30 protein-coding genes are annotated in these 42,556 nt (G+C 48.1%); 15 read left to right on the plus strand and 15 right to left on the minus strand.

What is annotated here, in order from left to right; all coding sequences use genetic code 11:
• Positions 1-51: 51 nt before the first annotated feature.
• The 4 genes from ACYVGR_RS17525 to ACYVGR_RS17540 all read right to left on the minus strand — a co-directional run bounded on the left by ACYVGR_RS17525 (position 52) and on the right by ACYVGR_RS17540 (position 5,670).
• Positions 52-2,256, minus strand: a complete 2,205-nt coding sequence (locus ACYVGR_RS17525) for an alpha-amylase family protein (protein WP_460958969.1) — start codon at positions 2,254-2,256, stop codon at positions 52-54.
• A gap of 274 nt (positions 2,257-2,530) precedes the next feature.
• A complete protein-coding gene (locus ACYVGR_RS17530) occupies positions 2,531-3,373 on the minus strand; it encodes a sugar phosphate isomerase/epimerase family protein (RefSeq protein WP_460958971.1) in 843 nt (280 codons plus the stop codon).
• Positions 3,370-4,770 carry a sugar porter family MFS transporter gene (locus ACYVGR_RS17535; protein WP_460958973.1) on the minus strand — a complete coding sequence of 467 codons (1,401 nt, stop codon included), beginning with the start codon at positions 4,768-4,770 and terminating at the stop codon, positions 3,370-3,372. Before ACYVGR_RS17535 ends, ACYVGR_RS17530 begins: the two co-directional genes overlap by 4 nt.
• Before the next feature lie 72 nt (positions 4,771-4,842).
• A complete protein-coding gene (locus ACYVGR_RS17540; RefSeq protein ID WP_460958976.1) occupies positions 4,843-5,670 on the minus strand; it encodes a phytanoyl-CoA dioxygenase family protein in 828 nt (275 codons plus the stop codon).
• 123 nt (positions 5,671-5,793) lie between these two features.
• Between ACYVGR_RS17540 and ACYVGR_RS17545 the strand changes: the two genes are divergently transcribed.
• A complete protein-coding gene (locus tag ACYVGR_RS17545) occupies positions 5,794-6,672 on the plus strand; it encodes an AraC family transcriptional regulator (protein WP_460958978.1) in 879 nt (292 codons plus the stop codon).
• A 400-nt stretch (positions 6,673-7,072) separates the two neighbouring features.
• On the opposite strand, the gene ACYVGR_RS17550 is transcribed toward ACYVGR_RS17545, so the two are convergent.
• Together ACYVGR_RS17550 and ACYVGR_RS17555 are read right to left on the minus strand one after the other, a co-directional pair.
• Positions 7,073-8,815, minus strand: coding sequence for a RagB/SusD family nutrient uptake outer membrane protein (locus ACYVGR_RS17550; protein ID WP_460958980.1), 1,743 nt, complete (start codon positions 8,813-8,815; stop codon positions 7,073-7,075).
• 13 nt (positions 8,816-8,828) lie between these two features.
• Positions 8,829-12,143, minus strand: coding sequence for a SusC/RagA family TonB-linked outer membrane protein (locus ACYVGR_RS17555; protein ID WP_460958982.1), 3,315 nt, complete (start codon positions 12,141-12,143; stop codon positions 8,829-8,831).
• Positions 12,144-12,684: 541 nt separating this feature from the next.
• Here ACYVGR_RS17555 and ACYVGR_RS17560 point away from each other — a divergent pair.
• From ACYVGR_RS17560 to ACYVGR_RS17590, 7 genes are all read left to right on the plus strand, one after another.
• Positions 12,685-13,296 carry an RNA polymerase sigma factor gene (locus tag ACYVGR_RS17560; protein WP_460958984.1) on the plus strand — a complete coding sequence of 204 codons (612 nt, stop codon included), beginning with the start codon at positions 12,685-12,687 and terminating at the stop codon, positions 13,294-13,296.
• A gap of 72 nt (positions 13,297-13,368) precedes the next feature.
• Entirely contained in the window at positions 13,369-14,421 is a 1,053-nt protein-coding gene (locus ACYVGR_RS17565) for a FecR family protein (RefSeq protein ID WP_460958986.1), read from the plus strand.
• Between the two features lie 87 nt (positions 14,422-14,508).
• Positions 14,509-18,021 (plus strand): SusC/RagA family TonB-linked outer membrane protein, encoded by a 3,513-nt coding sequence (locus ACYVGR_RS17570; RefSeq protein WP_460958988.1) that lies wholly within the window; start codon positions 14,509-14,511, stop codon positions 18,019-18,021.
• Between the two features lie 12 nt (positions 18,022-18,033).
• Positions 18,034-19,455, plus strand: coding sequence for a RagB/SusD family nutrient uptake outer membrane protein (locus ACYVGR_RS17575; RefSeq protein WP_460958990.1), 1,422 nt, complete (start codon positions 18,034-18,036; stop codon positions 19,453-19,455).
• 120 nt (positions 19,456-19,575) lie between these two features.
• On the plus strand, positions 19,576-20,568 hold the full coding sequence (locus tag ACYVGR_RS17580) for a hypothetical protein (protein ID WP_460958992.1): 993 nt from the start codon (positions 19,576-19,578) through the stop codon (positions 20,566-20,568).
• A 41-nt stretch (positions 20,569-20,609) separates the two neighbouring features.
• The gene (locus ACYVGR_RS17585; RefSeq protein WP_460958994.1) at positions 20,610-21,956 is read left to right on the plus strand and encodes a Gfo/Idh/MocA family oxidoreductase; all 1,347 of its coding nucleotides are present in this window, start codon (positions 20,610-20,612) and stop codon (positions 21,954-21,956) included.
• A gap of 99 nt (positions 21,957-22,055) precedes the next feature.
• Positions 22,056-22,964, plus strand: a complete 909-nt coding sequence (locus ACYVGR_RS17590; RefSeq protein WP_460958996.1) for an alpha/beta hydrolase — start codon at positions 22,056-22,058, stop codon at positions 22,962-22,964.
• A gap of 13 nt (positions 22,965-22,977) precedes the next feature.
• Here ACYVGR_RS17590 and ACYVGR_RS17595 read toward each other — a convergent pair whose 3' ends face one another.
• On the minus strand, positions 22,978-24,936 hold the full coding sequence (locus ACYVGR_RS17595) for a sigma 54-interacting transcriptional regulator (RefSeq protein WP_460958998.1): 1,959 nt from the start codon (positions 24,934-24,936) through the stop codon (positions 22,978-22,980).
• Positions 24,933-27,242, minus strand: coding sequence for a tetratricopeptide repeat-containing sensor histidine kinase (locus ACYVGR_RS17600; RefSeq protein ID WP_460959000.1), 2,310 nt, complete (start codon positions 27,240-27,242; stop codon positions 24,933-24,935). Before ACYVGR_RS17600 ends, ACYVGR_RS17595 begins: the two co-directional genes overlap by 4 nt.
• 315 nt (positions 27,243-27,557) lie before the next feature.
• On the opposite strand from ACYVGR_RS17600, the gene ACYVGR_RS17605 reads away from it, so the two are divergent.
• From ACYVGR_RS17605 to ACYVGR_RS17625, 5 genes are all read left to right on the plus strand, one after another.
• On the plus strand, positions 27,558-28,385 hold the full coding sequence (locus ACYVGR_RS17605) for an alpha/beta hydrolase (RefSeq protein WP_460959002.1): 828 nt from the start codon (positions 27,558-27,560) through the stop codon (positions 28,383-28,385).
• 55 nt (positions 28,386-28,440) lie between these two features.
• A complete protein-coding gene (locus tag ACYVGR_RS17610) occupies positions 28,441-29,265 on the plus strand; it encodes an alpha/beta fold hydrolase (RefSeq protein WP_460959004.1) in 825 nt (274 codons plus the stop codon).
• A gap of 131 nt (positions 29,266-29,396) precedes the next feature.
• Positions 29,397-30,899 (plus strand): aldehyde dehydrogenase family protein, encoded by a 1,503-nt coding sequence (locus ACYVGR_RS17615; protein ID WP_460959006.1) that lies wholly within the window; start codon positions 29,397-29,399, stop codon positions 30,897-30,899.
• A gap of 110 nt (positions 30,900-31,009) precedes the next feature.
• Positions 31,010-31,765 carry an SDR family oxidoreductase gene (locus tag ACYVGR_RS17620; RefSeq protein WP_460959008.1) on the plus strand — a complete coding sequence of 252 codons (756 nt, stop codon included), beginning with the start codon at positions 31,010-31,012 and terminating at the stop codon, positions 31,763-31,765.
• A 25-nt stretch (positions 31,766-31,790) separates the two neighbouring features.
• The gene (locus tag ACYVGR_RS17625; RefSeq protein ID WP_460959010.1) at positions 31,791-32,573 is read left to right on the plus strand and encodes an alpha/beta fold hydrolase; all 783 of its coding nucleotides are present in this window, start codon (positions 31,791-31,793) and stop codon (positions 32,571-32,573) included.
• A 466-nt stretch (positions 32,574-33,039) separates the two neighbouring features.
• Here the strand turns inward: ACYVGR_RS17625 and ACYVGR_RS17630 are convergent, their stop codons facing one another.
• From ACYVGR_RS17630 to ACYVGR_RS17650, 5 genes are all read right to left on the minus strand, one after another.
• Positions 33,040-35,187, minus strand: coding sequence for a sigma-70 family RNA polymerase sigma factor (locus tag ACYVGR_RS17630; protein ID WP_460959012.1), 2,148 nt, complete (start codon positions 35,185-35,187; stop codon positions 33,040-33,042).
• A 190-nt stretch (positions 35,188-35,377) separates the two neighbouring features.
• Positions 35,378-35,869 carry a hypothetical protein gene (locus tag ACYVGR_RS17635; RefSeq protein WP_460959014.1) on the minus strand — a complete coding sequence of 164 codons (492 nt, stop codon included), beginning with the start codon at positions 35,867-35,869 and terminating at the stop codon, positions 35,378-35,380.
• Positions 35,870-36,071: 202 nt separating this feature from the next.
• Positions 36,072-36,410 (minus strand): hypothetical protein, encoded by a 339-nt coding sequence (locus tag ACYVGR_RS17640; RefSeq protein ID WP_460959016.1) that lies wholly within the window; start codon positions 36,408-36,410, stop codon positions 36,072-36,074.
• A 13-nt stretch (positions 36,411-36,423) separates the two neighbouring features.
• Complete coding sequence (locus tag ACYVGR_RS17645) at positions 36,424-36,636, minus strand: hypothetical protein (RefSeq protein ID WP_460959018.1); 213 nt, start codon at positions 36,634-36,636, stop codon at positions 36,424-36,426.
• A 12-nt stretch (positions 36,637-36,648) separates the two neighbouring features.
• Complete coding sequence (locus ACYVGR_RS17650) at positions 36,649-36,852, minus strand: hypothetical protein (RefSeq protein WP_460959020.1); 204 nt, start codon at positions 36,850-36,852, stop codon at positions 36,649-36,651.
• A gap of 929 nt (positions 36,853-37,781) precedes the next feature.
• On the opposite strand from ACYVGR_RS17650, the gene ACYVGR_RS17655 reads away from it, so the two are divergent.
• Both ACYVGR_RS17655 and ACYVGR_RS17660 read left to right on the plus strand, forming a co-directional pair.
• Positions 37,782-38,198 carry an RNA polymerase sigma factor gene (locus tag ACYVGR_RS17655; RefSeq protein ID WP_460959022.1) on the plus strand — a complete coding sequence of 139 codons (417 nt, stop codon included), beginning with the start codon at positions 37,782-37,784 and terminating at the stop codon, positions 38,196-38,198.
• 353 nt (positions 38,199-38,551) lie between these two features.
• Complete coding sequence (locus ACYVGR_RS17660; RefSeq protein WP_460959024.1) at positions 38,552-39,244, plus strand: LytR/AlgR family response regulator transcription factor; 693 nt, start codon at positions 38,552-38,554, stop codon at positions 39,242-39,244.
• Between the two features lie 351 nt (positions 39,245-39,595).
• On the opposite strand, the gene ACYVGR_RS17665 is transcribed toward ACYVGR_RS17660, so the two are convergent.
• Positions 39,596-41,512, minus strand: coding sequence for an ATP-binding protein (locus ACYVGR_RS17665; protein ID WP_460959026.1), 1,917 nt, complete (start codon positions 41,510-41,512; stop codon positions 39,596-39,598).
• Positions 41,513-41,736: 224 nt separating this feature from the next.
• On the minus strand, positions 41,737-42,556 hold an 820-nt coding region (locus ACYVGR_RS17670; RefSeq protein ID WP_460959028.1), incomplete at its 5' end, for a PorP/SprF family type IX secretion system membrane protein.

Genomic DNA, 42,556 nt, shown 5'->3' on the forward strand with positions numbered 1-42,556 from the left:
ATCCATACCACAAAGATCGGTCTTTCTCACAAACGCCTTATTTTAATGCGTTCAACCTGATTGATACACCAGAAAGCCGTTCGTTAATGGATTCTTTTGTAAACTTCCGGCTTTGATTGTCAATCTGCCGTTTTCCCACGTCCACGCGCTAAACGGTTTTTCTATTTTATTGATAACGGCAACGACTTTGGCTGGCTTCCGGGCGAGTGAGAGTTCCACAAAACCGCCATCAAACGGAATCAGCGCGAGTTTTTTGGTCTCGAAAATGCTCTGTTCATCCTGTGAGATCAACGCCCACCGCCCCTGCCATTTCATGTTCCGAATTTGCGATTTATCCACCAAAACTGGGCTTTCCCGCAACGCCAAAGCTGTCAGGCGGTCGTTTTCCAGACGACCCCAGCAATTAGGCAATGGCTCCTGCGATAAGCTGCCTTTTTGACTGTTGAGCCACAAAGGTGTCCAACCGACACTCGTTCGATGCCAGAGCGCCAACGCCATTCGTTTGCTGATTTTCTGGAGTGGCACCGGCGATCCATCCTCCAGTTTACGAGGCAATACGGCACTTTGACCACCTATGATAGCGGTATTTAATAGCACCTCATCATCCGCGTTCCAATCGTAGCCGCTCGATGCTGTAATGGCCGTACGTTGTTGGCCAGCCAGTGATCCCCAGATGCTCCATTGCCCGTGTCCCTCGACCTCATGACCACCCGCGTCGCCCAGATCGTCCAGCGCAAGTAGATTCTGAATGGGTCGGAATAGTGGATGAATCGAGTAATATTGAATCGTAATGTTCGGATTAATTTCACGGGCCGCGTCCGATACTAGCTTGAGCAGTGTATAGGCAAGGTTTTCTCCCCGTAGAGCCGGATTTCGGGCCGTTGCTACATCCGGGCTGGGAATGCCATAGCCGAAATCCAGTTTCAAAAAATCGGGTTTTAGCTCACGAACAATCGTTTGTGTCCGCTTTCGAATCAACGCCACTACGTTGGGAGAACTAGGGTCCATACAGTAAAAGCCTTTCCCATGCGGATTCATATTCCAGGCCGTTTTGACAGGTTTACCATCGACCCCACAGAGCAAATCATCCACCGTCAAACCAAATTTTTCGGGCTCGTCTACCCAGATAATGTTTTGCCAGTATCCGGTTTTCAGTCCTTTGGAACGGATATAGGCAAGGTCTTCTTTATAGGTTGGAAAACGCTGCTCATTCCAGGTGCCACTTCCCTGCGAACTCTCCCAGGAATCGTCAATTGCCAGAATATCAGCTTTGAAATCCAGCGCTTTGTCGGTGATTGCCTTCAGGTTAAAATCTCCATTTTTGAAGTCTCCCCAGGTATTCCAGACATTTAGCTGATGACTGCCAACTGCCGATGTAAACGGGCCAAACGAATCGAAGTAAGCTTTATAGGCATCATAGGCCGTTGCAGCCCAGGTGATTCGCAACGGTTCGTTCCAGATCCGTTGACTGGCCGTCGACATACTCCACAAATCCTCCCGATACAAGTACTGCAAACACCCGTTCGACGATTGGATTTTATAGACCATAGCCGCGTCGGGAATTCTGCCCGCTCCTAATACAATCCAGCCCGGCTGGTTTCCCATCGCGCAACTGTAGAAAGGGCGTGGGAAAGCCGCTGCATAGGGTGTTCCTAAACTCGGCCCGAAACTCCCCAACGGTAAGGTAGCGTGACCCAAATCCCACATTCGAAAGAAGCTCTGAGTAGGGTTGCCTTTAGCGCTGGGAATGCAAATTCCGGCGGCTTCCCAGTCGGGCCAGAACGGGAACTCCTGCGACGGCGCCCGAACTTTCTGTTCTGCATTCAGTAAGGATGTACCGAAATACATCGAAATCAGCTTGGGAGGAGTACCAGTCCAGTCAACGGTTAATTTTGTCATTCGAACGACTCCCTGTGCATAGCTGAGTATCAGGCTTCCCGTTCCCAATGGACCAAAGGTTAGCTTAACCACTCCTCCATTTTCGCCAAGAGCACTCGCATCGGTCAATGTTGCTTTTACATACTGGCGCTCGCCTGCTGCCGTTTGTAGCCAGAAGGCGGGGAGCAGACTTCCTTTCCAGAGCATCTGAGCGGGCTTCTCTTTTCGGAGAACAGCTGAATCCTTGGCCAGATCCCAGTAAAATTCGTACCCATCGGATTTCACGGAGAAGACATTCCCCGCCAGTATATTGATGGATACAAGACAAAACAGGCAGATGTATAAATAGGTATTAAAAGCGAATGAGTATGATTTCATCGTGTGAGGTTTTGTGTGACCCCGATGGGGTCATATGTTTATAGAGAGAATCATATTTGCTATAAACATTTGACCCCATCGGGGTCACACAAAAGGAGGGTTTGGTTTAACAATTCCATTTCAATTGGTCAAATCTCATACGGCACAATTTTCATTTAATTGACTGAAGCAGGAGCCCTTCAAAAAAGAACTCCTGACTTATAACCAACCTATTATTACTAAAACCTAAAGCAGAAATATAAATGGACAATAGAGAATGGGTACGTGCTGATTATTATTCATTGTCAATTATCCATTCACTATCCCTATCATATCGTTTTCGCAGCAACTCCATCATGTATTCGTTCACCTCCCACTGATTAACCACGGGTTGACGGGTGTAGGGTTGCAGAAAAAGATATGGTGGTGCGCCAAATTCGGGAGTGAACGTACAAATTGATCGACCATTCTGCTGGTGTAAGGCTACCACCCGATCCCAAATATCCAGATGGTGCTGAACGACCTCCTGCCATTCTGGGGCGCGTGGGTCCGAAATCTGTGGGCCTTGCGTGTATCCAACCCGGCAGTGAACATGATCTGTTCGGGAAATAGCGAGCGTTACGGTTTCTGGCTGATCGTGGAGAAACGTTTCGGCGGTGTTGAACCAATGCGAAATATCCAGCGCAATCCGCAGATTGGGTAAACTCTCTAAATATGAGCGGGTTATGTGTGCCGCAAAACTGAACTTGCCCCGATGCGTTTCATGAACGATCGGCACATTGGTTTGGGCAGCTATCGAATCGGCCAGCGCAATCAGTTTTTCGTTCTGCTCAACGCTGTAATAATCCTTCCCCGTTTGGGAGTTGATAAACAGCGGTCGAGCCGAAGCCAGCGTCTGAAGTCGGTTTTCAAACTCGGCGTAATGCTGGTCAAAATCAGGACAGACAGTCTCCCAATGCTGGCCAATAAAGAGAAGGCCCTGTTTAGCGAGTTCATTGAGAAACGTATCTCGTTCGTGATCTTCGGTTGGCAAACTCGCTTCAACGCCCTGGTAACCAGCCGATTTTACACGCTGCAAAAACGCTGCCCAGGGTATGTGTTCCTGGCCCCAGCGCGGGCAGAAAAAATGGAAGGTCATAAGTGTTTTGTGAGTAGCTGTTCAATTTCTTCCAGAGATTTCCCTTTGGTTTCCGGTACGTTGGCGCGCACAAAAACAAAGTAGATCAGACAGATACCCGCATGAATGCAGAACGTGGCCGGAAGGCCCAGATACGTTTTCATCACCGGAAACGAAGCCGTCGTAAAGAAATTCGCAATCCACAGGGCCAGAGTGGATAACCCCATCGCATTACCCCGAATCCGATTCGGGAATATTTCGGAGAGCGCCACCCAGGTAACTGGCCCTAACGTTGCGGCATAGATGGCAATGAACCCCAGCACAAACGTCAGAATCCAGTAACTCGGCCACTGGAAATAAAACGCTGCCGCTAAGGCCAGGGCATCGAGGCAAAGCAGTGCCGAACCATACAAAAGCAAATACCGACGGCCAATTTTGTCGATAGCCCCGATAGCAAAAAACGTGAATACGAAGTTGATTAAGCCTAGTATGACCGATTGCAGAAACGCTGAATCTTCGCCCATACCCGCCTGCTGGAAAATAACAGGGGCATACGAAAACAACGAATTCTGCCCGTCGGCCTGCGAAAAAACGGCAATTCCGACGCCCACCAGTACAATGCCAAACAGGTCTTTGCCGAATAGATCGCGAATAGTTTCTTTGATTTCCTGCGCGAAACTGTGCCGAATCGCTTCGCTTTCCTGATTGGCATAGCTAGCGCCCCCAATTCGGGTCAATACCTGATTAGCGAGTTCATCTCGTTGTTTTCGTATGAGCCAACGCGGGCTTTCGGCGACCAGAAACAAGCTAAAAAAGAACAAAATAGCGGGTACTGACTGCGACGAAAACATCCATCGCCAGTTGTTTTCTCCTGTATTCAGGAGTAGGTAATTGGCGAGGTAGGCCAACAAAATACCGGTCGTGATGGCTAATTGATAAATGGCGACCAATCGTCCGCGTAAGGGAGCGGGAGCCGTTTCGGCAATGTACATCGGACATACCAAGGCTGCTGCCCCGACCGCTACGCCACTGAGTAAACGGAAGCAAATAAACATAGTAAAATCCGTGGACCAACCCGTACCAACGCCCGAAACAGCAAATAAAAGAGCGCAGAGAATCAGCGTTTTTTTGCGTCCCAGCGTATCACTTAGCTTCCCGGCCACTAACGCCCCTATGGCCGAGCCAAGGTTAATACAGCCCACCGCCCAGCCCGTTTCGATGTCATTCAAGCGGAAATAATCGCTAAAAAAGCGAACGGTTCCCGAAATAATGGCCATGTCGAAGCCGAACAATAGTCCACCAAGGGCGGCTACGGTGCTAATCAAATAAATGTAGCTGAGGTTGTAGACATGGGTACCACGCCTTGCTGTGTCGAGTTGAGTAGGAATAGCAATTGCCATACGATGCGGGTTAAGCATTTGACACCGGGTTAAAACCCGGCGCAACGAATAAATTTTATCACTTGCACCGGGTTAAAACCCGGTGTCATCCTATGTCAAGGATACGTCATTCTCCTTGTTTAGAAAATCCGTTTGGTCAGTAATTCCAGAAACCTGCCAGGTCAGCAACGCATTGTCGGGCACGGTTTCTAACGGTGTGACGCAGGACGTAGAAGGCTCATTGTAAGGAACATTACTCTGCCGATTGTAGCAGGAAATGAGCGACCATCGGGCTTTTTCAGACAGATTTGCCTCCGACCGATGCAACAGGTTGCTGTGAAAAAACAAGGTATCTCCCGGTTTTAACTCAACATACACAAGCTCCATCGTTTTCAGCGCCAGATCGACATAGTGTTGAGAAGCGCCGACCTGCTCGCCCGCAAAGCCATGTTCAACCCGCCCCATTTTATGCGATCCTTTGATTACCTGCAAACAACCATTTTCTTTCGTGGCTTCAGTAATCGCAACCATGACTGAAAACATCTGGTCGGGTAGTAAGAATTCGTTTTTATACCAATAGCCATAGTCCTGATGCCACTCCCAGGCCCCTCCCACGCGAGGTTCTTTCTGCATCAGTTTCGAGTGAAAATGACACACCGGCGACGAACTATCCAGCAATTTATCCACCGACTGTACAATCCGTTCACTGCGGGTCAGCAGGCCATACATGTCGTTGCCGGGCGTGAACCAAAGGGCCAGTTTGGTTTTTTTCCCTGACTGATCATTCAGGTCGTAGGAGTTACGGGAAATCGCCACATCGTCGATGGCTACCCGGTACAGTCTATTTATTTCTTCCGACGAAAATAGTTCCGAAACAATCAGATAGCCATCCTGATGGTATTGGGCGATCTGCTCGTCAGATAAGGTATATACTGACATAAAGTTGAGGTATTAATTCTTGTGATAATTGATAAAATAGTATTTTAATAATGCAAATTGACGGGTAATTAAGGCCTTATTCTACTAGTTTTGTGTCAGAAGGCGATACAATTTTAACAGGCTATGAAAGCGCTATTAGAGAAACTTCCCGCCACCGAGCGATCTTCGTTTAAGCTGTACAATTTCCACTTCCCGTATTTTCCGACGCCCTGGCATTTCCATCCGGAATACGAGTTGGTCCTGGTGGTCAAAAGCTATGGTCAACGCATCATTGGTAACGGCGTCGGTGATTTTGCCGATGGCGATCTGGTATTCATCGGCGCCAACGTACCGCATATCTACCGCAACGATTCTGTCTTTTATCAAAACTCGCCGGATCACCGGGCCGAATCGGTCATTGTTCATTTTCTGGAGGACTTTCTTGGCGAAGCCTTTATGGAACTTCAGGAAATGGCACCTATCCGGCAGTTGTTTCAGCGGGCCGCTTTAGGTCTTGAAATCCTCGGCCCTACCAAAGAGTATGTCATGGCACGTATGCTGGAAATGTCGCAGCAGGAAGGCATGCGTCGGCTTTTGCTGTTGCTAGACATTCTAACAACCCTGGCCGAATCGCCCCATTTACGCACGCTATCCACCCAAATCATTGAGGGCAGCAATCCGGTTGAAAGTGAGAAGGTCAGTCTCGTGTTCGACTATATTTCCCGAAACTATCAGCGCCGGATTGCTCTGAGCGAAATCGCCGATTTGATGAATATGTCCGTTCCATCTGTCTGCCGATTCATCAAGCGACGAACGCACAAAACGCTTGTCAATCTGATCAACGAACTACGAATCAGCCATGCCTGCAAACTGCTGACAGATACCAATCTATCGATCATTGAAATCTGCTATGAATGTGGTTTTCAGAACCTTTCCAATTTCAATCGGCAATTTCGACTCATCAAAAACAGCAACCCCCAAACGTTCCGTAAGCAACTCTGGAACAGCAATTTGCAGGAATAAACGAGCATTTTTTGCTATGCTAACGTGAATAATGGATTCTAACTACGGGTAAGTAACTAACAGAGCGTTGTAATGCCGTTTTTTGTCATCCCGACGATAGGAGGGATCTTCGGTAGCAGAATAAGAGTCTCCGTTTAGCGAAGATCCCTCCTATCGTCGGATGACAAAAAAGAACCCATTATTCACGTTATGCTGGCCTAATGCCCCGTTAGGGGCTTAACGGCGCAGCGTTGGTAGCCTATAAAGTTCTCTCCGCTCAATGGCGTGCCGTAGGTACGCGACCTATAATCAGTTGCGTACCTACGGCACGCCAATTGGATCTTGGGACTACTATTCTACCAACGCTACGCTGTTTTATCCCTACGGGATGTATTGGTCGGTTATTTAATCAAAAACACAATCAATACCCCGCATTCTGCTTCAACACATTGTTACTCAAATCGATCTGGCGCTGTGGGAGGGGGAAATACTCGTTCCGTCCGGCAGTGAATTTTACGCCCGCCAGATAGGTTCGTAACGTACTTTCATACTGGAGGTATTTGTTTATTGTCGCTTCGGCCTCGCCCCAACGGACCAGGTCGAAAAAGCGGTGCCCCTCCATGCCGAGTTCAAGTTTCCGTTCAAAATGGACCGCTTTTCGGGCAGTCGCCTGATCCCAGGCCTGTTCATATACGCCAACTTTGTAATTGGCAGCGGGCGTCGTGGTGCCATCTTTCATAACCCAGCTGCTTGTTTTGGCCGCTCGGGCGCGCACTTCATTGACATAGGCACGGGCTTTTGCTAAATCGCCTGCTTCGACCTCACATTCGGCCAGCCAGAGAATGACATCCGCAAAACGAATCAGGTTGGTATTAATGGCCGTAACGGTACTCGCCCAGAACGAAGCATCGGTCAATGAGCCTTTTTGAGCTTTGTAATACACACTTTTTTTCGTGTTATAAGGCCCGCCATACGCCTGATCGCGCTGCCAGCTAATGCCCTGATGCAGACCATAATCGAGGTACGGAATACCTCGCCGACCAACCGTCCAGTCTAAGCGAGAATCCACGGTTCCTGCATAGGGTGTAAACGGATCGGTAATGGCAACGCCTTCGTCGCTGGTAACCGGGTTCGTATTGTAGGTATCGAAATCGGGCAACCCGGTCGTAGCACTGACTTTGTAGGAATTGACCAAATCCTGCGACGGTTGGAAGAAGCCACAGCAATCGAACGGACCGCCATAAGGGGCATTCAGCACATCACCATAGTTGGCATTAGCGGCAGTGGCTCCATCGTTAACCGAACTCTGCGAGGCAAATACGGATTCTTTGGAATTCTTGGTCGCTGCATTGAAATTATCCTGGTATTTGTCCAGCAAGCCGTACTTTACGCCTGAAGGCGTCGTGCCCCGCTGGTAAACCTGTTCGAGTACCGCTTTGGCCTCGGTATATTTCTTCTGAAACAATAAACACTTGCCCAGCATAGCCCCCGCCGACCATTTGTTTGCCCGACCAACAGACGTCTGCAATTCGGGTAAATTATCGAAAGCGAATTGAAAATCAGCCTGTATTTTGGGCCAAATGGATTGGTCATTAGCTATGTTTACTTTGACGTTGGGCACCGTAAAGTCGGTCATCGTTTCGTCGATAAACGGCACCATGTTCCACATTTTCTTGGCTTCAAAATGATAATGAGCGCGTAAAAAACGGGCTTCCCCTTCGATCCGCTTCCGGTCGTCGGCCGATATATCCGGTGCGCTTGGCATTATTTTCAGGACAATATTAGCTCTCGTTATTCCTTCGTAAACGACCTTCCATTTATCGTTGAAAAAGCCATTGGTAGGCGTTGGAATATAAGCTTCAATCGCATTGATTTCGGGTTGATCGGTGCCCGTGCTACCTTTATGGGCATCGCCACCTGCAATACTCCCGTAAATCCAGTTGGAGGCCGCACTTGACCAGGACCCAAGCGTTGCGGTGCCGACACTATAGCCATCCAGCATGGAGTAAGCCCCTAGCAAAAGCGATTCAACGCCATTCTTACTGGCCAGGGTAGCGGCATCGAGTGTACCGTAGGTAGGTTTGTCCAGATAGGATTTGTCACAACTTAGTAGTCCGCTGACTCCCAGGCAACTAATGATAAATAGATAGAATATTTTGCGCATATGAGGTAGGGAATTAAAAGTTGAGACTAGCGCCAACGAGGTATTGCTTGACCGAAGGATAGGCCCCCGCGTCGATGCCCGCAGCCCGATCGTCGGTGCTGATAATTTCCGGGTCCAAACCCGTATAACGTGTGATGGTGAACAGGTTGGTTGCCTGTATGTATACCCGTAACCGATCGACCCCAACCTGCTTTAACAAGGGCGTTGGGAGTGTGTAGCCCAGGCTTAGATTCTTGAGCCGTAGGTAGGACGCATCTTCTTTGTAGTAGGAATTGGGAATTGCGTTGGTACTGAAATTCCCGACCGTTTCCTGGATGGGTACTTTAGCTCCCAGGTTATCCGGCCGCCAGGAATTGTACAGCGCATCCTTGCTTTTGTTGGTGATCCCCTGCGAATAAAAGTCCGTTGTAAATCGGGCATAGTTGATGGCATCTCGGCCCTGAACGCCATAGAAGAATCCGGCCAGATCGAACCCTTTGTAAGACAGGTTCAGGTTTAAGCCATAGGTGAATTTGGGGTTCGGATTCCCGAAGAAAACCCGGTCGCTAGCATCGATTTTTCCGTCGCCATTCGCGTCCCGGTATTTGAATCGGCCGGGAGCAGCACTCTGTTGCGTGGGCGATTTCGCTACGTCGTCGGCGCTTTGGAACAACCCAATCACCTCATAACCGAAGTAAGCATTGATCGGGTGACCAACGGCATTCCGGGTGAATACGCCCCCAATTCGGTTCTGTTCATTCAGCGGACTGTTGTAGTCGAAATAGGCAACGCCATCAGCAATTTTCGTGATTTCGTTTTTGTAGGTCGTGAGCGTTAAGGTAGCGTCGAGCTTTACTTTACTGAGGTTTGCCCGTTGCGAAATAGCTAGGTCGATACCTGTATTTTTCATGCTGCCCACGTTGAAAAACGGCGGATTCTGGGAGGCAATCCCACCCGATGTAGCCAGTTGCTCAACCGTATACAACAGGTTATTGGTTTTCTTCTGATACCAGTCGAACGAGATGTCCGTTTTACCACCGAAGAACGTAGCGTCGAAGCCTACATTGGTCGACACGTTGGTTTCCCATTTCCCGGCGCTGTTGCCAATAAAGGAGAGGTAATAACCCGCTTGCGGATTCGTACTCGTTCCGTTTATGTCATACGAAGCACCGCTTCGACTGGTCGAAAACTGGGTGTACTGATTGGCAGGGTCGATGCGCTGATTACCCATCATACCATAACTCCCACGCAGTTTCAGGTCCGTTAGCCAGGTCAGGTTTTTCAGGAAGGCTTCCTCCGAAATTCGCCAGCCTAGCGAGCCTGCTGGAAAAACGGCATACCGACTATCAGGTCCAAAACGGGAAGAGCCATCTCGCCGGACAATCACACTGGCGATGTATTTGTTTTTGAACTCGTAATCGACCTTACCGAACAAGGAGAATAACGACGCGGGCGTATTCGGGAAACCACTCACCAGCTGATTGGCCGTACCCGAGCTGAGCGTAATTGTATTAATATTGGTGTAGGAGAAATAATTACTGCGCGACCCAATAATGCGATTGCCCGTTTCGTCTACGGCTTCAGTACCGGCCAACACCTGAAGGTTATGATCGCCGAACGTGTTTTTATACGTCAGCTGATTGGTCCAGGTCCACGACCGATTTTTGAAAAAACCAACAGCGAGGGTGGTGTTCCGGTTATTTTCAGAACCCTCGTATTCAATAGTCGGGTAGTTGGCGTAATCGTTCGTTCCGTATGTCCCGCCAAAGCTACTTCGGGCCGTAAAGTGCTTCAGAAAGTCAACTTCCAGATACATGTTTCCGAAAATACCGAACGCATTGGCGCGGTTATTTTTGGTACGTTCCCGAACAGCCACCGGGTTATCGGCCGTGCCTAATCCGTTTCCTTTTGTGCCGGCAAAATCACCATCTCGAATAGTATAAATCGGGATTATGGGCAGAATATAGCGAGCCAGGGCCAATTCGCTGGCTTCGGTATTGTTAGCTGCCGAATTGGCCTGCGAAGTCGTAACCTGAAGATTTTCGCCAATGCGGATGTTCTTTTTCAGCGTAAACTCGGTATTAATACGGGCTGCATAACGCTTGTAAAAATTCTCAATGACAATGCCATCCTGGTTAAAATAGTTGAGGCTGAATAAGTACCGACTTTTGTCGGGCGCTCCCCCCGAAACCGTAAGATTGTGGTTGGTTATGGGTGCGTTTCGAGTTAGTGCTTTCCACCAATTCGTTCCCTGCTTATTGGCTTTGACAATTAAATAGGGTGCGTAATTCGCATCGGCCAGATTGGCGTAGCTTAAATTATATAAGGCAGGATTTGCGGCTGGATCGCCTTCTTTTACCCCCGATGCCGTACCAGCCAGCAAATAATCAGGTAGTACCGGCGTAGCGCCTTTGCCATACTGGACCGTTTGTTGGGGCTGCCCGGAGTTCTTCAGCGCTAACCACGTCAGATCGGCATACTCCTGGGGATTCAGCATGTTGATCCAGCCTTTTCCGGGGTCCTGAATACCATACGACATGTCGTAAGCCACTTTGGCACCGCCCGTTTTACCCTTTTTCGTCGTGACCACAATAACCCCGTTCGACGCGCGGGAACCATAAATAGAGGCCGAAGCCGCATCTTTAAGCACCTGCATCGACTCGACATCGCTAGGGTTAATACCTAACAGCGAACTCGTTGGAACGCCATCAACAATGTACAACGGGTCATTGCCGGTGAAGGACGCAAACCCACGAATTCGGACGGTCGATACACTCCCTGGCTGACTATTACTGATGACGGTTACCCCGGCAGCCCGGCCTTGTAGCTGATTTTCAGCGGTCGACGCAGGCAACGATTGCAGATCGCTGACTTTAACAATGGCCACCGAGCCCGTAATGTCTTTCTTTAGTTGCGACGAATAACCCGTTACGACAACCTCATCCAACGCTTTCGCATCCTCGGAAAGCACTACATTCAGAACGGACTGATTAGCCAGGGGAACCTCCCGGGCAGTGAATCCGATGAACGAGAAAACGAGGGTCACATTCCCGTTTGGTACAGTCAGGGAGTAATTGCCATTGGCATCCGTAATCGTGCCCGTCGTTGACCCTTTCACAACGACACTAACCCCAGTGAGCGGCTCCCCTTTGGCATCTGACACGTTTCCTTTAACGCCAACATCCTGATTTGGCCCACTCAAACGCAAATCAGTGGCTGTAGAGATAGGCTTGGGCGGGAAAGAACGAGCTTCGACTGCGTTCGCAAACAGAACAATGACGAGCGCTAGGTATAGGCTTCGGTCAATAAGTCGAAACAGGAACCCGGCGAGGTAAAGGTTTCTATTCATAGTGAAATTGATTTAAGAGAAAATACATAGATATTTTTGAGCGCTATAGGCGCTCTGTTTTGGGGTCAATCTGTTTGGGAACTCAAAAAGAAAGGGTGTTAATTTTATCCTAGCAGTCGGGACTACTATTTTAATAGTGCAAATAGACAGTGATATAAGCCAAGAAGCCACTAGTTTCGTATCAGAAGGCGATACGATTTTAACATGCCTTTAATCTACTATCTGGTAATTTTTAGCGTGCTCTACGATCAATGATTAGACCGCATAAAATAGATGCGATTAAGCGCCAAAAGCGTGCTTCCGATCCAGCAAATCCAATTTGGACTGGTAATAGGCTTACCTTTTGATGCGTTGTGGCCGATCAACAACACCGAACTATAGTACTGATTTTCAGCACACATATAGACTAATTGGTAGCAAAACCGGGTTGATCTGTTCGCTGGCAAAACAAGTTGATCAACTGTTGGCAAGCAGTAGCTCTTTTCGTAAAAGTGCTTCCAGATAAAACTGTATACTGATTTACTTGTAGACTTGTTGATAAATGGGGGGTGTAAATCTGACCAACGAACAAGCACTTTGGCTGAAGTTTCAGGCTGGCGATGAACAGGCCTTTCAGCAACTCTACCAACTCCATATTCGGCATCTGCTTAACTATGGACTGCGCCTTTGTGAGTCGGTAGCAACCGTTGAAGACTGTATTCAGGATGTATTCACCGAACTCTGGCACTACCGACAACGCGTTACCCAACCTGCTTCGGTGCGCTTTTATTTGCTGAAGGCACTTCGCAACCGACTCAAAGCCCAGTACCGGCGCGAGCAGCCGTTTGTATCGGGTTGGGATGATGATCGGGATGAAATCGGTCAATCCACATTCACTATTGAGCCTTCTGCCGAACAGCAACTCATTGCCTTAGATATTGACTCCGAGCGGGCCGAGAAAATCCGGCTGGCCATGAATGCTTTATCGCCCCGGCAACGCGAAATTATCTACCTCCGCTATTTTAATGACCTCTCGTATGAGCAGATTTGCGAGCTGATGAACATTAACTATCAGACCGCCCGCTCACAGATTTATGCAAGTTTAAAACAATTGCGGGCACTACTGAAAGACAAGGAGTTATCTCTACTGCTCTCTTTAATCCTCTTCAATTAAGAAAATTTTTTACCTTTTTTATACTACAAAATATCACTTTGGCTTCACTGTATGATTGACTAACCTGGTGTTATGAAATCATACAGTGACTACATGCCCTACGATGCCGAGGCATTTCTGATGGATGCATCCTTTCGGGCCTGGATTGCGAAGCCAACCCCAGAGATGACGGCCTACTGGCAGGGGTTGGTGGAAACCTACCCGCATCTGCGTGAGCCGTTTGAGCAGGCTCGGCTACTCGCTCAGGGATTGGCCGCGACCTGGATTCCCTTCTCCGAAGAGTATACGGCTGATTTGTTTCAGCGGACGCTGGCCAATCGAACGCCCGATCCGGTGCAGGAGTATACAGCTACGATTCGACAAATGCCACGGAGATCGTATTGGACGTATGCCGCTGCCGCGCTGATTCCGCTACTGATCGGCGTATGGGGCTACCTGTATTTTTTTCAGGAACGGATTATTCAAAATGGGGATGCCCAGTTTCAGACAATTGCCTTGTACGATGGCTCGCAAGTGAAGCTCAATGCCAACAGCCAACTGCGTATTCCCTCGCGTTTTCACTGGCGGTCGAACCGGGAAGTCTGGCTTACGGGCGAAGGTTTCTTTGCGGTTCAAAAGCAGAAAAACGACGCGACAGGAAGCTATCGCAAATTTACGGTTCATGCCGAGCGGGCCGACGTTGCGGTGCTGGGTACCCGCTTCACGGTCTATACCAGGGCTCAACGGACGCAGGTACTGCTGGAAGAAGGACGAATTGCCCTGACCGATCCTGTTAGCCAAAAAACAATCGTAATGAAGCCGGGGCAGCTAGCGACCTATCAGACAGGGGCTTCAGCTTATAAACTCGCCATGACGAATAAGGCCCAACAACGACCACTCACCGCCTGGCGCGATAAGCTTTTGGTGTTTGAGAATGCGTCGATGGCTGTTCTGCAACAGCGGTTTCGGGAGGTGTATGGCGTACAACTGGTATTGGAGGGTGAAGACTTTGCCGATCAGCAATTTACCGGCGAGTTGCCGCTCGATAATCAGGAGAAAGCCTTACGCATCCTTTCCGAAACCTTCGGACTCAAAGCGGTACCGTATCAGGATCGCATCTACTTTATTCCCAGTCCAGTAAACTAACACAGGCAGTAGGCCTGTAAAAATAAAACCACACTCAGCGAGCGTGGCCTATTCAATTCATAAATTCTAAAACAAAGAACGTAAAAAATGCCTAAACCCTTACATCGTGAGTGCCTTCATTTTGCCGCATTGGCACTACTGACGGGCGGAATCGGTTCGGTTTCTGCCCAGACCCTGGCCCTGGCTCGTTATCAAAACCCATCTGGTATAACTCAACCGGCGCTCAATTCACTGGAACTCAAAACCCTGCTTAGCCAACTGGAAGGCAAGTACGGGGTTCGGTTCAACTATCGGGCGGCTCTGGTTCGTTCGGTTACGATTTTAACACCCCCACTGGCCGAGTTTAGTGAGCATATTTCCGAAACACTGAACCGGATACTGGCGCCAAAGGAATTGCAATGTATCCAGATCGATGCTCGCACCTATGTCATCCAGCCCGTAAGCGGTGTCAAAAAAGGGGCAAAGCCCGAATCGCCGAATACGGCTGATACGCGTCCAATCATTACCCCTTCGCTTAATTCTATCGTTTTTGAGCAAGTACAGGAGCGTACCCTGAGCGGGCAGGTCGTGGATGTCGCATCCGGACAGGGGTTGCCGGGGGTTAGTGTCGTGATTAAAAATACCAGCAAAGGAACCGTTACCGATACGGATGGTAATTTTCGACTGGCTATTCCCGACCAGGCCGAAGTCGTGGTCTTTTCGTTCATCGGCTATATCTCTCAGGAAGTTGCCGTTAAGAACCAAACCGTCCTGAACATCAAACTGGTCGCTGATACGAAAGCCCTTAATGAAGTGGTGGTGGTTGGTTACGGCACCCAGAAAAAATCCGACCTGACGGGCGCGGTATCGACCATTACGGCCGAAAAGCTAAAGTCACAGCCCGTTGCCGGTATCGATCAGGCTTTGGCTGGGCAACTGCCGGGTGTTCAGGTTACCCAACCGTCGGGGGCTCCAGGAGGTGGGGTTCGGGTACGGGTACGAGGATCAGGGTCTATCTCTTCGAGTAATGAGCCCCTGTATGTGATAGACGGCTATCCGGTGCAGGGGAACTTCGATCAGAATTACAATCCGCTGACGACCCTCAACCCCGCTGATATTGAATCCATCAACGTACTGAAAGATGCCTCTTCGACGGCTATCTATGGTTCTCGCGGGTCAAATGGGGTTGTGATCATTACCACCAAACGAGGAAAAGCTGGAAAAACACGGATTGATTTCGACGCCTATGTCGGTACGCAGGCGCTGGACCGACCCATCAAAATGCTCAATGCTGCACAACTAGCCGAAATCGGTACCGAAGCCCGAAATGAGTATTACAGCGATGTAATTGGGGGTAATCCGGCCGATAGCAATGAAGAGCGGTTGAAGAAAACATCGGCCGGGCTGGCCCTGATTCCGCCCTTCTTTACCCAACCCAGCCCCTACGATACCGACTGGCAAAAGGCCTTTTACCGCTCAGCGCCCATCAGTAGTTATAACGTATCGGTCAGTGGGGGTAATGAACGAACTACGTTTTCGGTAGGGGCTGGGTATTTCAACCAGCAGGGCATTATTCCCAATACCAACCTGCTTCGCTACTCGATTCGGGCCAACATTGAATCGCAGGCCAGTGACCGACTCAAAATTGGGGTTAGTTTGCTGCCAACCGTCAGAACCCAGTGTGTTGTCGATGTAGAAGGGCACGTGTCGGTTGGGGCAATTACGGGTACGCTTAATTTTCTGCCTCAATTGCCAGTTCAATACCCCGATGGTACCTATAGTACCATGACCAACATGCAGTATGGGTTTCAGACGCCCGAAAATCCGCTGGTGATTGTGAATGAAGAAAATCGGCAGCAGTTGGCCTACCGGATGCTGGGAACGGTGTATGCCGACTATTCCCTCCTGAAAGACCTCAATCTGCGTGTAACCATTGGGGGTGACCTGAATGCCTCGCGGGAAGACCGGTTTCGCTCCTCCAAAATTGGTAACCCTGGCCAGCCAGCGCCAACTGTACCGTCTGGATTCGCCAATGATGGAATGAGCTATAACTGGCTAAATGAAAATACCGCTACCTACACCCGGCAGCTCGGAAAACATGGCTTTACGGCTCTGGCAGGGTATACGATTCAGAAAAACCGGAATTACGGCACCTCCTTAACAGCCATCAATTTCCCAAACGATCTGGTCACAACCCTCAATGCAGGGCAGATTAACGGCGGAAATACAACGCGTGACGAATGGGCACTTTTGTCGTGGCTGGGTCGGATTAACTACAATTATCAGGATCGGTATCTGCTCACCGTTAGCTTCCGGCGGGATGGGAGCAGTCGGTTTGGGTCGAATAACCGCTGGGGGAATTTCCCCTCGGTCGCGGCTGCCTGGCGAATCGTCGACGAACCGTTTATGAAGTCTGTGAAAGCAATTAGTGACCTGAAATTACGGGCCAGTTACGGGCTAAATGGGAATAATTTTATCAGTAATTATGGGTCGATTGGGCTAATCAGTACGTCCAATTACATTACCGGAGCAGGAACCGGAGCATTGGCCAACGGCCTGGTACCGTCGTCCATTGCCAATCCCGATCTGACCTGGGAAAAATCTAAACAAGTCGACGTCGGGCTGGAAGTCGGGCTGTTCAATAACCGCCTGTTACTGACCGCCGATTATTACAACCGATTGACCTCGGGCTTACTGCTGAACGTGCCGGTGCCGTCGATCACGGGGTTTACCAATGCCTTGCAAAACATTGGTCAGGTGAAGAATTACGGGCTGGAGTTTGGCCTGACGAGTCGGAACATAGTGGGGAAAGCCTTTACCTGGACCACGGATGCCAATATCTCCTTCAACCGAAACCGGGTGCTGGCGCTAGGACCCAAAGGCGATCCTATTCGTAGCTCTACCGATGTGGCCGATACGCACATCACTCAGATTGGATCGCCTATTAGCAATTATTATGGCTATCAGGTCGATGGTATTTTTCAGAACCAGGCGCAGGTCGATGCAGGGCCAACTTGGGCAGCACCTGTCATCACCCGGCCCGGCGATTTCCGATTCAAAGACATCAATGGCGATGGGAAAATCGACGCCAATGACCGAACCGTCATCGGTACGCCCTATCCTAAATTCGTTTTTGGGATAACGAATACCGTTAGCTACAAAGGCTTCGATCTCAGTATATTATTACAAGGGTCGCAGGGGAATCAGGTGTTGTATTTGCAGCGTCGTTTCTTCGGTTTCGTCAACTCCAGCAATTCGTATGCGGATGTGGTAAACCGGTGGCAGAGCGAAGCCAATCCGGGCGATGGCAAACATCCCCGGGCGTATCCGGCGGGTAACTCCAACCAAGTGACGTCCTACTATGTGGAAGATGGTTCCTATCTGCGGATTCGCAATGTTTCACTTGGGTATCGATTGCCTGCCCGTTGGGCCGAACGCATTGGGATGCAGGGCTTACGCATCTACACGACGGGCCAGAATCTCTACACGTTTACCAAATACGCGGGTTACAATCCCGAAGTCAACCGAAACTACAACGGCAATCCGCTGGTCGAAGGAGTCGATTATGGCGTTTACCCACTCGCCCGCAGTTTCACTGTTGGTCTGAATGCATCCTTCTAACCTCGCTTTTTCATGAAACGATTTTCATCTAGTTTACTTCTTCTACTCGCACTGGCCTCCTCGGCTTGCCAGGACGACTTTCTGGCGCTATCGCCAATTTCATCGGCCAACGTCGATAAATTCTACCAGACCCCGGCCGATTTTCAGACGGCTATTCTGGGCGCATATTCGACCTTACAAACGGGCGGCATGTACGGAAACTGGTTCTTGTTTTCCGAAGAACGCTCCGACAACACCGAACAGGAAGACTATGCCGGTACAACACAGGTGTATGGCGATTTTGATACGTTTACCCTACTGTCTACAAACAGTTTTATTTCCGATGCTTGGAATGCCCATTATCGGTTGATCAATCAGTGCAATACCGTGCTGAGCCGGATACTGTCGGTGAGTTTTTCGGATGCCACCCAGAAAGATCAGTTGATCGGCGAAGCTAAATTTTTGCGGGCACTGGCCTATTTCAACCTGGTACGGGTTTATGGCGATGTACCACTAATCACAACGGTCATTTCTGGGGCCGATGCCTATCAGGTCAACCGAAGTCCCGTGGCGGATATCTACACCCAAATTGGAGCTGACCTGACCGATGCCAGCGCAAAATTGCCTGCGAGTTATACCGGAGCCAACATTGGTAGAGCCACCAAAGGCGCAGCAGCAACGTTGCTGGGGAAAGTGTATCTGACCCAAAAGCAATATGACAAGGCTGCCCAGACGCTGAAAACGGTGATTGATGCCGGTACCTACAGCTTGCTGCCTGCCTACGCCAGTGTGTTCCTGGATGCTAACGCGCACAATAAAGAGTCGATTTTTGAGATAGCCTACAAAGCCAGCAGCCAGGGTGAAGGGAGTATTTATGCCACTACTTTTTCGCCGAAACGGGGCGCTGTTTATGTCACAGGCCAGGGAAATGGGCAGGGATACAACCGCCCTACGCAGAACATGATTGCCGCCTATGAATTAGGCGATTTGCGCAAAAGTGTGTCGCTAAGCGAAACCTGGACCGATGGCAAGCAGGTGTACAATGACCCCTATGTGAAAAAGCAGTTCATTACCCCCTTGGCGACCGCTTATGATGGCGATGGCAACTGGATTATGCTGCGCTACGCGGATGTGCTGCTCATGTATGCCGAAGCTCTGAATGAACAGGGGCAAACCAATCAGGCACTGCCTTTTCTCAATCAGGTTCGAACTCGGGCTGGCCTTACGGAACGTACCGGCCTGCCGCAGGCTGATGCCCGGCTCGCGCTGGAACAGGAACGTCGCGTTGAGTTAGCCTTCGAAGGGCATCGCTGGTTTGATCTGGTTCGAACCGGCCGCGCCCTAACGGTGATGAAGGCAACGGGCAAAACCGTTTCGGAGCGGGATTTACTGTTCCCAATCCCCCAGCAGCAGATTGACATAAACCCGCTGTTGAAACAAAATGCGGGGTATTAAGAAAATGGACAATGGATAATGTAAAATGAATAATAGATGACGATTGCATTTAAACCATTTGATTATCAGCGGCAATTCATTGTCCATTATTCATTTTACATTGTCCATTATTTCAACCTCATGCAACCTCTACTGATTTTATACCTGATCGCCGGGTTGTTTACCCGATCTGGAGCAGCCTACCCACCCGTTAAAAATCGGTTAGCTGCGTTGATATCGCCTATTCTGTTTCGAGGTGACGAGCACACGGCCTATCGCGACCCGGCATTCCTGTATCACCAGGATAGTTTGTACGTCTTTTTTACCCTGGTGCGCATAGAGGAGGGGAATAAAATTTATTCCTATGTGGCTATGAGTCGGACGAAAGACCTCCAGCATTGGACGCCCATCCGCATTCTGACGCCCCGCGATCAACGGCTTGATTATAGTAGTCCCGGTAACGTAGTTCGACAGGGCAACGAATGGGTGTTGTGCCTGCAAACCTATCCTCGGCCCGACTATACGACCGATCAAATGCCCCGGTATGCCACTCAGGATGCGCGGATTTTTACGATGCGGAGCCGGGATTTACGGCACTGGAGCAGCCCGGAGTTGCTTCGGGTGAAAGGCCCTTACGTGGCTGAAAAGGACATGGGGCGAATGATCGACCCGTATCTGCTGGCCGACAAAGACGAACCGGGGAAATGGTGGTGCTTTTACAAACAGAATGGCGTCAGTATGTCCAGTTCGGCCGACCTGCGTAACTGGACCTTTGTGGGGCATACCGAATCGGGCGAAAATGCCTGTGTGCTAGTGGAGGATAATCAGTATATCCTGATGCATTCGCCGAAGAACGGCATTGGCTTGAAACGATCAGCCGATCTGAAAAACTGGCAGGACTGGGGAGGGCTTATTACTCTGGACCAGCCGGACTGGCCCTGGGCCAAAGGAAGGATTACGGCGGGCGCAGTCCTGAACCTCAAACAAATTCCTGCCTTTGGCAAATACGTTATGCTATTCCACGGCTCCGGGCCACTGAGTGAAGACGCTGGTGACTTCGACAAAAATGCGTCAATAGGCATTGCCTGGAGCGATGACCTGTTGCACTGGCAATGGCCCGGACAGAACCGCTGACCAATTGATCGTTACCCTATATACTACCAAAACTTACCTGAATGAAATCGAACGAACTTACCCGACGCACTTTTTTACAACAATCATCCCTGGCTGCGGCCAGTGTGGTCACTAGCTCATCCTTTCCCTCGTTTACCCCAAATGCTCCCAAACGTCGGGTGGCTATGGTCGGAACTGGCCACCGGGGAACCAGTATGTGGGGTATACCCGTCGTACAGGAATTTGGTGACATTATCGAATTTGTCGGTCTGTGCGACAAAAACATCGGACGAGTGAATACAGCCCAAAAACTGATGAATCTTACTTGCCCGGTCTATACCGACTTTGACAAAATGATGCGGGAAACCAAACCCGACCTGTTGATCGTCACTACGGTCGATGCAACCCACGACCAGTTTATCATCAAAGGTATGGAGATGGGTGCCGATATCATTACCGAAAAACCCATGACCACAGATGCAACCAAATGCCGGTCTATTCTGGAGGCTGAAAAGCGGACGGGCAAAAAGGTGACCGTTACATTTAACTATCGGTATTCGCCCCATCGCCAGAAAATCTATGAGCTGCTTCGTTCGGGAGCCATTGGCAACATTACCTCCGTCGATTTCCATTGGTATTTAGACATTCACCACGGGGCCGATTATTTCCGTCGCTGGCACCGACTGCGTGAAAACAGCGGTTCACTTTGGGTACACAAAGCCAGTCACCACTTCGATTTGCTCAACTGGTGGCTGGAGTCAGAACCAGCACAGGTTTATGCACAGGGAACGTTAGATTTTTACGGGAAGAAAGGCCCTTTCCGGGCAGAAAACTGCCGAAGCGGTTCCCACAAAAGCGACTGTAATTTCTACTGGGACATCACGAAGGATAAACGGTTGACGGCTCTCTACATCGACAACGAGAAGTACGATGGATACCTCCGGGATGGTTGTGTGTTTAAAGACGATGTCAACATCGACGATAAAATGGCCGCTACTATTCAGTACGCCAACGGGGTCAATGTCAGTTATTCGCTAACCACCTATTCCCCTTACGAAGGCTACCGGATTGCCTTTAACGGAACAAAGGGTCATCTGGAAGCCTGGATTAAGGAAACAGGAAAGATGCCAATCGAACCCTATGACGAACTCATGTTATCCAAAAACTTTGGCGAAGTCGAGTATATTAAAGTGCCCCAGGCCGACGGGCATGGCGGAGGAGATGCGCGCCTTCGGGATAAGATTTTCCGGAACCCCGACACGCCGGATGCATTCCGCCAGACGGCAGGAAGCCGGGACGGGGCTATGGCGATTTTGGTTGGCATTTGCGCGCGAAAAAGTAAGCAAACCGGTCAGCCCGTGCGTATTGAGGAGGTTTCGGGCCTGAAACCGAAAGCGATTAAAGTGTAAGGATAGATCATTATACATTATAGGTTGGTAATTCAGTAAAGCACCACCGCCTTGTGTGATTGTTTTCTTTTATAATTGTGATCTCGTTTCACGCTCAAAATGATAAAAAAGCTATTACTAAACAGTTATTGCTGCTTTTCAGCACTGATCGGGCTGGCTCAACAAGAAATCCCCCTATATACTGGCCCAATACCCAATGCGAAACAATCGGACGTGGACGTCCATGAAATCAAACGACCCGACCAGAATGTATCCAATGTCGTCCAACCCACACTCGCGATCTTTCTGCCACCCAAAGAAAAGGCTACTGGTGCTGCTGTGATTGTCTGCCCTGGCGGTGGTTATGAAACGTTGGTAATGAAGCGGGAAGGATTCGATATTGCCGACGCGTTCAACAAACTAGGCGTGGCGGCTTTTGTATTGAAGTATCGGCTACCCAGTGAAAAAACGATGATTAATCCGTCCATTGGCCCGTTACAGGATGCCCAACAGGCGCTGAAAATCATTCGCCAACGCGCGACTGAATGGGGTCTCGATCCAAAACGAGTCGGGATTATGGGCTTTTCGGCGGGTGGGCATCTAGCAGCTACGGCCGGAACGCATTTTCAGAAGCCGGTGATCGACAATCCGGAAGCCATAAACCTACGCCCGGATTTTATGATTCTGGTTTATCCGGTGATTAGTTTATCGGCAGAAATTGGTAGTGCTAAATCCCGTAAAAATCTGCTGGGCGAGTCTCCCAAGCCAGAACAGATTCAGCTCTATTCCAACGAATTACACGTCGACAAAGCCACCCCGCCGACCTTCCTCACGCATGCGAGTGACGATTCGAAGGTTCCCGTCAAAAATAGTCTGGTCTTTTATGAAGCTCTCCAGCAAAATGGCGTTCCGGCCGACTTGCATATCTACCAAAAAGGGGAGCACGGTTTCGGCAAAACTCCGACATTCGATGAATGGTTTGGCCGCATTCGCCATTGGCTGACAGATAGCGGCTTATTTACTCCATAATGGTTTCTCAGGCTTAATGATTGTCCATATACTCTTTCCGGATGCCTAGCTTTTTCATTTTAGAATTCAGCGTGGTTGGGGGAACATTCAGAACTTCAGCGGCTCCGCCAGCGCCCCAGATACGGCCATTGCATTTCTTAAGCACGGCAATGATATGATCCCGCTCATTTTCATCGATGGTCTTGATCCGTTGGTCTTCAGACGTCGTTGATACAATCGGTTGCCCCATGTTGAGCAAACCTACCTCCTCAATCAGCGTTCCTTTGGTGAGCAGCACGCTTCGTTCAATCAGGTGTTCCAGCTCCCGAATGTTGCCCGGCCAGTGGTATGCTTGTAGGGTACTCAACGCCTGAGCCGACAGCCCCGTGATCTTCTTGCCCGTTTTCTGGTTATACTGCCGGATAAAATGCTGAACCAGAGCGGGTATATCTTCTTTCCGATCCCGCAACGGCGGAAGGGCGATGGGAAACACGTTCAGCCGATAATACAAATCGAGTCGAAAGCGGCCCTCAGCCACTTCTTTTTCCAGATTGCGGTTGGTGGCCGCAATAATGCGCACGTTGATTTTAATGGACGATTGCCCCCCGATGCGTTCAATCTCTTTTTCCTGCAATACTCGCAGCAACTTTACCTGTAACTCAATCGGCATCTCGCCTATTTCGTCCAGAAAGATTGTTCCTCCATCAGCCTGTTCAAACCGCCCAATTCGCTTGTCGGTGGCGCCCGTAAATGAGCCTTTTTCATGACCAAATAGCTCGGATTCAATCAGATTGACAGGTAACGTAGCGCAGTTGACCCGAATGAGTGGTTTCCGTTTTCGGGGAGAGAGGTTATGAATCGTAGACGCAATACGTTCTTTGCCAGTTCCACTCTCGCCCAAAATCAGGACCGACGTATCGGAAGGAGCAACCAGCGAAAGATGATCGAAAACTGTTAGGAGCAAGTGACTACTACCCACTATACCCTCGAACGTAGTCGGACTGAAAGGACTGTCAGACGCTTGAGAAACAGACTCGATTGATGAAGTTGAGACTGCTGGCGAAGCTTTGGGATTCGCATTTAGCTGGTTTTCAATGGCCGTTGTCAGTACGGGTTTTAATTGGCTAAACAGCGTAATGTGTTCTTCCTGATACGCATCTGGACGGCGACTATAAAACGAAAAATTGAACTGTTCGCCATTCGGTACAACCAGCGGCAGCACCAGGTGGGAGCGCATCAGAAAGGTATCCGCAATCAATTTTCGGATGGATGGTAGTTGACAGGCCCGCTTAAATGTCTGTTCGTCATACCAGATCGCTTCGGTTTCGATGGGTGTTTTTGCCTGCAATACAGCCAGTTCATGCCGTTTTAGATTCGTCATGACCATTAATTCGGTTGGCCCGACTAGTTGGTACTCGTCAAAGCCAATTCGCAAATAACCCTGATCGGCATACGCAGTTGTATTGGCTTCGGCAAAGCCAGTCGCCATGTAGTCGAATGGAATGAACGGTTGAATCGCCTTCCCGATATTCAGTAGCTTTTGATTCCAGTCGATAGGTTCGGCCAGCAGTTTGGTGAGTTGTTTCAGGAGCTGGGTTCCCCGACGAAAACTGGCTTCCAGGCTATGCTCACGGCGATACCGGGCGACTTCGAGCGTGACCAGCACGTCTTTTTCCCGGAAGGGCTTGACTAAAAAACCATCGGGTTGGGTCGCTTTGGCAGCCGTCAATACATCTTCCGTGGAGTTGGCAGAGAGATAAATGAACGGAATTACATCCTCTTTTAATTGTTTGGCCAGATCGATGCCAGTTAGCGGGCCTTTCAGGAAAATATCCAGCAGGACAACATCCGGCTTTTCCTGTCCGATGAGTTCCAGTGCATTAGGAACCGACCGGGCAATACCCGTAACCCGGTAACCCGCCTTTTGCAGCATTAACCGCAGATCGTTGGCTTCAATAAACTGATCTTCAACAATAAGTACGGATTGGTTCATAACGCAGTCGTTTCAAAAGGAAGGTTTGGAGCAATGCTAGCCGATTCTGGCTGGTCAGTTGGTTCGTAGACAAAGCTGATATTGATAATCGTACCGTTCTCATTCACTATCGTAAAGTGGCCATCGATGTCGTCACTGAGTCCGCGCATCAGGCTCAGTCCCAGCGAATCGTGTTGCTGGCTATCCATATCGACTGGTAACCCGATCCCGTTGTCGGCGATGGTGAGCAAATAATTCATGCCGCCCGTGTGCTGGAATGAAATGACAATCTGTCCCAATTTATTGCCAGGAAACGCGTACTTGATGCTGTTGGTAATGGCTTCATTAAGAATCAATCCGATGGGTACCGCATAGGACACCCCCAGTTTAACCGGCTCAATATGCGTCTCAAACCGAATACGCTGACCTGTACCGAAGAAATCCCGCAGATATTCGACAAGTTCCCGGATGTACGTCGACATATCGATAGACGACAGGTTTTCAGATTGGTAAAGTTTTTGGTGAATCAGCGAGATGGCCTGAACCCTGTGCTGACTATCGCGGATGGCCAGCATGGCAGCTTCATCGGTCAGGTAAGCGGATTGCGTATTCAACAGGCTCATTACGATTTGCAGATTGTTTTTTACCCGGTGATGAATCTCTTTGAGCAACCACTCCTTTTCGGTAAGCAATCGTTGAAGTGACTGATTTTGGTCGTTAATTTCTTGCTGATGGGCCTCCAGAATGGCATTACTTCGTTGCTTGAGCCGATACCGATTATAGACTAATGCCAGAATAATCAGCAACAGCGCGATAACAATAAACGTAACGTTTCGCAAGGTTCTTGTCCGATTTAAATCTTTGATTTGCAACTCACTCTGCTTCTTCAACAACTCGATATGCTGGCCCTTTAATTTGATATCCTGGTCTTTCTTTTTGGTATCAAACTGGGTTTGGAGCAAGGCAATCTGCTTGCTTTTCGACTCCGTAAACAAGGAGTCGTTTAAGGCTTTGTAATGCTGGTAATGCGAAATGGCGGACGAATAATTAGCCTGAGCCGAGTCCACTTTAAATGTCCATAAATGATTGGTCGACAAACTGCGCAGCGACCCCATTTTCTCCGATAACATCCGGTGAATCAGCAGGTATTTGTCAGCCTGTTTGTACTGTTGGGTAGCAATGAAAAAACGAATCAGCATCCCATAGGCATAGAGTTGGGTTTCATTATCTATGCCTTCTCGGTTTTCGGATAATCTGACGAGTCGATCACTATAGGGCTGGGCCAGTGTATACTGCTTGCCGGGCATATAGGCATTAATAAATTGTCCTGTAATATAGATTTGACTAGCCAGATCGGGCAGTGTATATTTTTTGACAATAGTCCGTAAAAAAGCCAGGGCAGCCTCTGGTTGATGAAGCAGTACATAGGTATCGCTGATATTAGTTGCCAGGATACAGATGGCCCCAACGTCATTATAGATCTCAGCAATGGCAATCGACTTTCTAAAATACTGATTAGCCAGTTTGAGTTCTTTCAGATTCTGATAGGTGATACCTAGCCGATTATAAATGGTAGCCAGTAGCATGGTCGAATCGCCGGATTGTTCGGCCGTTTGAACCGCCAATAGTCCGTACCGAATCGCTTCTTTATAATCGCCAAGTTCGCCGGAAACCTGGCCTAATAAATCATACACACCCTGTAACCTACCTTTGCCAACGACTTTGTATAAGGTCAACGCCTGCTGAAGCGAAGCCAACGCCTTACTATTATTGCCTTCGACCTGATACAAATCGCCGAGTTCCTTATTACAATTGGCCTGTTTAAGTTTATTTCCCGATTGCTGAAACGTCGACAGGGCCAGTTCCGCCATCTTTATTCGTTCGGCCAGCCCAGCTCCAATTAGCGGAGAATAGCTTCCGAGTTCAAAATAAGCTTCGCCCAGTTCATCCAGATAGTGGGCATTGGAAAAAATGGTAATGGCTTTCCGCACCAGCGCTTTGGCTTGCTCCTTCTTTCCGTCATGGTTGTACACGCGGGCATACAAAATGTAGCTGGTTGCCTGCCCTTTTAGATCGTGTAGCTTCACGCTCAACTGCTCAGCTTGTCGGGCCACTGCCATCGCACTATCCATATCGGCCGCCTGCGCGTTCGGTTTGAACATGTAATAGGTAGCCAAATCCTGCAACACATGAACGCGCTGGGTATCCGGCTTACTTTTCTGCAAACGGACCAGTAATTCCCTCGATGAATCGCCCGTTTGCGCTTGAGCAGAAGCCGTCAATAGTGAACATCCTATAAGACAGGTAACCAACAACAGTCTCTTCATTATTTTTCTTTCGGCTACGAATACATAAACCAGGCCATCGCGGGTAATAAACTGGAAGACGACGACAGCAAGTAAACTAACTCACTGTCTATCAGCACATATCCAATAAATATCCGGTTTTTTCAACTGATTTGGTAACGTTCTATATCGAATGGTCAAGCCATACGCAACGATATATCGTTGTTCTGCTCGTTGTCCAACGATATTCAGTAGCTAATTTTTTGGCACGAAAGTATAACTAGCTGATTTTTAGTAGTTTAAAATATTGGTCTTTCGTTTGGTTTAGGTGGTTCAACCAAGTAAACTAAAACGATCATGAAAATTACCCGTCCCAAAACCATTGTCTTTATCACCGGCGCGTTTGTCAGCAACGATTGCTGGAAGGAGTGGCAAGCCTATTTCGAACAGAAGGGTTACACAACCATCGCCCCGCCCTGGCCACACAAAGATGCCCCCGCCGAAGTATTACGAAACCGACATCCAGATTCCGAGATCGCATCCAACCGCCTAGCCGACCTAACGAACTATTACGCTCAGATTGTGGAGCAACTGCCCGAAAAACCCATCCTGATTGGCCATTCTATTGGCGGCCTAATGGTTCAGCTTTTGTTACAACGGGGTCTTGGCGCAGCGGGCATTGCCATTCACTCAGTTCCTCCGCAGGGTATCTTTACCTTCAAGCTATCCTTTTTGAAAGCGGGTTGGGGACCGTTGGGCTTTTTCACGTCTACCAAAGAAACATACATGATGTCGTTTAAGGATTGGCAATATGCCTTTACGAATGGCATGCCCCTCCAACAGCAGAAAGACGGTTACTACCAATTTGCCTTACCCGAATCCAAACTCATTGTTCGGGATACCATTACAGCAGCGGCCCACGTCGATTTTAGCAAGCCCCACGCTCCTCTTCTGCTTACCTCCGGCAGCACAGACCACACGATTCCGGCCTCGCTCAATTACGACAATTACCGCAAATACCAACATTCGGATTCCATAACGGATTACAAAGAATTCGAAGGTCGCAACCACTTTGTACTGGGCCAGCCAACCTGGAAAGAAGACGCCGACTACATTCTGAACTGGATTAATAATACACTGCCCCAGCCAGAAATCACCAGTAAAATCCTGAAAATCAATAACTAATCCTTACCCCACACTCTTTCGCTCATTCACTCTTTCACTCTTTCTTTACTTCCTCATGAAAACGATACTCCTCTCATCGCTCCTGCTCGTATCCCTGTTTTTCACGCTGATGTCATGTACCCAAAATGACACAGTTACGCCCGTTTCCAAAACGTTCGTGTTGGTCCACGGAGCCTGGCAGGCACCTTATGCCTGGCAATCGGTTAAAGATCAATTGGTGCAGCAAGGCCAAAACGTAGTCGTAGTCGAACTGCCCGGTCACGGAGCGGATAATACGGCGCCCGCTACTTTATCGATGGACGTTTACCGGGATAAAGTTGTGGGCGCGATTAATGCGCTCTCGGGAAATGTGATTCTAGTTGGTCATAGTATGGGCGGGATGGTTGTATCGGCCGTTGCGGAAAAAATCCCCAGCCGAATCGATAAACTGGTGTATGTCGGGGCATTTTTACCGGCCAATGGACAATCCTTGCTGGCGCTGGCTTCTACAGATAGTACGTCGCAATTAGGCCCCGCTTTAATCCCTTCCGCCGATCAGCTTACCCTGGGAATCAAGACCGAGAATTTAGCGCCGATCTTCATTCAGGATGGATCAGACGCAGTGAAAAAACAGGTGGCCGATAACTACCGGGCCGAACCCTTTATTCCCTTTACCAATCCCGTTACGCTAACGACCGCCAACTTTGGTAAAGTAGCTAAGTACTACGTATACACCGCGCAGGATCATGCGGTGAGTCCGAATCTGCAAAAACGAATGGTGGCAGCAGCAGGCATCAAAAGTACTTATACGCTTAACAGTAGCCACTGTCCATTCCTGTCGATGCCCAAGGAAGTGACGACGTTGCTTCAGACCATTGCGAAAGAAACTCCGGTGCAATAACCTTACGGCAGCGACCGACCGTCCCAACCGAAGCGTCGGACCGTCCCTCTCCTTGAAAAAAGGAGAGGAGCTACTCAACCACCCTTCACACTACTATCTAATCCGCTAACCTTTTTACTCTCCTTACTAGTATGCTAACCTTAGAAACAACCATTGGCCTTGATGACCAACATGCACAGATCAATTACACGGCGTTAAATAAGCAATTTATTAACGGACAATGGGTTGATGGACGGGAAGATGCCACCGTTGATAACCTGAATCCATATACCGATGAAGTTATTCATACGCTTCGTTCGGCAGGGACGGCCGATGTTGATGCCGCCTTTGAGGCCGCCAAACGGGCTTCTTATACCTGGGCAGCCACTAACCCACTCGTTCGTCGGGATATACTTCTGAAAGCGGCTACGATTCTGTTGGAACGTCAACAGGAGTTTATTGATTGGCTGACCCAAGAAACGGGCAGTACGTATTTGAAAGGCCTACTTGAGGTGCAGCAATCACACGATATTCTAGTCGAAGCGTCCTCGTTCCCCACCCGTATGCACGGGCGTACCACCGCATCGACAATCGATGGGAAAGAAACCTACGTATACCGCAAGCCGTTAGGTGTTGTCAGCCTCATTAGCCCCTGGAATTTTCCCTTGTACCTCTCCATGCGGACGATTGCCCCGGCTCTGGCGGTTGGTAACACAATGGTCGTCAAACCAGCCTCGCAATCCCTGGTTACGGGCGGAACAATCATCGCTAAGTTGTTAGAAGAAGCGGGTATGCCTGCTGGCGTGTTTAACGTTGTGGTTGGCCGATCGGAAATTATTGGGGATTACTTTACGGCTCATCCCTATTCGAGAATGGTTTCGTTTACAGGCTCAACACCAGTAGGAAAAGGGATCGGGCGAATTGCCGGGGAAGGCCTCAAAAAGTCGGCGCTGGAGTTGGGTGGCAACAATGTCTTCATGGTGCTGGATGATGCCAATGTCGATAAAGCCGTCGATGGGGCCGTGTTTGGGCGATTCCTGCATCAGGGTCAGGTTTGCATGGCGACCAATCGCATTCTCATTCACGAAAGCCTTTACGAAGAGTTCAAGACCAAGTTTGTGGCCAGGGTAAAGCAACTTCCCTACGGCGATCCAGCCGATAAAAACACGATAGTTGGACCCTTGATCGACCATAAATCGGTTCAGCGCATCCTGGGTATTCTGCAAAGTGCCGTAGCCGATGGCGCTGTTGTTGAAACTGGAAACGTAGCAGACGGCAATGTCCTGCAACCCACCGTTCTATCGGGCGTTACTAAACACATGCGTGTTTTCAAAGAGGAAATTTTTGGACCAGCCGTGGGCCTCGTCCCCTTTGCCGACGATGAGGAAGCTATCGAGTTAGCCAATGCAACCGACTTTGGGTTAAGTGGAGCCCTGTATACCCGAGATATTTACCGAGGTATGCAACTGGCTCGCCGGGTGGAAACGGGTATGATGCACATCAACGACCAGTCGGCTAACGACGAAGTACACACACCCTTTGGGGGCGAAAAATCATCAGGCACTGGTCGCTTCGGCGGTGATTTTATTCTGGAAGAACTGACGACTGTTCAATGGGTGAGTGTTCAGAAAGTCGCCCGATACTATCCATTTTAAGGCTAGTTGCACCTATTCTTTATAGCATCCACAGCCACATTCTACCTCTCTCCTTCGCAATCTCACAAGAACCGAATTAACTCAAATCAACCTTAATTCAACACAACATCATGAATCGTCTTCAAAATAAAGTAGCCATCATTACGGGTGGAAGCAGCGGTATCGGCCTAGCCACCGCCAAAGAATTTATCGCGCAGGGAGCTACTGTCCTCATTACCGGACGCAGCCAGGAATCCCTCGACCAAATTACCGCCGAGTTGGGCGAAAAAGCCTACGGTATTGTCTGGGATGCCAGCATTCCGGGCAATGCAGATCATTTGGCAAACTTCGTACAGGCAAACTTCTCCAGTATCGATATTCTGTTTGTAAACGCCGGGGTAGCCAAATTCGCTCCTTTCGAAACAATGACCGAAGCGATCTACGACGAAAGCATGAACACCAATGTCAAAGGGGCTTATTTCACGATTCAATCCTTATTGCCTTATTTCAAAAATGGCGGTTCAATCATTCTGAATACGTCCATCAATGCCCACGTTGGCGCACCGAGCGCCAGTGTATATGCAGCCACAAAAGGAGCTTTGCTTACCCTGGCAAAAAATCTATCAACAGAACTGATTTCTCGCCATATACGCGTCAATGCCATTAGTCCGGGGCCAGTTGATACGTCACTCCATAGTGCGGCCAAGCTCGGCATTTCTGATCAGCAATTAAGCCAGATGAATCAGGGCATAATTAAGGCCGTTCCACTCGGCCGCTTTGGTCGACCAGAAGAGATTGCCAAGGTCGCTCTGTTCTTTGCTTCGGACGATTCGTCGTTTGTAGTAGGTGCCGAACTGATCGTGGATGGCGGCATGTCGATGGGGTAAAGTCAGTTTTTAACCAAACACAATCATGTACACACTAAACCGCGCTCTTGGCGCATTAACCGGTATTATTATGGCAGTTTCAACTATCTCAGGAGCAGACGCTCAATCGACTAAAACGGGCGTAACCAATGTAGTCTTCGTTCATGGTGCCTTTGCCGATGGATCAAGCTGGTCCAAAGTGATTCCACTGTTGGAAGCCAAAGGACTTACCGCCATTGCAGTGCAAAATCCACTCACATCATTGGCCGATGATGTAGCAACTGCTAAACGGGCCATCGCATCTCTTCACGGCCCCGTGCTTTTGGTTGGTCATTCGTGGGGTGGGGTTGTCATTTCCGAAGCAGGCAACGATCCGAACGTAGCTGGTTTGGTCTACGTAGCAGCTTTTGCACCGGACGATGCGCAGTCGCTTATTGATGCGTCTCAAACCGCACCACCCGCACCAGGTCTCGGTGAGGCTAAGCCCGATGCCGCAGGTTTTCTTTCCCTCACGCAAAAAGGTGTTCTGGAAGATTTTGCTCAGGATTTACCTGTATCCGAACGCAAGGTAATCTGGGCAACCCAAGGACCCTGGGCCGCTTCTGCTACCGGCGAAAAAATTACAAAAGCGGCCTGGCGACTAAAACCTTCCTGGTACATTGCGGCCAGCGAAGATCGCATGATCAACCCCGATTTGCAGCAGCAGTTTGCCCGTAAGATGAAGGCAACTACCCTTACACTCAAAACCAGCCATGTGCCGATGGTTTCGCAACCTGAGCAAGTAGCCGCTTTCATCATCGAAGCAGCCACCCACGTGGTCGTTCAGTAATAAATTATAACACTAGTGGTCAAGTTCTATTGCTGAATAGGCAACGGAACTTGACCACTAGTGTTAGTCGATTCTTGGGCATAAAACGAAGAAGCTATCTAAATGGCAAGGTGGCCCTTCATCTGTGACAACAACCCATAGTTTTCCATCACTGCGTAATAATTCGGTAAGATTCATCGGTAATGCGTTTAGTGATTTTGTTGAAAATCCATTGTTTTCGCTTCTTCCTGATTGTTTTCCAGGTGTATTTCCAGTCGGCGAAGTCGGACCCGGAGCTGCGTTATTCAAAGATCCAGCAACGTAAAACCAATAAACACGGGCCGAATAATGGCCTTACTAGACGCATCTGAGTCATACTGATTAAAACCGGGATTTCCTCCGTTTCCAGGATGAATATAGCCTGTACCATGATGGCCATTGAGTTATCTGGCGCGAAGGGCGGCTCTGACCGGTTTTCCCGTTAAAATCAATTCAGTTTCAGCAAACGTAGTCGCAATCGAATACCGGCCATGCTGACACGAAGCGACTCAGAAGTTGTACCACTAATTGGGTAGCTGAAATAGGGTTCTACCCACCACTCCTGTTTTCCAACCGTCAGGAGCCGGACGCCTGAGGACACGGTTAGCCAACGAAATGGTTGTAGAAGCACACTGGTCGAATTGGACTGGATAACCTGATCTGTGGAACTGCTGGCATGGTGGCTCGAATCAGCGGGATTATTTCCCAAGGAGGTAAGCCGATAATCGCTTCGTTGTGTTTCGCCAAACGCGAGCCCAGAGGATACTCCCAAGGCTCCCCACCAACTCACGCGTTTGGTTTCCACGATACGATAACGGACAGCCAGGGGTAAAGCCATAGTCCACCATTGATACGTCTTCTGAACTAACTCACGTCGGTTCAGCGAATCCTGCGTTATCAGTCCATTACCGGCCTGAGTGAGTTGCGGACGAGCTATCGCTAGTCCCGTTTCAATAACGAATTTTCGACTCAGTTGCCAGTCGGCCCATATACCACCGGTTGCACCAAAAGATGGGTTCATTGTGGGCGTATAAACAGCCTGTACTCCACCTAAAACCCCTACATTTATGGAATGCTTAATAGCTATCGATTGAGGTCTCGTACTCGACAATGCACGCACCACAACCGCCAGACTGACAGGGATTCGATTATGCAAAAATGGCTTTTCAGCAAGCTTGTCTATAGGCAGTAGAAAGCGTTCATGAATGGTGATTGGCTCGTCTGCTTTCCGACCTGTTTCAGTAAACCCCGATGGATAAATAGTCGCCGGACTTTTGGCTGTCGATTGATAGCCACTGGCGTAAAATCCAGATTGTTTCGTCAATCGTTTTTTGTCAGCACCCTGATTGTTCGTTTGCTTAAGTCGACCACCCGATCCAGTCGAAGAGACGATAGGTGCATTAGCTCTACTGGGCCGTGCATTTAGACTGGTAGCCGTGCCTTTAGGAGCTATTCTCTTTTTGAAAAAAGCTGTAGCTAAGGGATCAGTTAAAGATTCGGGCCAAGGTTCGTTTACACTAGAAGTCGTTCTATTCGTTAACGCTATTGGGTCTTTCAGGTTTTCTTTGGAGGCTTTCTCCAGATCATAAGACGGTGTTTGAGTCGAAATCAACGACAGCCTATTTTCTTTCGAATCCTCAGGATGATGCTCTTCTCCAAGCTGATTCCAAATAATCACAGCAGTTTGGCCCGCTTTAGGCCCTTTCTTATAATAGGTTGTTCCAGGTAAATTTCCCCCGGTTAAAGTGGATGGTAAACGTGTGGCTGAAGTCGCCACACGGGATTGTGATTTAGGCCAAAAATGATCAGGAGCCTGCGATTTTTCACAGATCACCCCAACCACCACCAGTACGATTAGTTTACTCGTTTGCCACCATCTGTGCCGATGCTGCCGTTGTTGTACCCGTTCAAACTGTTGCCAGGCATCCCCATCAGGCATAGGTTCATAACTATGTAATTTTTCCCGAAAATGGCGCCAATCTGGGTCTTCTGAATGAGTAGTAGTTGGAACATAATAGATGGGCATAGCCGTACGGACAGAACCTTCTTCTCGAAGCAATTCTCTTAAGCGCTGCTTGGCACGTGTCAGATAAACTCGGGAGCTACTCACCGGAATAGCCAGTAAATGAGCAATTTCTTCGTGCGAGTAACCTTCAATTTCGTACAGATTAAACGTCAACCGCCACAAATCGGGTAGTTGAGCCAGCAATTCTATAATCTGCTCAGCCTGTAGGTTATCGGATAAGGTTTCCGGGATACCTATCTCAATCGCCTGATCGTCGATTGAGATGTCAGTTGAATACCGTTTTTCTTTTCGATAGGCGTCAACAGCAGTATAAACGGCTAATCGGCGTAGCCATCGACGAAAATATTCCGGGTAACGACACGCAGACTCAAGCTGGTAAAACAGCTTTAAAAAACAGTCATTGAGTGCTTCCTGTGCCATTTCTTTCGAAGAAAGATAACGTATACAGGTTCCGTATACCAAGCCGTAATATCGCTCAAATACTTTTTTCTGTGCTTTCGGAGAAGCTCTTCGGCATCCTTCCAGCCATTCCTGCTCCTGTGGCGTACAATCCAGTAATTCAGCTACCATATGCGTTTGGGTAGTCTTGATTTTTTAGGCTAAGACAAGATGATCTACCATTAGTCAGACTGTACTAATACGTTTTGATGAATTGATAGAGCGCGGAGGAAGACCAATAGAACCCTTGATTAACAAGGCAATAGCCATACACCACCCATAGTCTCGCGACGGACTATGGGTGGTGTATGGTCAGAAACTATTAAATATTAATTATTCCCAGATCGGTCGTAGCGTTCTCTAAAACCTTGACTTTGTTAATAGTTTTCGTAAACTGGCTACCGATACCTATGAGAACTACCCGGTAAGTCCCCGAAGGCACATCGGTTAGCTTAAAGGGTTGATTGAGCCCCGTTGTGGTGGATAATTTGGTACTGGTTTCTTTCCAGACTGTATCGGTATATACCACAGCACTAGCTTTTCCCACGCCCATACTATCGTTCCTCGCGGTCATGGTAACAAGTTTATCAATATCAAGCTTTACCGCTGTAACAGAAAAACCAGTGGGTAATTGGCCTATCGAATGGCCCATTGAATCGATCATTGCTTGTGCAATTTTGGGAGTGCCCGTGATTGCCGAGCCGTCGGCCACTTTACTGGATGCAGTCGGGATGCTACTGCTGGTAGGTTGAATGTCTTGATGGCAACCAGTCAGGATTGATAACAGACTTCCTAAGAAAAATATCTTTTTCATTGACTTAAACAGTTAAACGTGAGTGACACCATAGCTATCGGTCAATGAGGAAGTCGAGAGAAAGCGACAAAACGCTACAAAACGTTTATAAAATTTTAAACTTTTTTTTCACCCAATCAAACAGTTCATTTTAATTATCTGACTTTCAAAAAGTTAAATATTTTTACACTAAATCCAAAAAGACGTTTGAAATCTGGCTTTCTTAGCGTAATAGTTGTTCGGCTTCATTGAGCCTGTACTTCAGTCGCCTTAAAGCCTCCATATTACCAGTATGTATAAATTCCAGTAAATCGGCTCTGGCATACAACTCGATTATATTCCAGACGGGGATATAACGAGTTGGATCAGGCGATACCTCAATCACCTCCCAAACGGTTGTCCGAAACGCGTAGTAGGCTCCAGAAACATCTCCGCTGGATTCTATACTTTGCATGAAGGAGTTAGCAAGATAAACTCGCCCAAGGGGTGTAGTAAAGAAATCATTAGGTTCACTACCCATAACACCATAACCAGTAAGGCCCAAAATAGATCGACGAATCATCTGTAGTTCTAGCTTATTCTGTGCGGTTCCATTCTTCTATAACAAGAGCAAAAACGGTTATCCAGGACCCTAACGATTTGATCAACATCATCTGGATTGTAGGCCAGCCCATCAGGATAAAAGGATTCCTGACAGCTTTACTTTCCAGCATGATCAGCGCTATCATTGCCCCAATTAACCATAGCATAAACATGGTTACCGTTAGCAATACAACTGGGCTTACCATAGTAGATAAGGTTTATGGTTTGACATTATTGGACCACCATGCCTTAATCTGATCTAGTATATAGGCTATAACAATGAGCCAGCTTCCCAGCAAGGAAAGAAAAACACACTCGTCCAGGGATGATTTCTCCTGGGGTTGTTTTTCCATAGCTTTCCAGGTAATGGGAAAGGCAAGAATGGCTCCAGCCAGATAAATACAGAGTGACCAGAAAATCATAGTGATTTGGGCAAATCAATAAGCAGGCCAAACACTACAAAATAGTTAACACCCTGAAAGTATGACACTTACAAAAGAGAACAGAACCTTTCCTTCCAACCTGAGAGATTTCGCCAGTTAGTTATAGTTCAATGGTCAATTACGACAGCCAAACGAACAATAAACAGCACATAAAGGAATAGCAGACAATTGTGCCCCGGTTTTTGCAGTCAGAACTCTAAGTAGATCCTCAATATCCTGTAAGCATCTTATGGGGTTGATTCAGAAAGAAAAGTTAGTAAAGCAGGCTAAAAATTTTAGCCTGCTTTTTTGTTTGTATTGACTCACGGATAAAATAAAACGCCCAAATATGAAGGGCTGGCCGAAAGGTGATCTCCTCCGGACCATTGGTTTTCAGAACAGAGTTGAGAGCGGATCTGCCTAGAAAGGCGCACAAAATCATCATGCCCTCCCCCCTATAGCTGTTAAACGCATGGCAACATAGGTATGATCGGCCGTTCGACGTTGCTAATCCATGAAGCGCATATCCTGCTGATTATTGGGAAGATAGGGCAATGGCACAATCAGCAAATCTTCTAAATAAGCTTCTTTTTTTCTAGTCGAAGAGAATCTTGCAGTTAGGTACATCAGGATAATCAATAACCACCAATAAATAGGCTATAAACGGTGTGCTATAGAATAGCAGGCAACCGTGCCCCAGTTTTTGCTGGTTAGGAACGGTAAGGGATAGATATTCTGGATCGTGTGTCAACTCCCGTAAAACACCGTAAGATACATTGACTTTTTAGCAACCCATTAGCCTTAACCTAATGATACAATCAACCTCCTCTAGTCGACTCCCCGAATTCAGTGAGTCATGCCCCACAACCACTTCGTTTGACCTGCTGTATAGGAAACATGTCTCCAAAGTCTATCGAAAGTGTCTTGCTATGACTAACAATCCAGCAACTGCACAAGACTATACGCAGGACATCTTTATTAAAGTCTTTCAAAAACTAGACACGTTTCAAAACAGTTCTTCACTAGCCACCTGGCTCTACGCCATCACCCACAATTATTGTCTGGATCAAATACGCGCCAAACGCCGTCATCGTAGCTGTGCCCTAGACGAGTCGCTAACGGATTCCCTGGTCGAAGAAGCCGATGAGAAAATAGACTATACCTTAATGGAGCAGCTAATACAGACGCTGCCTGAAGCAGATCAATACCTGCTTTATACGCATTATCAGCAGGGCATTGATCAGGCTACGTTAGCTCGGCAACAATGGATTAGTTTAAGTGCCGTAAAGATGCGGTTGTTCCGTAGCCGACGAAAACTACTGGAACAGTATAAAAAGCTACTTTAAACATCAAGAAATAAATCAATTTCAGAAGCCTTCAGGCAGATCAATTCAATAACGTGCGTCTGCTTGGGGCTTCTGAAATTTAGACGAATTATCGGAGAGTGAGTTACAATAACGTAGTTGGGTATACCAAAATAAGGAAGACAGCTTTTTCACGTAATAGAATTCGACAATTAAACAGCTTAACTTACCAGATGTTGAACCAACCTCAGGCTTGGTATCAACGTTTTGGCAGAGCCCCAAAGGCACACTTTTGTCTCCAAAAAATTTATTAAAGTGACTCCATAAAGTGGTATCATCAACATTGAAATTATTTCACTATATAGCAGCCATAAACAACCACACATAGCACCATCATGACATATTTGAGCCTCTTGCTAATTGAGGATGATCCGGTCTGGCTGGATACCCTTCAAGCGATGGCCGCTCAATTAGGCTTCCGAGCGATCCGATCAGCCACGACCCTGGCGCAGGCCAGTCAACTCCTGGAAGAGCAGCAGCCGGACTTTATTGTCGCAGATATGGTTCTGCCCGATGGGCTGTCCGTCGAGTTGCTGAGTAAGGCCTATCCGCAACTACCCGTTATTTTTCAAACGGCTTATCCGCGGGAAGACTTACTGCGTCAAGCCATTCGGATGCCTCATATTGGGTTTCTGGTTAAACCCTTTGGCTTGTTTGGTCTGAAAGCGGCTCTGGAGATGCTCTGCACCCAACTACCCGGCCTTATCCTTCATACCCCTAAAGGGATTACAATTCCGGGGAAACATGGCACCCAAGTCATGATACAGTTTGATGCTATCTACTGGATTAAGGCGGAGGGAAATTATTCAATTATCCGTACGATGGATCAGAAACATGTACTGAAACGATCCTTACGCAAGCTAGTTAGCGAGTTACCAAAGACGTTTATACAGATTCAAAAAGGCTATGTTGTCAACAGAAGCCTGATCGGTCGGTTGAGCACAACCGCCCTGGAAGTTAATCAGGAGTGGATTCCCATTGGTCGAACCTACCGTAAGCAGATTTTGGCGCGTATTCAATCTGGTTAATAATCTATCCTACAATGGTTCAAGAAGTTCATACAAAATCTTCTAACTTTTTATTATGTAAATATTTTCTATACATTTGTTTACTTTTAACGAAGTAAACGAAAAGTGGGAGCTATTACATCCTGCTTTTAATGGTGTGGATAGAAGGCCAGAAAGCAGACAAAATATTTTTGTCTGCTTTTTTGTGTCTACACTTTACCTGTAAACTAACGTAAGTCTATCCAGATTGAATAGACACCAATACCCGTTTTCGATAAGCCTGACCAATGGTAATCAAGTGTTGGTGAACCTATACCGCCGAGTTCTGATAGCATAGAGCCGCTTAACACACGCTAAAAACTACTCCCACTATCAATAGCCACGAATTGGTAACATTAGCTCAAAGGTTGTCCCTTCCCCTGGCTTACTATGGAGATCAATAGTAATCCGATTACTTTTTATAAAACGTCCTACCAGAATCATTCCAAGGCCACGGAACGAGTTGGGTTGTAATTCCGCATGAAGTAGCCTATTTTTAATAGAAGCTACTTTCTCAGGACTCATCCCTCGTCCATTATCTTCGATGATCAATCGGGCTCGCTTCTTTTCGTTCTCAGCAAAAGCTTTCAAGGTAACTTTACCACCTAATCGTGTATTTTTCAAAGCATTATCAAAAATATTTCGAATAATTAAATCACAGGCATTCGTATCCACATAAACCATGAGGTTTTCTGGACATTCTGTTATTATTTGTATTTGCTGGTACTGGGCGATTCGTTGATAAAGCTCCGTGACATGACGAATTTTCTCATCTAGCCGCACATTTTCGGGGTTATACGGGGTCTCTTCGCGCTGGGTTAACGCCCAGCTTAGCAGATTATCAAGCAAGAGAGAGATATGTTTACCCGTTTCATCTATCGATTGAGATACCTTTTCCAGGTCTGTATATCGGTTTGTGCTTAGGTAATACCGTATTAACTCAGCCATATTCTGAAAACTCGCAAAAGGACGTCGCAGGTCATGGGCAATTACCCCAAAAAAGTAATCCCTAACCTGATTGAGTTTAACAATTTCTTCGAAAGCGTTTTTGAGTTTTTTGTTTGCCAGGCGTTGGCGATAAATGGAAAAACCAGTAGCCAAAAGTCCAACACTGGTTAGTAGTCCTAGCCATAAATATAGTTGGCTCCGAGTCTCCGTCAGTTGCTTTTCCTGCTCTAAAAGCTTATTCTGGGCGTCTTTTTTCTCTACCTCGTAGGTTACGACGGCATCCTGAAGCTTTGTTTTTACGTTCTGAACATCAAATTGTTCACCATAAGAATAAATGCTATCAGCCCAAATAGCTGCCTCTTTATATTTTTTTAATCCGACCAATGATGCATGTATGCCAGCACTGGTATACCAGAGGTATCGTACAGGCGGCTCATCCTGCTTATGGGCCATTTTCATCGTCAGTTGATAAGCCTCTAAAGCTTTATCATACTTCTGTTGCAGTTCATAATAAAACCCAAGGTTATATAGGTGAACAATAGGTACAGTTCGCTGGTGTTTGGTAATCAGATTAATGATATCAAGTGTGTATACCTGGGCTTCTTTAAATCGCTCTTTGCTCTCATACAGTAAGGCCAGAACATTCAGTAAGTGGATTTTATAATAAATATATTGCGGATGTTTATTGATTAAGGCAAGCCCTTTCGTTATCTGGGCCAAAACCTGATCGCTATTCTTCTTTAGAGATCCCCATCCAAGATAACGGCTAAAGGCATAGGCGTAAAGAATCTGTAACTCTGGATTAGTTGAATAGCGACTTAAGGCCATTGCTTCTTTTAAATATTGGTGGCCAAACTGGGGTTTATCGGGCGAATTTTGCTCATCTCGTTCTAGTATCATTATACCCATATTGGACAAGGCCGATACCATTCCTGTTGAATCGCGTTGCCTTTTATAGTGTTCATAGGCAAGCTTAGCGCAAGAAAAAGCGGTGTCTAAATTCGTCTTGAACCGTTGTTGGTAGGCATTAAAATACCAATAATGGCTCTTAGCGTCTGGGTAGGTCGACAACTCTTTCTTTATCTCTTCAAGGTAAGGCTGATTGATTTTAAACTCCCACGAAAGAAGGCTTTTTTCCAGGCTTAGCAGGGTTGTAAGGCGGTCAATCCCACGTTGAGTAATGAGCGTTTTTTGTAAACTATCAATATTAGAGGTAACCTGAATTTGACTAAAAGAAGGCACTTGTGCCCAAAGCACAGTCATCTTCATAAAAAATAGATTGAATAGTATAATCTGTTTCATACATGTACCTTTTCTGTAGTACGGCTACGGTTAATCTTATTGAATTAGCTATAATACAGCACACGCTTGATTAAGGGCCACTCAGCGCAGATTTAACTCAACTTAGTGATCGCATTCCAGTAACTACTATCAGTATCAGCACATAATGGCAACGGATCTTAAATGGATGCATGTAAATTACTACATCCGTTTAAGATCCGTTGACCTACTAACAGTAGTTCTGTTTAAAAATACCTGGGCGTCAGAATCCGATTCTTCCCGAAGCCAAACTCATACCGAATCATGATTTCATGCGAACTGGGCGCCACATCCCGTAACCCGTTCATCGTCCGATCATAGGCATACCCAAACCGGAACTGATCCGTTAGCTGGACTTCCAGCATACCCACAATAGCATCCGTCGTGAAGGTCGACCAGGTCGAGAACTGATTCCGACGAATCGACGCCCCCAGCGCGATCCGATCCGCAAACCAGAAGTTGAGGTTGCCATCGAAACCCAACGGCGCCCCTTCGGCATACTTCACCAGCAGCGAGGGTTTCATCTTGACCACCGGGCTAAGACCCACCACAAAACCAGCTGCCAGATACGCATGACGCGCCTGCACCGACCGCAAATCGCCAACGTTGTACTCACTCAATCGATTCTTGATCAGCCGAGGCAACGAGACGCCCAAATACGCCCGATCGTTGCTCAGGTAAATTCCCGTGCCGAAGTTGGGCAGAAGCCTGGAGATGTTGCTGGCAAAAGCGGGGTCCACCTGGCCATCGGCCGAGGTTTTCACCTCCGCCAGATTGGCCTGATAGCTCGACGCACCCGCCTGAAGACCTAACGCCAGGGTGGTTTTGGCCCCCACCTTAATCCGGAACGAATACGAGGCAAAGCCACCAGCTTCCTGAATGACCCCAGCCTTGTCGCTATAGAGCTGTAAGCCAACGCCTACCCGCTCCTGTTTCAGGGGCATATCGGCAGTAAACGTAGCGGTCTGGGGAGCCCCCGCTACGCCCGTCCACTGATTGCGGTACAACGCCGACATGCTCAGCACA

It is taken from the genome of Spirosoma litoris (genome assembly GCF_054776755.1).

Bases quoted from the DNA above. Each gene is read 5' to 3' on its own strand.
- ACYVGR_RS17525 (WP_460958969.1), bottom strand. From the start codon at position 2,256: ATGAAATCATACTCATTCGCTTTTAATACCTATTTATACATCTGCCTG.
- ACYVGR_RS17530 (WP_460958971.1), bottom strand. From the start codon at position 3,373: ATGACCTTCCATTTTTTCTGCCCGCGCTGGGGCCAGGAACACATACCC.
- ACYVGR_RS17535 (WP_460958973.1), bottom strand. From the start codon at position 4,770: ATGCTTAACCCGCATCGTATGGCAATTGCTATTCCTACTCAACTCGAC.
- ACYVGR_RS17540 (WP_460958976.1), bottom strand. From the start codon at position 5,670: ATGTCAGTATATACCTTATCTGACGAGCAGATCGCCCAATACCATCAG.
- ACYVGR_RS17545 (WP_460958978.1), top strand. From the start codon at position 5,794: ATGAAAGCGCTATTAGAGAAACTTCCCGCCACCGAGCGATCTTCGTTT.
- ACYVGR_RS17550 (WP_460958980.1), bottom strand. From the start codon at position 8,815: ATGCGCAAAATATTCTATCTATTTATCATTAGTTGCCTGGGAGTCAGC.
- ACYVGR_RS17555 (WP_460958982.1), bottom strand. From the start codon at position 12,143: ATGAATAGAAACCTTTACCTCGCCGGGTTCCTGTTTCGACTTATTGAC.
- ACYVGR_RS17560 (WP_460958984.1), top strand. From the start codon at position 12,685: ATGGGGGGTGTAAATCTGACCAACGAACAAGCACTTTGGCTGAAGTTT.
- ACYVGR_RS17565 (WP_460958986.1), top strand. From the start codon at position 13,369: ATGAAATCATACAGTGACTACATGCCCTACGATGCCGAGGCATTTCTG.
- ACYVGR_RS17570 (WP_460958988.1), top strand. From the start codon at position 14,509: ATGCCTAAACCCTTACATCGTGAGTGCCTTCATTTTGCCGCATTGGCA.
- ACYVGR_RS17575 (WP_460958990.1), top strand. From the start codon at position 18,034: ATGAAACGATTTTCATCTAGTTTACTTCTTCTACTCGCACTGGCCTCC.
- ACYVGR_RS17580 (WP_460958992.1), top strand. From the start codon at position 19,576: ATGCAACCTCTACTGATTTTATACCTGATCGCCGGGTTGTTTACCCGA.
- ACYVGR_RS17585 (WP_460958994.1), top strand. From the start codon at position 20,610: ATGAAATCGAACGAACTTACCCGACGCACTTTTTTACAACAATCATCC.
- ACYVGR_RS17590 (WP_460958996.1), top strand. From the start codon at position 22,056: ATGATAAAAAAGCTATTACTAAACAGTTATTGCTGCTTTTCAGCACTG.
- ACYVGR_RS17595 (WP_460958998.1), bottom strand. From the start codon at position 24,936: ATGAACCAATCCGTACTTATTGTTGAAGATCAGTTTATTGAAGCCAAC.
- ACYVGR_RS17600 (WP_460959000.1), bottom strand. From the start codon at position 27,242: ATGAAGAGACTGTTGTTGGTTACCTGTCTTATAGGATGTTCACTATTG.
- ACYVGR_RS17605 (WP_460959002.1), top strand. From the start codon at position 27,558: ATGAAAATTACCCGTCCCAAAACCATTGTCTTTATCACCGGCGCGTTT.
- ACYVGR_RS17610 (WP_460959004.1), top strand. From the start codon at position 28,441: ATGAAAACGATACTCCTCTCATCGCTCCTGCTCGTATCCCTGTTTTTC.
- ACYVGR_RS17615 (WP_460959006.1), top strand. From the start codon at position 29,397: ATGCTAACCTTAGAAACAACCATTGGCCTTGATGACCAACATGCACAG.
- ACYVGR_RS17620 (WP_460959008.1), top strand. From the start codon at position 31,010: ATGAATCGTCTTCAAAATAAAGTAGCCATCATTACGGGTGGAAGCAGC.
- ACYVGR_RS17625 (WP_460959010.1), top strand. From the start codon at position 31,791: ATGTACACACTAAACCGCGCTCTTGGCGCATTAACCGGTATTATTATG.
- ACYVGR_RS17630 (WP_460959012.1), bottom strand. From the start codon at position 35,187: ATGGTAGCTGAATTACTGGATTGTACGCCACAGGAGCAGGAATGGCTG.
- ACYVGR_RS17635 (WP_460959014.1), bottom strand. From the start codon at position 35,869: ATGAAAAAGATATTTTTCTTAGGAAGTCTGTTATCAATCCTGACTGGT.
- ACYVGR_RS17640 (WP_460959016.1), bottom strand. From the start codon at position 36,410: ATGATTCGTCGATCTATTTTGGGCCTTACTGGTTATGGTGTTATGGGT.
- ACYVGR_RS17645 (WP_460959018.1), bottom strand. From the start codon at position 36,636: ATGGTAAGCCCAGTTGTATTGCTAACGGTAACCATGTTTATGCTATGG.
- ACYVGR_RS17650 (WP_460959020.1), bottom strand. From the start codon at position 36,852: ATGATTTTCTGGTCACTCTGTATTTATCTGGCTGGAGCCATTCTTGCC.
- ACYVGR_RS17655 (WP_460959022.1), top strand. From the start codon at position 37,782: ATGACTAACAATCCAGCAACTGCACAAGACTATACGCAGGACATCTTT.
- ACYVGR_RS17660 (WP_460959024.1), top strand. From the start codon at position 38,552: ATGACATATTTGAGCCTCTTGCTAATTGAGGATGATCCGGTCTGGCTG.
- ACYVGR_RS17665 (WP_460959026.1), bottom strand. From the start codon at position 41,512: ATGAAACAGATTATACTATTCAATCTATTTTTTATGAAGATGACTGTG.